Annotated in this window: 49 protein-coding genes (2 of these 49 cut by a window edge); 28 read left to right on the plus strand and 21 right to left on the minus strand. The window is 70.0% G+C overall.

The features are described 5' to 3' along the window. The 3 genes from G4D85_RS02465 to G4D85_RS02475 all read right to left on the minus strand — a co-directional run. A protein-coding gene (locus G4D85_RS02465) for an FUSC family protein (RefSeq protein WP_164007474.1) crosses the window boundary here: on the minus strand, positions 1–1,213 show its 5' portion. It extends 905 nt beyond the left edge of the window; 1,213 of the gene's 2,118 nt are visible here — the first part of the coding sequence; it begins with the start codon at positions 1,211–1,213; its stop codon lies off the left edge, out of view. After that, on the minus strand, positions 1,210–1,908 hold the full coding sequence (locus G4D85_RS02470) for a dienelactone hydrolase family protein (protein ID WP_164007475.1): 699 nt from the start codon (positions 1,906–1,908) through the stop codon (positions 1,210–1,212). Before G4D85_RS02470 ends, G4D85_RS02465 begins: the two co-directional genes overlap by 4 nt. A 213-nt stretch (positions 1,909–2,121) precedes the next feature. Further along, positions 2,122–2,820 carry an AIM24 family protein gene (locus G4D85_RS02475; protein WP_164007477.1) on the minus strand — a complete coding sequence of 233 codons (699 nt, stop codon included), beginning with the start codon at positions 2,818–2,820 and terminating at the stop codon, positions 2,122–2,124. 196 nt (positions 2,821–3,016) lie between these two features. On the opposite strand from G4D85_RS02475, the gene G4D85_RS02480 reads away from it, so the two are divergent. From G4D85_RS02480 to G4D85_RS48760, 3 genes are all read left to right on the plus strand, one after another. After that, positions 3,017–3,793: an AHH domain-containing protein gene (locus G4D85_RS02480; RefSeq protein WP_164007479.1), complete on the plus strand. Its 777-nt coding sequence runs from the start codon at positions 3,017–3,019 to the stop codon at positions 3,791–3,793. Between the two features lie 50 nt (positions 3,794–3,843). Then, positions 3,844–4,428, plus strand: coding sequence for an imm11 family protein (locus G4D85_RS02485; RefSeq protein WP_164007481.1), 585 nt, complete (start codon positions 3,844–3,846; stop codon positions 4,426–4,428). Positions 4,429–4,776: 348 nt separating this feature from the next. Beyond that, entirely contained in the window at positions 4,777–5,511 is a 735-nt protein-coding gene (locus G4D85_RS48760) for an SMI1/KNR4 family protein (RefSeq protein ID WP_205525388.1), read from the plus strand. A 115-nt stretch (positions 5,512–5,626) separates the two neighbouring features. On the opposite strand, the gene G4D85_RS02495 is transcribed toward G4D85_RS48760, so the two are convergent. From G4D85_RS02495 to G4D85_RS02515, 5 genes are all read right to left on the minus strand, one after another. Continuing rightward, a complete protein-coding gene (locus G4D85_RS02495) occupies positions 5,627–7,411 on the minus strand; it encodes a hypothetical protein (RefSeq protein WP_164007483.1) in 1,785 nt (594 codons plus the stop codon). Positions 7,412–7,609: 198 nt separating this feature from the next. Then, entirely contained in the window at positions 7,610–8,845 is a 1,236-nt protein-coding gene (locus tag G4D85_RS02500; protein ID WP_164007486.1) for a Kelch repeat-containing protein, read from the minus strand. 209 nt (positions 8,846–9,054) lie between these two features. Further along, positions 9,055–10,302, minus strand: coding sequence for a Kelch repeat-containing protein (locus G4D85_RS02505; RefSeq protein ID WP_164007488.1), 1,248 nt, complete (start codon positions 10,300–10,302; stop codon positions 9,055–9,057). A 224-nt stretch (positions 10,303–10,526) separates the two neighbouring features. Continuing rightward, positions 10,527–11,909, minus strand: coding sequence for a TerB family tellurite resistance protein (locus G4D85_RS02510; RefSeq protein WP_164007490.1), 1,383 nt, complete (start codon positions 11,907–11,909; stop codon positions 10,527–10,529). 211 nt (positions 11,910–12,120) lie between these two features. Further along, positions 12,121–12,999 carry a metal-dependent hydrolase gene (locus tag G4D85_RS02515; protein WP_164007492.1) on the minus strand — a complete coding sequence of 293 codons (879 nt, stop codon included), beginning with the start codon at positions 12,997–12,999 and terminating at the stop codon, positions 12,121–12,123. Between the two features lie 274 nt (positions 13,000–13,273). On the opposite strand from G4D85_RS02515, the gene G4D85_RS02520 reads away from it, so the two are divergent. Together G4D85_RS02520 and G4D85_RS02525 are read left to right on the plus strand one after the other, a co-directional pair. Next, the gene (locus G4D85_RS02520) at positions 13,274–15,127 is read left to right on the plus strand and encodes an HSP90 family protein (RefSeq protein WP_164007493.1); all 1,854 of its coding nucleotides are present in this window, start codon (positions 13,274–13,276) and stop codon (positions 15,125–15,127) included. Beyond that, a complete protein-coding gene (locus G4D85_RS02525; protein ID WP_164007495.1) occupies positions 15,127–16,242 on the plus strand; it encodes a hypothetical protein in 1,116 nt (371 codons plus the stop codon). The genes G4D85_RS02520 and G4D85_RS02525 overlap by 1 nt, the downstream gene beginning before the upstream one ends. A gap of 58 nt (positions 16,243–16,300) precedes the next feature. Here the strand turns inward: G4D85_RS02525 and G4D85_RS02530 are convergent, their stop codons facing one another. The 6 genes from G4D85_RS02530 to G4D85_RS02555 form a co-directional block, all read right to left on the minus strand. Continuing rightward, positions 16,301–16,564 (minus strand): hypothetical protein, encoded by a 264-nt coding sequence (locus G4D85_RS02530; protein ID WP_164007497.1) that lies wholly within the window; start codon positions 16,562–16,564, stop codon positions 16,301–16,303. Between the two features lie 111 nt (positions 16,565–16,675). After that, positions 16,676–19,078, minus strand: a complete 2,403-nt coding sequence (locus G4D85_RS02535; RefSeq protein WP_164007499.1) for a Tex family protein — start codon at positions 19,076–19,078, stop codon at positions 16,676–16,678. Positions 19,079–19,169: 91 nt separating this feature from the next. After that, on the minus strand, positions 19,170–19,706 hold the full coding sequence (locus G4D85_RS02540; protein WP_164007501.1) for a GNAT family N-acetyltransferase: 537 nt from the start codon (positions 19,704–19,706) through the stop codon (positions 19,170–19,172). 229 nt (positions 19,707–19,935) lie between these two features. Then, positions 19,936–22,077 carry an alkaline phosphatase D family protein gene (locus G4D85_RS02545; protein ID WP_240359034.1) on the minus strand — a complete coding sequence of 714 codons (2,142 nt, stop codon included), beginning with the start codon at positions 22,075–22,077 and terminating at the stop codon, positions 19,936–19,938. Between the two features lie 245 nt (positions 22,078–22,322). After that, on the minus strand, positions 22,323–23,411 hold the full coding sequence (gene recA / locus G4D85_RS02550; protein ID WP_164007505.1) for a recombinase RecA: 1,089 nt from the start codon (positions 23,409–23,411) through the stop codon (positions 22,323–22,325). Between the two features lie 112 nt (positions 23,412–23,523). Next, positions 23,524–24,387 carry a hypothetical protein gene (locus tag G4D85_RS02555; protein WP_164007508.1) on the minus strand — a complete coding sequence of 288 codons (864 nt, stop codon included), beginning with the start codon at positions 24,385–24,387 and terminating at the stop codon, positions 23,524–23,526. A 75-nt stretch (positions 24,388–24,462) separates the two neighbouring features. Between G4D85_RS02555 and G4D85_RS02560 the strand changes: the two genes are divergently transcribed. The 5 genes from G4D85_RS02560 (at position 24,463) to G4D85_RS02580 (ending at position 27,549) form a co-directional block, all read left to right on the plus strand. Then, the gene (locus tag G4D85_RS02560; protein WP_164007509.1) at positions 24,463–25,074 is read left to right on the plus strand and encodes an RNA polymerase sigma factor; all 612 of its coding nucleotides are present in this window, start codon (positions 24,463–24,465) and stop codon (positions 25,072–25,074) included. Beyond that, positions 25,071–25,547 carry an anti-sigma factor family protein gene (locus G4D85_RS02565; protein WP_164007511.1) on the plus strand — a complete coding sequence of 159 codons (477 nt, stop codon included), beginning with the start codon at positions 25,071–25,073 and terminating at the stop codon, positions 25,545–25,547. Before G4D85_RS02560 ends, G4D85_RS02565 begins: the two co-directional genes overlap by 4 nt. After that, the gene (locus G4D85_RS02570; protein WP_164007514.1) at positions 25,544–26,038 is read left to right on the plus strand and encodes a DUF3106 domain-containing protein; all 495 of its coding nucleotides are present in this window, start codon (positions 25,544–25,546) and stop codon (positions 26,036–26,038) included. Before G4D85_RS02565 ends, G4D85_RS02570 begins: the two co-directional genes overlap by 4 nt. Positions 26,039–26,046: 8 nt before the next feature. Continuing rightward, positions 26,047–26,397: a hypothetical protein gene (locus G4D85_RS49145; protein ID WP_240359035.1), complete on the plus strand. Its 351-nt coding sequence runs from the start codon at positions 26,047–26,049 to the stop codon at positions 26,395–26,397. A gap of 216 nt (positions 26,398–26,613) precedes the next feature. Beyond that, positions 26,614–27,549 (plus strand): serine/threonine-protein kinase, encoded by a 936-nt coding sequence (locus tag G4D85_RS02580; RefSeq protein ID WP_164007516.1) that lies wholly within the window; start codon positions 26,614–26,616, stop codon positions 27,547–27,549. A 79-nt stretch (positions 27,550–27,628) separates the two neighbouring features. On the opposite strand, the gene glmS is transcribed toward G4D85_RS02580, so the two are convergent. Then, positions 27,629–29,464, minus strand: coding sequence for a glutamine--fructose-6-phosphate transaminase (isomerizing) (gene glmS / locus G4D85_RS02585; protein ID WP_164007518.1), 1,836 nt, complete (start codon positions 29,462–29,464; stop codon positions 27,629–27,631). Positions 29,465–29,570: 106 nt separating this feature from the next. Next, complete coding sequence (gene glmU, locus G4D85_RS02590) at positions 29,571–30,974, minus strand: bifunctional UDP-N-acetylglucosamine diphosphorylase/glucosamine-1-phosphate N-acetyltransferase GlmU (RefSeq protein WP_164007520.1); 1,404 nt, start codon at positions 30,972–30,974, stop codon at positions 29,571–29,573. A 473-nt stretch (positions 30,975–31,447) separates the two neighbouring features. Here glmU and ggt point away from each other — a divergent pair, with 473 nt between their 5' ends. The 3 genes from ggt (at position 31,448) to G4D85_RS02605 (ending at position 36,241) form a co-directional block, all read left to right on the plus strand. Then, positions 31,448–33,229 (plus strand): gamma-glutamyltransferase, encoded by a 1,782-nt coding sequence (gene ggt / locus G4D85_RS02595; RefSeq protein WP_164007522.1) that lies wholly within the window; start codon positions 31,448–31,450, stop codon positions 33,227–33,229. 3 nt (positions 33,230–33,232) lie between these two features. Then, the gene (locus G4D85_RS02600) at positions 33,233–34,015 is read left to right on the plus strand and encodes a TatD family hydrolase (protein WP_164007524.1); all 783 of its coding nucleotides are present in this window, start codon (positions 33,233–33,235) and stop codon (positions 34,013–34,015) included. Between the two features lie 177 nt (positions 34,016–34,192). Next, entirely contained in the window at positions 34,193–36,241 is a 2,049-nt protein-coding gene (locus G4D85_RS02605) for a M3 family metallopeptidase (RefSeq protein ID WP_164007526.1), read from the plus strand. Between the two features lie 112 nt (positions 36,242–36,353). Here G4D85_RS02605 and G4D85_RS02610 read toward each other — a convergent pair whose 3' ends face one another. Beyond that, positions 36,354–36,632: a hypothetical protein gene (locus tag G4D85_RS02610; RefSeq protein ID WP_164007528.1), complete on the minus strand. Its 279-nt coding sequence runs from the start codon at positions 36,630–36,632 to the stop codon at positions 36,354–36,356. A gap of 324 nt (positions 36,633–36,956) precedes the next feature. On the opposite strand from G4D85_RS02610, the gene G4D85_RS02615 reads away from it, so the two are divergent. From G4D85_RS02615 to G4D85_RS02635, 5 genes are all read left to right on the plus strand, one after another. Next, positions 36,957–37,187, plus strand: coding sequence for a hypothetical protein (locus G4D85_RS02615; protein ID WP_164007530.1), 231 nt, complete (start codon positions 36,957–36,959; stop codon positions 37,185–37,187). An 83-nt stretch (positions 37,188–37,270) separates the two neighbouring features. Next, entirely contained in the window at positions 37,271–38,140 is an 870-nt protein-coding gene (locus G4D85_RS02620; protein ID WP_164009056.1) for an amidohydrolase family protein, read from the plus strand. A 160-nt stretch (positions 38,141–38,300) separates the two neighbouring features. Beyond that, a complete protein-coding gene (locus G4D85_RS02625; protein ID WP_163996180.1) occupies positions 38,301–38,678 on the plus strand; it encodes a response regulator in 378 nt (125 codons plus the stop codon). An 80-nt stretch (positions 38,679–38,758) separates the two neighbouring features. Then, positions 38,759–39,583, plus strand: a complete 825-nt coding sequence (locus G4D85_RS02630) for an ABC transporter ATP-binding protein (protein WP_205525390.1) — start codon at positions 38,759–38,761, stop codon at positions 39,581–39,583. Further along, entirely contained in the window at positions 39,580–41,235 is a 1,656-nt protein-coding gene (locus tag G4D85_RS02635) for a hypothetical protein (protein WP_164007532.1), read from the plus strand. Before G4D85_RS02630 ends, G4D85_RS02635 begins: the two co-directional genes overlap by 4 nt. A 75-nt stretch (positions 41,236–41,310) precedes the next feature. On the opposite strand, the gene G4D85_RS02640 is transcribed toward G4D85_RS02635, so the two are convergent. Beyond that, positions 41,311–42,594 carry a vWA domain-containing protein gene (locus G4D85_RS02640; protein WP_164007534.1) on the minus strand — a complete coding sequence of 428 codons (1,284 nt, stop codon included), beginning with the start codon at positions 42,592–42,594 and terminating at the stop codon, positions 41,311–41,313. Positions 42,595–42,836: 242 nt separating this feature from the next. Between G4D85_RS02640 and G4D85_RS02645 the strand changes: the two genes are divergently transcribed. The 4 genes from G4D85_RS02645 to G4D85_RS02660 are packed head-to-tail and all read left to right on the plus strand — an operon-like array spanning position 42,837 to position 46,480. Further along, on the plus strand, positions 42,837–44,201 hold the full coding sequence (locus G4D85_RS02645; RefSeq protein ID WP_164007536.1) for an AHH domain-containing protein: 1,365 nt from the start codon (positions 42,837–42,839) through the stop codon (positions 44,199–44,201). A gap of 15 nt (positions 44,202–44,216) precedes the next feature. Continuing rightward, positions 44,217–44,786: an imm11 family protein gene (locus tag G4D85_RS02650; RefSeq protein WP_164007538.1), complete on the plus strand. Its 570-nt coding sequence runs from the start codon at positions 44,217–44,219 to the stop codon at positions 44,784–44,786. Between the two features lie 12 nt (positions 44,787–44,798). Continuing rightward, complete coding sequence (locus G4D85_RS02655) at positions 44,799–45,698, plus strand: histone deacetylase family protein (protein WP_164007540.1); 900 nt, start codon at positions 44,799–44,801, stop codon at positions 45,696–45,698. Between the two features lie 59 nt (positions 45,699–45,757). Beyond that, positions 45,758–46,480: a hypothetical protein gene (locus tag G4D85_RS02660; protein ID WP_240359036.1), complete on the plus strand. Its 723-nt coding sequence runs from the start codon at positions 45,758–45,760 to the stop codon at positions 46,478–46,480. 121 nt (positions 46,481–46,601) lie between these two features. On the opposite strand, the gene G4D85_RS02665 is transcribed toward G4D85_RS02660, so the two are convergent. Both G4D85_RS02665 and G4D85_RS02670 read right to left on the minus strand, forming a co-directional pair. Continuing rightward, positions 46,602–47,297, minus strand: a complete 696-nt coding sequence (locus G4D85_RS02665) for a pirin family protein (RefSeq protein WP_164007542.1) — start codon at positions 47,295–47,297, stop codon at positions 46,602–46,604. A 161-nt stretch (positions 47,298–47,458) separates the two neighbouring features. Further along, the gene (locus tag G4D85_RS02670) at positions 47,459–48,010 is read right to left on the minus strand and encodes a YceI family protein (protein ID WP_164007544.1); all 552 of its coding nucleotides are present in this window, start codon (positions 48,008–48,010) and stop codon (positions 47,459–47,461) included. Between the two features lie 257 nt (positions 48,011–48,267). On the opposite strand from G4D85_RS02670, the gene G4D85_RS02675 reads away from it, so the two are divergent. The 6 genes from G4D85_RS02675 to G4D85_RS02700 all read left to right on the plus strand — a co-directional run bounded on the left by G4D85_RS02675 (position 48,268) and on the right by G4D85_RS02700 (position 55,950). Beyond that, positions 48,268–48,645, plus strand: coding sequence for a peptide chain release factor family protein (locus G4D85_RS02675; protein ID WP_164007546.1), 378 nt, complete (start codon positions 48,268–48,270; stop codon positions 48,643–48,645). 235 nt (positions 48,646–48,880) lie between these two features. Further along, positions 48,881–53,167, plus strand: a complete 4,287-nt coding sequence (locus G4D85_RS02680; protein ID WP_164007548.1) for a pilus assembly protein — start codon at positions 48,881–48,883, stop codon at positions 53,165–53,167. Then, on the plus strand, positions 53,164–53,766 hold the full coding sequence (locus tag G4D85_RS02685; RefSeq protein WP_164007550.1) for a type II secretion system protein: 603 nt from the start codon (positions 53,164–53,166) through the stop codon (positions 53,764–53,766). Before G4D85_RS02680 ends, G4D85_RS02685 begins: the two co-directional genes overlap by 4 nt. Further along, the gene (locus tag G4D85_RS02690; protein WP_164007552.1) at positions 53,763–54,884 is read left to right on the plus strand and encodes a PilW family protein; all 1,122 of its coding nucleotides are present in this window, start codon (positions 53,763–53,765) and stop codon (positions 54,882–54,884) included. The genes G4D85_RS02685 and G4D85_RS02690 overlap by 4 nt, the downstream gene beginning before the upstream one ends. Before the next feature lie 8 nt (positions 54,885–54,892). Beyond that, entirely contained in the window at positions 54,893–55,498 is a 606-nt protein-coding gene (locus G4D85_RS02695) for a hypothetical protein (protein ID WP_164007554.1), read from the plus strand. 29 nt (positions 55,499–55,527) lie between these two features. Then, complete coding sequence (locus tag G4D85_RS02700; protein WP_164007555.1) at positions 55,528–55,950, plus strand: GTP pyrophosphokinase; 423 nt, start codon at positions 55,528–55,530, stop codon at positions 55,948–55,950. 89 nt (positions 55,951–56,039) lie between these two features. Here G4D85_RS02700 and acnA read toward each other — a convergent pair whose 3' ends face one another. Continuing rightward, positions 56,040–57,157, minus strand: partial view of an aconitate hydratase AcnA gene (gene acnA, locus G4D85_RS02705; RefSeq protein ID WP_164007558.1) — the 3' end only. The gene runs 1,615 nt beyond the window's last position; only the last 1,118 of its 2,733 coding nucleotides appear in the window; its start codon lies beyond the right edge, outside the window; it ends in the stop codon at positions 56,040–56,042.

The following is a 57,157-nucleotide window of genomic DNA, read 5'->3' on the forward strand; positions in this document are numbered from 1 at the left end:
CGCCCAGCCGCAGCGCGTGACGGAAGATGACCGACCTGGAGTCGAGGTTCTCTCGCAGCGGCTCCAGGAGCGAGCGAGAGGGAGCATCCTCGGAGCGGGGCGCCAGCGGGAGCGCCTCCGGCACCGGCGTCCCCTCCTCCAGCCGCGCGGCCACGTCGAGGAGCACCTGGGTGTACTCATGCAGCCGGCCCAGCAGCGCATGCGCGTGGGCATATGCGACGCGTGCCGGCTCGGGCAGGGGCGCCTCGGCCTCGAGCATCTCCAGGGCGTGGCGCACCCGCTCGGGACCACAGACCTGTCGCGCCTGCACGACCTCGCCTTTCTCCAGGGCCAGGGCGATGCTGCGCGTATCGGCGGCCAGCTCCGACAAGGCGCGCTGCACCTCGGCGCGGAGGGCCAGGTAGCGGGGCTCGCGGGGCGCCATCTCCAGCGTCTCCGTCAGCGCGACGAGCAGGGGCACCAGCGCGTCGGCGCCTTCGCGCAGCACGATGAGATGCTCGCCACGCCCGCTCTCCCCGACCCGGCTCCTCCGGGTGGAGGCGAGGACGGAGCTGGCGGTCTCCAGGGCCTGACGGATGCGCGGCTCCCAGGGCACCGCCGGCACCGTGAACGCGGAGCTCGCCGGGCCTTCGAGGGGCCAGCGCCCGACCTCGTCCGCGCGCTCCGACAGCACGTCGTAGCAGCGGGCGATGGACAGGCGCGCGGGACGGTAGGGACGCAGGGGCCACAACAGCAGCGCGAGCAGCATCGCCCAGGCGCCGCCCACCACGAAGAGGCCCGACCGCACCAGGGCTCCGGTGAAGTCCTGCGCGGGGAGCGAGAGCGACACCACGAAGTAGTTGGCGAGCACCACGGCCATGAAGCCGGGCGTGTCACCGTAGGAGCGGGCGAAGCCACAGGCCGTCACCCAGCACAGCGTCAGCGCGACGGCGGCCCAGGCCGGCAGGTGGGTGGCGGAGATGAGCCCCACCACCGCACCGAGCAGCGTCGTGGCCCCCATCGCGAGGGCCCTGTCCCGGTAGGGCCCGCCACGGTCGACGAGGGTGACGAAGAGCCCCGCCAGGCCCACCCAGGTGGCCGCCGGCAGGTGCAGCGCGGCGGCCGCCGCCATGGGGACTCCGACGGCGAGCGCGGCGCGAAGTCCGGCCCCTATCGCGGGCCTCACGGGCTCGACGTGGAGGAAGGACTGGAGCTGGCGCCGCAGCGGACTCATGGGGCGGAGGGCTCACCCGTCCATTCCAGGACTCCGGGGCCGGCGGCGGCCCGGAAGCAGTCGGAGAACCAGGCCGAGGCCAGGCGCGCGGCGGCGGCAAGGGGGCCATCCTCGGGGAAGCCCCGGCTGGCGCCCTCGATGAGCTGCAGGGCCTTGCGCGTCTTCAGCGCGTCGAACACGCGGCGGTTGAGCGCCACCCGGTCCGCGTCCTCCGCCGGGGCGAGCAGCAGCGTGGGAGCGCGCAGCTCGTGAAGGAACTCGCCGGCCATGTCGGGTCGGCCTCCGAAGGTGACGATGGCCTGGACACCGTAAGGCTGGTGCGCGGCGGCCACGAGCACCGCCGCGGCCCCCAGGCCCGCGCCGAGGTAGCCCACCGGCAGCAGCGACAGGGCGTCATCGCGCTGGAGCCAGTCGCGGGCGACCTCCAGGCGGTGGGCGACGAGCTCCACGTTGGAGCCCTCGCGCAGCGTCCACTCCTGGGCCATCTCCTCCTCGGCCGTGCGGAGCCCCAGCTTCAGCGTGGCCACCCCCGCGGCATGGAGGACGCGGGCAACGTGCACGCTTCGGCGGCCGTCCTGTCCGGCACCATCCGTGGCGAGCACCACGAGGCCCGAGGCCCGCTCGGGCACCGAGAGCTGGCCTTCGAGCAAGCGCCCGGCGACACCGATCTCCACGTCACGGTCGTGTACGCGCATCCACGCTCCTTCCGACGCGCGCACCGCGCGTGCCCGGACCTGCCCCTTGAAAGTGGTGGCAGCGGGCGCTCCCGGCTGGAGCATCCTCCCCGGGTGCAAGGCGGGCGGGCAGCCGTGCGCCAGGCGCCAGGGCGTGCTCCCGCTCAGCGGGCTTCATGTAACGAGGACTGCCCGGCGCTGCCAGGCATCCGGGCGAGCGCCCGCAGCGCCGCGTCAGCGCCGCCCGTGAGCCTGCGGACCCTGCTCCTCGTAGGGCTGGACCACGACGAAGCCCTCTCCTTCGAAGTGCAGCTGGAAGGCCTCGCCACTGCCACGGCCCACCAGGGTCCTCAGCTGGATGTCTGTCTTCAGCTGTGGCTCCAGATGGCCGGACCAGGCCACGGTGGCATTGGGGTCCGTCACCACGGGCTTGCCCGGCCTCACGCGCAGGGTGAGCGGCTGGCCGTGGCTGGTGACGGCCACCATCCCCTGCCCTTCCAGGCGCACGTTGAACAGGCCCCCGGCCATCATCGCGCCCATGCGGCGCATCATCCGGATGTCCCAGGCGATGCTGTCCTCGAAGGCGAGCAGGTCGTTGCCGTTGACGCATACGGCCTCGCCCTGCAGGCCGAGGATGGAAATCACCTTGCCGGAGTCCGCCAGGTACACGCGCCCCACGCCCTCCGCCTTGGTGAGGTTCGTCCCCTCGCCGGTGAAGGAGCGCTTGAACCAGCGCCAGAAGCCGTGCTCGAAGGCGCCCTCGCGCCGGAACTTCACGCCACCCTGGTAGGCCACCATGGACCCCGTCTTGGTCCACACCCGCCCGCGCAGGTTGACCTCGAGCATGTACCGGCTCTCCAGCTCGAAGACGCCCTGGTTCTGGTCCTTCTGCGCGGTGTCCTGCACGAACTGCTCGAGCGAATAGCGGCTCATTGCCTCTCCATGGATGAAGCCGCCATCAAGCCCGAGTCCCAGAGCGCTGTCAGCCCCGGCGACGCAGAAGCCAAGTGTAGCGTCTCCGGCGCGAAGTGGACAAGGGTTCCACCGCCATGCAAGCCTCGACAAGACATGAAGTGACAGAGACACATTTCACCGCAGGAACACCCCCACCCGCTGTTCGTAGGGCGCCATGCCTGAAATCGGTGAACTCGCAGACATCAACGCAGAAGATGCCGCCAACGACGACAAGTGCCCCTTCTGTTACAAGAAGGCGCACGCCTTCGACGACAAAGCGGCGGAGCCCGACCCCCAGGTCAAGAGCAAGCCCAGGAATCTCAGGTGCAACGTCGTTCCGGGTGGCGCCGCAGGCAGTCATACGACGGCGCAGCACCATCTCATCTCAGCCAAGCAGTGCTATGAGCGGGTCCGACGACTCGTCCGCATGGCGAGCATGGTCGGTTACGACATCAACGCACCGGCCAATGGGATCGGCCTGCCAACGATCTGGAATCCCTACAAGGGCAAGAAGTATGCGGACCTCGACGACAAGGAAAAGCAGCGGGTTGCGAACAACGTCATGAAGCAGACCGGCGCCCAATGGCATGTCGGGCACCACGCCTTCGAGGTCGCGATCCCTGACAACTGGCATGACGATGCGGAAGCTGATGATCAGGAGCAACCCCACCTCGCGTCCTATGACACCGAGGTGATCAACCAGTTGCTTGCCCTCCTCCAGAATTGGCTCGATACGCCGCCATGCGGCGACGAGGAGAACCACAAGGGGCTCATCAAGGACCTGAACGCGCTCAGCGACGTCATCAAAGAGAAGCTCCAGCATTTCGCTACGCCCATGCCCTGGTATAGCGCCCCCTACTTCGTGTCCGATCGCGCATTCCGCTATGCAGGCACGGAGTTCGATGAGGCCCAGTCAAGCGTGCAGCCGAAGAAGAAGGTCAAGCTCGGCTGACTCGATGAATCCACGTGTCGCATGTCGCCCCGGCCGGTGAGGACGCTTTGGTGAATCACTACCTGCTGCAGCAAGATGTCTACATCCGTGGAACCCTTGCACTGGGAGCAGTCCCCCCCGACATGGATCCGGTCGAGTGGATTCAGGGCAAGAAGCTCCCTGACATCCCGACTCCTGTCACGCTCGAGCTCTCCCCTGCCAGCGGCACCTTCCTCACCGACATCATCCTTTCCTTCTTCCCTGTCTTCTCCAGCCGGCTCAAGGATGCGCTGGCCGGAGCCGGGGTGGACAACATCGACTATTACGAGTGCCGCCTGCGCCACCCAACCAGTGGCCTGATGAAGGAAGTCTACTGGCTCGCGAACGTGCTCGGGCGCATCCGGTGCGTTGACCTCGACAAGAGCACCTATATTCCACGGCCCTCTGGGCGAGGTGGCACGTTGAAACAGTTCGTCGTCGATGAAAAGGCGACGCACGGTCTCAACTTCTTCCGCCTGTATGAGCAGTCCACGCTCATCGTGATCTCCGAGCCCGTGAAACGGCACCTCGAAGGCCTGGGGCTCGAAGGTCTCTATCTGCCTGCGACGGAGGACTACACGGGAACAGTCGGGGGTTCGCGGTTCAACACGCGCTGAGCTGCATGACCCAGGCGGAGGCCCTTGGCTGTCAACCACCGTGTGGCCTGTAGAGCGACAGCAAAACTGCCCTCTCCGGGTGTGGATCTGGAACTGAGCACTGGATGATGGAGCCCTGCTCAGTGGCATCACCGAGCGGTGGTTCCACAGCGGCAAGGGGCGGACTGAAGGACTGGTCGAGCACCTCCGGAGTGACCGGGAGGCGCCAATCACCAAGTCCTTTGGCCACGGAGAGAGCGTCCCTCCGTGCGGGTCCTGCAACATCATTCTGCCTTTGATGCTCTGCGCCAAAGGCAAGGAAGGGGAGAAGAAATGCCAGCACAAGAAGAGCAAGGCGTAGAGGCCGCGATGGAAGAACTGCTGCTAAGGGTCGTGCCTGGACTCGCTGAGCAGTGGAAGGGCGTCACGCCCGATGCGATCGCACGAATCGAGCAGATTGCGGGCCGCCCCCTGCCTTCCTTCTATCGTTGGTTCCTGAGCCGCATGGGGCTGAGCATGGGGCATCTGGCCTATCCGACTCTCGACTTCTCGGCGCAGCGTGTGCTTGAGCGTTACGCCGAGGAATGGGTCGAGCCTCATCCAGGGCTGCTGCTGATCGCGCACGACTCAAAAGAGATGATGCCCACTTCGCTGTTCTACGACCTCGACGCGCCGGCACGCGGCGATGCGCTGGTGGCGGCGAAGGAGGAAGGAGCCGACGAGACTGACCTCTACGAAAGGTTCGAGACCTTGCGCGAGATGCTGGCGTGGGGCGCGCTATCCAGGTTCCGGCTGGACAAGATGCCACAGCAGTGCGGTGGTACTTTCAGTGGTGACCCTCCAGACATCCTCTCCCTCGTCGAGCCGGTGATGAGCAGCCTTGGCTTCAAGCAGCCGGTCTCCACTGGCCCCTACTGCGGACTGTATGAACGAGCCGATGCGGTCATGACCTGCAAGGGAATGCCGAGGCATGGACTCGACAGGGTGCGGTCCTTCGAGTTCGGAGGTGGCGACGCCGGAGTCCTCAGGAAGATCCTCGGTGAAATCGCAGCGGTATCCTCGCTGAAGGTCAAGGTCACCGAGTGGACTCCCGCGCTCGCGTGAAGCGTCAGGCGATTCATCCGCCAGGGAGCGGTGCACCGCCAGGCACCTGTGAGGTCCCGCTCCAGACGCCCCTCCGCCGGGATTCGAGGCGAAGGGGCACCGGCGCACCGTGTTCTCAGTACGGCCAGAAGCGCGTCACGAAGGGAGCGGACCCGGACTGCCCCGAGACGGTCCGCTCGCCCGCCACCCGCAGGAAGCCCTCCGCATCCAGCGCCGCGGTGGTGGGCGTCTCCTCTCCGGGCAGGTCGGTCCGGTGCGAGCGAAGGACACTCGCTCCATCCGCCGACACGTGGATGACGCCGAGTCCGGAAGCGCCCTCGCCATTCCAGCTCCGGGTGGCGAGGACCAGCTCCCCGCCCGGCAGCACCGCGGTGCCCACCGCCGAGTCCTTCACCCCGGTGAACCCCGCATTCACGTAGCGATAGCCAGACTGATTGAAGGTCGTGTCCTCGTCTCCTTTCGAGGTCACCCGCACCAGGGCGGCCATCATGTTTCCATTGGAGAAGTCCGCCCGGCCTCCCACGAGCAGCTTTCCGTTGGGCAGCAGGTGCAGCGTCCGGGGCTTGATGTCGGGCGAGAGGTAGGACGAGAAGAAGGAGAAGCTCGAGTCCCGGGTACCGCTGGCGTTGAAGCGCACCAGCGCCAGGGTGTTGCTGCTATCCGTCGAGGTCCCCATCACCACGACCTTGCCATCCGCGAGGATGACGACTCCCAGTCCGTCTTCGTCCCCACCCTCGTCCGCCCAGGCCACGCCATCACTGCTGAAGGTGGTGTCCGCGACGCCAGTCGGCGTGAGGCGCATCACGAGCAGGTCCAGGTCGGTGTTGTCCGCCGTGCCCGCGCCCACGATGTTCCCGCTCGAATCCACGGCGACCGCGTGCAGGGTGGCGATGCCCGTGGTCATCTGGAAGGTGCGCACGCCGGTGCCGCCGAAGGTGGTGTCCGGAGCGCCGGACGCGGTGTAGCGGGCGAAGAGCGCGCTCTGCCTCTGCGGGCCCGAGCAGGTGTTCGTGCCGGAGATGGCGCCTCCCGCGACGAGGATGCGCCCGTCCGACAGCACCGTGACGGCATCCACGTAGTCGTCCGAGTCGCAGATGTCGCTGACGACAACGCCCTGCGTGCCGAAGGAGGTGTCTGGCGTTCCATCCGCGAGCAGGCGCGCCACCAGCACATCCCTCTGTCCGGTGGTGCCGGTGGAGCCCACGAGAATCCACTTGCCGTCCTGCTGCACGGCCATGGCGTTGATGCTCACCTCCGGGTGACCGAGCGCGGGAGCCACGACGCCGAGGGTGCCGAAGGAGCTGTCCAGCGCGGCCTGCCCGTGCTGGATGTCCAGGGTCACCGTGTGCTCGACGCGCTCTCCCCCGCCAACCCCCACCAGCTTGACGGGGAAGCGGCCGTAGGTGGCGAACTCATCCGGGATGAAGGTGAGTGACGCTGAGCTCTCCGTTCCGGGAATGACCAGGGGCAGCGCATCCCGGGTCGTCACGTGAGCGGGGATGTCCTCCACCGAGAGGGAGACGTCCCCGGTGAACGCCGGCTGGCGCGACACATGGGCGCCAAACCCCGTGGCGGAGGTCGGGTTGAAGGAAATCGTGTACTCGGAGGGCGCGCCCAACGTGAAGACGGAGGGCGGCGGCTCGCCGGCATCCGGGGTGGGCTCGGTGCCACCGTCAGGCTCGGTGCCACCGTCCGAATCGCCGCCACCGTCAGGCGTGCCTCCCGCGTCCGGACGCACCTGGCCGGCGTCGCGTGCGGGTGGAGGGGAAGGCTCTTCGCTGCCACAGGCCACCGTCCCCATGCTCACCGCCGCCAGGGCGAAGGCCACCAGGAGGCGGAAGGGCGTGGAACGGGCGCCAGCAGCAAGGGGGACGGGAGACGACGGGTCGGAGCTGTGCATGCCCGCCGGGATAAATCGAGACACGGCCTGGCCGAAAGGGCTGAAACACCTGAAACATCATTTCTTCTTCCGCCCAGGCCCACGGCACCGACAGGTCGCCCGTCTCGCTCCGGGTGGCGAGGACAGCCTCCCGAGGCCGTACGCACCCCGGGTGGAGGCCTCGTGCTGCTCCGCGGTGATGCCCCCCCGGTCGAGTCCTCAGGGCGTGAACAGCTCCGCGGATGAATGGAAGGGTCGCCCGCCGACCACGAGCACCTTGCCCGAGGGCAACATCGTGGCGGTGTGGCTCATGCGCGGGATGGAGAGGGAGCCGGTGCGGTTCCAGGAGGCCGACACCGGGTCGTAGACCTCCGACGCGGCGGTGGGCATGGGTGAAGGCGCTTCCCCATGGGTCACCCCACCTCCCGCGATGAGCACCTTGCCCGACGGCAGCAGCACGGCCGGCTGGAAGTGACGCTTCTGCGAGAGCTGGCCGGTGTCGGCCCAGGTGCCTGTCTCCGGGTCATACAGCTCCGCCGAATCCAGGCTCAAGCCACCACGACCGCCCGCCACCAGCACCGTGCCCGACGGCAGCAGCATGGCCGAGTGATCTCCGCGTTCGTGGACAAGCGTGCCGGTCGAAGCCCAGGTGCCGGTCTCCGGGTCGTACACCTCCGCCGTCTGGAGAAACCATTCAGCTCCCCGGCCGCCCGCCACCAGCACCTTGCCCGAGGGCAACAGCGTGGCGGTGTGGCCCTGGCGGCCCATGGCAAGGGTGCCAGTGGAGGTCCAGGTGCCTGGCCCCGGGTCGTACAGCTCCGCGCTCGCCACCGGCCCCTGGTCGCGGCCCGTGTAGCCACCCACCACCAGCACCTTGCCCGAGGGCAGCAGGGTGGCCGTGTGCCGGGTGCGCGCCGTGGTGAGGCTCCCGGTGGCGCTCCACTCGCGCGTCTCCGGGTCATACACCTCCGCGCTGGCGAGGCTACCGACGGTGGCGTGAGCGCCGCCCGCCACCAGCACCTTGCCTGAAGGCAGTCGCGTGGCCGTCGCCGAGGAGCGCTCCGCCGCCATGGTGCCGACGGAGGTCCAGGTGGCGGTCTCCGGATTGTAGAGCTCCGCGAGAGCACTGAAGCCGCCCACCACCAGCACCTGGCCGGAGTCCAGCAGCGTGGCCGTGTGGTCAGCACGGCTGAGGCGCAGGCTGGCGGTGGGAACCCACGTCGAGCAATCCGGAGCGCCTACCGGGAGCGCCACGGAGGCCGAGAGGCCAAGAGCATTGGTGGCGGTGACGGTGGCGGTGGCGGTGAGGGCATGCGGCACACAGCCGATGACCTCGAAGAGGACCTCACTCGTGATGGGGGTCGTCTCCACGACGCTCACGCTGCCGACATTCGACTCCCAGGAGAAGCTCAGCTCGCTGTGCTGTGGGTCCCTCGCGGCGACCAGGAGGTTCACCTGGGTGCCCGTCCCGACAGTTGAAGGCCTGGGCACCCGGGTGAAGACGGGCGGCTGCGGCCCGCCCGCATCCAGAGCGCCTCCGTCTGGCTCACACTGCGCCGGGTCGCCCTTGCACCGCTCGCCGCAACCCGCGACAAAGAATACCAACGCGCCAACGCACAGGATTTGTCTGTACACGAAGGTTCCCATCACCCTTTGCAGACACCTCAGGGACTGAACAGCTCCGCCGGCGCCGGTGTATCGCTACCGTCGACCTCCCATGTTGTACCGCCGACCAGGAGCACCTTGCCCGAAGGCAACAGCGTGGCGGTGTGGCGTGCGCGCCCCCGGTCGGAGTTGCCGGTGCTGTTCCAGGCGCCCGACACCGGGTCGTAGACCTCCGACTGATAGGTGGTCCAGGGCTGGCCATCGTCCGGCTCGAACACACTGCCGCTCGCGACGAGCACCTTGCCCGAAGGCAGCAGCGTGGCCGGCACGTCATAACGCCCCCGGGAGAGCTGGCCGGTGTCGGCCCAGGTGCCTGCCTCCGGGTCATACACCTCCGCCGAGCTCAGACCGAAGGCCCTGTGGCCTCCCGCCACCAGCACCTTGCCCGACGGCAGCAGCACGGCCACGTGCTGGGTGCGCGCCGTGGCGAGGCTGCCGGTCGAACTCCAGGTGCCGGTCTCCGGGTCGTACAGCTCCGCCGTCTGGAGATACTCCGCACCGCCCAGGCCGCCCGCCACCAGCACCTTGCCCGAGCTCAACAGCGTGGCGGTGTGGCCCTGGCGGCCCATGGCGAGGTTGCCGGTGGGAGTCCAGGTGCCCGGCTCCGGGTCGTAGACCTCCGCCGTGCCAGCTGACGCATCATCGGAGCCGCCCACCACCAGCACCTTGCCCGAGGGAAGCAGGGTGGCCGTGTGCCGGGTGCGCGCCGTGGCGAGGCTGCCGGTGGCGCTCCACTCGCGCGTCTCCGGGTCATACACCTCCGCGCTGGCGAGGCTGCCGAGGCTGCCATGAGCGCCGCCCGTCACCAGCACCTTGCCCGAAGGCAGTCGCGTGGCCGTCGCCGAGGAGCGCGCCGTGGCGAGGCTGCCGACGGCGGACCAGGTGGCCGTCCCCGGCTCGTAGAGCTCCGCGAGAGCACTGAAGCCGCCCACCACCAGCACCTGGCCGGAGTCCAGCAGCGTGGCTGTGTGGTCAACACGGCTGACGGCTGGCGTGGCGGTGAAAATCGAATTCCCGCACTCCCGAACGCCCAGCGGGAGCCGCACGGTGGTCGAGAGGTCGTAGGCATTGGTCGCCGTCGCCGTGACGGTGGCGGTGAGGGCATGAGGCATACAATCGCGGCTTTCGAAGAGGACCTCACTCGTGTTGGGGGTCGTCTCCACGACACTCACGCTGCCGACGTTCGCCTCCCAGGAGAAGCTCAGCTCGCTGTGCTGCGGGTCCTGCGCGGCGACCAGGAGGTTCACCTGGCCATTGACAGCTGAAGGCCTGGGCACCCTGACGAAGACGGGCGGCTGGGGCTCGCCCCCATCCGGCGTGCCCGAGTCCAGAGCGCCTCCGTCTGGCTCACACCGCGCCGGGTCGCGCTTGCACCGCTCATCGCAACCCGCGACAAGGAATACCAACGCGCCAACGCACAGGATTTGTCTGTACACGAATGTTCCCGTCCCCCGCCAGGAAGAGCCGGCCCTCACCCTGCCTCGCGCTCCGGCACCAGCTCGTCATTGTCCGCGTCGACAGGCTCCGAGTCCTGGAACGAGCTGGGCAGCAGGCTGAAGGGCAGCACCTTGGCCAGCGCGGCCAGCAGCAGGATGCCTCCGGGCGCCGCGAAGATGGCGAGCGCGGGAATAGCCTTGGCCACGTCGATGAGCTGCGCACGCATGCGCTTGCGCTCCTCGCTCGTGAGCTTCTGCCCCCGCCGCGCCACCTTCGTCAGCAGCACCGCCAGGTCGCCCGTCTCGCGGACCTCCTGCATGAGCCGGTGGAAGTTCTTCTCCAGCGTCTCCTGCATGCCGGACACCAGGTCCTCGCCCATGGCGCTCGCCGCGTCGGACACGGTGAACACGTCCACCAGCGAGCGGTGCTGCGCGTAGAACTCGGCCATCTCCAGCTCCAGCCGGTGCAGCTCCGCATTGGGAACGTGGAGCGCGTCCGCCAGCTCGTTGATGAAGACGCGCTCGCGCCGCGTGCGCCGGCCGTCCACCAGCGCCGCCAGCAGCGTCTGCTCCAGCAGGAAGTGCCGCATGTCCACGCTGCGCACCTGCTTCACCACGTCCCGCACGGAGCGCCGCCGCTCGAAGGACTGCTTCACCGCCGCCTTCAGCTCCGACTCCATGGCGGACGGCAGCCCCAGGTCCTCCACCTGCCTCAGAATCGCCCGGCGCGCCGGAGGCCCGGGCAGGCGGTCCACGCACGCCAGCCCCGTCAGCACGTCCACCAGCAGCGCCTTCTGCTTCGCCGCGAAGTCCAGCCGCCGCTGCGCCCGCTCCCGCTGGAAGCGCCCGCTGGAGAAGTAGTCGATGGCCTGCCGGCAGAAGAGCTGCGCGTCCGCGTACTGGGCCCCGTTGTGCAGCACCAGCCCGTACACCGGGTCACCCGCCAGCGTGGGCTCGCGCTTGCGCAGCGCGGCCTCCACCTTGCCCACCAACCGCCTGGGCACCGCGCTCCCGGCGGCCAGCCGCGCGTCGAGCGCATCCGCCAGGTCCAGCTCACCCGTCAGCACCGCGAACAGCAACAGGAGTTGGTCCCCACGAGGCCCCGCGGGCGCGTCCACCAGATGCGCCAGCTCCATCGCCAGCCGCGCCAGCGTCTTCACCACCGCGCGGAAGAGCTGCTCCTCCAGCGCGCGGGCCTGGAACTCGGTGGGAGGCGCCACGTCCATTGGCGCGGGTGCGTCCGCGGGAGTGCCGTACAGCAGCCCGCTGGCGCGCAGGGTGCGGCGCAGGTACGCCCGGGCCCGGGCGCGGCCAGACCCCAGCGACGCGGCGGACGGCTCCAGCGCGGGCGCGCTCGCGGAGGCCATTGCCTCGTCCAGGAGCGGGACGAGCCACCCCGCCTTGCTGAAGTCCAACACCGGAACACCCCCTCACCCGACACCTGCACCGGGGAGCAGTGAGGCCGGATGTAACCCAGCCGCCCGCCGGTTTCCACCCGACCCACGGCCGAGCCCGTTGCCCACACGTCAGCGGCCTGGTACCGGCGATGCTACGAGGCCCAAGGAACCGCGAGCCCGCGAGCCCGCGAGCCCGGACGACGGCCCGGGCCCGCGGACCTGGGGAAAAGGACTACAGGGCGGTGGCCTTGCCGACCTCCAGGTCGACCACCTTGGCCGGGCCGCGCAGCTTCTTCAGCTCACCCCGCAGTGCGTCGGGGTTGCCCTGGAGGAGGGGGAAGGTGCCGTAGTGCATGGGGACCACGGTGCGCACCTTCAGCAGCCGGGCGGCGTGGGCGGCCTCCGTCGGGCCCATGGTGAAGTGGCCGCCGATGGGCAGCATGGCCACGGTGGGCTTGAACTGGGTGGCGATGAGCCCCATGCCCTCGAAGGTCCCGGTGTCGCCCGCGTGGTACAGCGTGGGCCCGTTGTCGATGACCACCACGAAGCCCAGCGGGGCGCCGGCGTACTGGGCCGGGCCCTTGGGGTCGGCCGAGTAGCTGCTGGAGTGCACCGCCTCCACGAGGTGGAGGGTGGCGTCCTTCACCTTGAAGGTGCCGCCCGCGTTGGCGCCCACCGCCTGGGCCTCGGGCAGCCCGAGCAGGTTGATGAGCTCGAAGGAGCCGAACACCTTCGCGCCCGTCTTCTGGGCCAGCGCCTTCGTCTCACCTACATGGTCGAAGTGGCCGTGGGTGACGAGGATGGCGTCCAGCGCCTCCGGCTGCGCCGCCCCCTGGGGCGCCTTGGGGTTGGTGAGCCACGGGTCGATGGCAATCACCGCCCCGCCCGGGGTGCGCACCACGAAGGCCGCGTGCCCCCACCACGTCACCTCCGTCTTCCCCTTGGCCGCCGCCGGGGCCTTCGCGCCCGGGGCGGGCTTCCCCGGGGCGGGAGTGCCCTGGGCCGGCGTGGGCTGCGCCGGAGTGCCCTGCGTCGGGGTGCCCTGCGCCGCCGCCGTCCCCGAGAAGGCCACCAGCGCCCCCACCACCACTGCCATGAGCTTCGTCCGCATACGTGTCCGCTCCTGTACGTCGAGATGTCGACCTGCCGCCGTGGTGCCTGGAGGCACCCCACGGCCCGGCCGCCGCTTGTCATTCCCCGGGCGACCATTCAAGGGCCTGGAGCCCCCGCCTGCTCCCCGGAGGACACATGCTCCCCCCGGAGGCGCGGCTCAAGCTCGAATCGACTGTCGATACGACGAGCACCCGGGCGGACGGAGGGACTCCCGGGAGGACTGAGCTTCCTTTCCCGCCGGGGGCGGCCACGCGCTAACGTCCCCCGCTGCCGTGGACCACCGATTCCAAGTCAGCCTCCGCGGGGTCATCGACCTCCTGTCGCACCACCTGTACAGCTCGCCGGGGGTGTATGTCCGCGAGCTGCTCCAGAACGCCACGGATGCCATCCGCGCGCGCCAGCTCCTGGAGCCCGGACACACGGGCACCGTCCGGCTGGAGTTGATGGAGAAGCAGGATGGCAGCCCTCCCACCCTCCTCTTCAGCGACGACGGCGTGGGGCTGACGGAGGACGAAATCCACCGCTTCCTCGCCACCATCGGCGAGTCCTCCAAGCGCGAGGCCCTGGCCGCCCGCCGCAACGACTTCATCGGCCAGTTCGGCATCGGCCTGCTGTCGTGCTTCATGGTGTGCGACGAGCTGCTGGTGGTGACGCGCTCGGCGCGCGGGGACGGACGCACGCTGGAGTGGCGGGGACGGCACGACGGCACCTACGCCGTGCGGGTGTCCGAGCACCCGCTGGAGCGGCCGGGCACCCAGGTGTTCCTGATGGCCCGCCCGGGCGTGACGGAGTGGTTCGTCCCCGAGCGCCTGCGGCAACTGGCCCGGTACTACGGCAGCCTGCTCCCCTTCCCCATCCAGCTCACCGCGGGCGGCCACACCGAGCGGCTCAACCCGGACGGCCCGCCCTGGCGCCGCGAGTACGAGAGCGTGTCCGAGCGGCGCAAGGCGCTGCTGGACTACGGGCGCGAGGTGTTCGGCACGGACTTCATCGACTGCATCCCCCTGCGCTCGACGGCAGGCGACGTGGACGGGGTGGCCTTCGTGCTGCCGGCCTCGCCGCACTTCAACGCGCGGCAGAAGCACCGCGTGTACCTCAAGCACATGCTGCTGTCGGAGAGCGCGGAGAACCTGCTCCCGGAGTGGGCCTTCTTCGTGAAGTGCGTGGTCAACGCCAACGCCCTGCGCCCCACCGCCAGCCGCGAGTCCTTCTACGAGGACGAGTCCCTGGCGCTGGCGCGCGAGGCGCTGGGCCAGGGCCTGCGCGCGTACCTGGTGGAGCTGGCGCAGGAGGACCCGCGCGCGCTGCAGCGGCTGATTGCCCTGCACGGGCTGAGCGTGAAGGCGCTGGCGCTGGACGACGACGACTTCTACCGGCTGGTCATCAACTGGCTCCCCTTCGAGACGTCGATGGGGGTGATGACGCTGGCGGATTACCGGCGCGCGCACCCGGTGGTGCGCTACACGCCCACGCTGGACGGCTTCCGGCAGGTGGCCCGGGTGGCGGGGGCGCAGGGGCTGTGCATCATCAACGCGGCCTACACGCATGACGCGGCGCTGCTGGAGAAGCTGCCGCACGTGGTGCCGGACGCGCAGGTGGAGCCCTTCTCGGCGGCGGACCTGCCGCAGAGCTTCGAGGAGCTGACGCTGGACGAGCGCGAGGCCGTCTTCCCGCTGCTGCGCATGGCGGAGCGCGTGCTGGCGCCGTTCCGCTGCGGCGTGGTGGTGAAGAAGTTCTTCCCGTCGGAGGTGCCCACGCTCTACAGCTCGGACGCGGAGGGCGCCTTCCGGCGCGACGCGGAGCGGGCGCGCGAGGAGTCCGACGACCTGTATGCCGGGGTGCTCGAGGGCGTCATGGCGGCGGCGGGCGGAGAGCTGGCGCAGCTGTGCTTCAACCTGCACAACCCGGTGGTGCGGCGGCTGGCGGCCGTGACGGACCGGGAGGTGCTGAAGCTCTCGGTGGAGATGCTCTACGTGCAGGCGCTGCTGCTGGGACACCACCCGCTGAACGCGCAGGAGATGGCGCTGCTGAACCAGGGACTCCTGGGGCTCATCTCCGCACAGCTCGGAGGCGGGGACGACGGAAGCGACGGCGGCGGGGGCCCGGGCTCGCGGGGGTTCCACTGATGTCCGGCGACTGGCGCGAGCAGGCGCAGGGGCTGTGGGAGCGCGCGGACGGACTGGAGCCCGGCGAGGGCAAGGTGCGGCTGCTGGAGGAGGCGGTGCGGCTGGCGGACGCGCACGCGGACACGGGCATGGGGTACATGCTGCGCGACTCGCTCATCGACGCGGCGACGTTCGGCGGCTTCCCTGACAAGGCGCTGGTGGCCTTCGCGTGGTGCCGGGGCCAGCAGAAGAAGGACCCCAAGCGCTTCGACCCGGAGGGGATGTTCTGGAAGCAGAAGTGGGTGGTGGGGCGCATCAAGGAGTTCCCGCACATCACCCGCAGGCAGATTGTCGACGCGCTGGACGACGTGGAGCAGTGCTTCACCAAGGCGGACGCGGGGAAGCGCGCGGTGCTGAAGATGCGCTACCAGGCGGCGCGGGACATGGGCGACGAGGCCGAAGCGGACCGTCTGTGGGCCGCGTGGCTGGAGGCGCCGAGGGACCACCTCACGGACTGCCGGGTGTGCGAGCTGGACGACGAGCTGGACCGGCACGTCGACAAGGGCGAGTGGGCGCAGGCGCTGCGCAAGGCGAAGCCCATCCTGGAAGGCCGGCAGGCGTGCGCGGAGATTCCGCACCTCACCTTCGGCACGCTCCTGTATCCGCTCTTCAAGCTGGGGCAGCTGGAGCAGGCGCGGGACGTCCACCGGCGTGGCTACGCGATGGTGGCGAAGAACCGCGAGTTCCTGGCCACGGTGGGCGAGCACCTGGAGTTCCTGGCGCTGACGGACAACCTGTCGCGCGGGCTGACGCTGCTGGAGAAGCACCTGGGCTGGGCGCTGGACCACCCGAGCTTCAGGGACCGCTTCGCCTTCTTCGCCTCGGCCGCGTTCCTGCTGGAGCGCATCCTCGCGGAGGGCAGCCGCGACACGGTGAGCCTGCGGCTGACGAAGGCGTTTCCCGAGTACCGCGCGGACTGCGGCTACGAGGTGAAGGCGCTGCACGCGTGGGTGCACGGGCAGGCGCGGGACATCGCCTCGCGGTTCGACGCGCGCAACGGGACGGAGCGCTTCTCACGGCTGCTGGCGCGCAACCGGGTGCTGGCGGACGAAGTGCAGCCCTTCGTCCTGGACTGAGCGGGCGCGACGGCCCGCCAGGTAGCGCGCGGGCCCGTCCGCTGGCGAAGCCCGGACCTCAGGAGACCCAGCAGACCCACTTGTTGAAGGGGATGTTCTGGCAGTAGCACTCGCCCGGGGCGCCACTGGTCCAGGTACATCCAATCTCTCTCTCCGGGCTGCAGGTCTTTCCCTGCAGGGACTCACAGGTGCTGACGAGCTCGGAGGAGGAGGACTGCTCCGGCTGCGAGACACCCTCCGCGCCTTCTGGAACTTCCCCTCCGCCACAGCCCACTCCGAAGACAGACACGACAGAGGCCAGCGCGAGCACACGTAGAAACATGGGGAGAACTCCGTTCGCTGTTTGAGATACAGATGCAACAGCGATTACGGATTCCGGTCAAGCCCTCCCCAGGTTTCCCGATGACACCGAAAATCTCCGCCGTGGGCGGCGTCAGCGCTTGAGGTTCCGGAACGGGTTGTTGAACGGCTCCGGGCCCTTCTTGTCCCCACCGGCACCACCCGCGCCCGTGGAGGGGTTGCCGCCCGGACTCGCGCTCGATGCCGGCCTGCCGCTGGAGCTCGCACCGCCGCCCGCGCCAGAAGGCCGCGCGCCCTGCCGTGACTCGCCGCCACCCCGCTCCGTCATCCGCCCCGCGCCCGTCGCACCGCCCACCGCGGGCCTTCCCGACGGCTGCGGCGCCCCACCCTCCTGCACCGCGCGCACGGAGAGGGCCAGCCGCTTGCGCGCCAGGTCCACGGTGAGGACGCGCACCGTCAGCCGGTCGCCCACCTTCACCACCTCGGAGGGGTCCTTCACGAACTTCGTCGAAATCTGCGACACGTGGACGAGTCCGTCCTGGTGCACGCCCACGTCCACGAAGGCGCCGAACGCGGTGACGTTGGTCACCACGCCTTGGAGCACCATGCCCTCCTTCACGTCCTCCAGCGAGCGCAGGTCCTCGCGCATCTGCGGCGCCGTGAAGTCACCGCGCGGGTCTCTGCTGGGCTTCTCCAGCTCCGCGAGGATGTCCTTCAGCGTCAGCTCGCCCAGGTCCGGCCCCAGGTAGCGCTTCGCATCAATCTTCCGCACCAGCGCCGCGTTGCCCACCAGCGAGCCCACGTCCACGCCCAGGTCCTTCGCCATGCGCTCCACCACCGCATAGCGCTCCGGGTGCACCGCGCTCGAGTCCAGCGGCTCCGGCCCTCGCACGCGGAGGAAGCCCGCCGCCTGCTCGAACGTCTTCGGCCCCAGCCCGCTCACCTTCAGCAGCTCGCGCCGCGTGGTGAAGCGCCCCTTCGACGCGCGGTGCGCCACCAGCTTCTTCGCCAGCGACGGCCCCACGCCGGACACGTGCTCCAGCAGCTGCGGCGACGCGGTGTTCACGTCCACGCCCACCGCGTTCACACACGAGTCCACCACCTCGCCCAGTTTCTTCTTCAAGAGCCCCTGGTCCACGTCATGCTGGTACTGCCCCACGCCGATGCTCTTGGGGTCTATCTTCACCAGCTCCGCCAGCGGGTCCTGCAGGCGCCGGCCGATGGACACCGCGCCGCGCAGGCTCACGTCCAGGTCGGGGAACTCGTCGCGAGCCACCTCGGACGCCGAGTAGATGGACGCGCCCTGCTCGCTCACCGACACCACCGGCACCTGCGAGCCCAGCGCCTTCATCGTGTCGCGCACGAAGGTCTCCGCCTCGCGACTGCCGGTGCCGTTGCCCACGGCGATGAGTTCCGGCTTGTGCTTCTGCACCACGGCGGACAGCAGCTTCGCGGCCCGGGCGCGCTCGTCCGCGCTGCGCTCCGAGTAGAGCGTCAGCGTCTCCACCACCTTGCCGGTGACGTCCATCATCGCCAGCTTGATGCCCGTGCGCAGGCCCGGGTCCAGCGCCAGCACCGCCCGAGCGCCCGCTGGCGGCGTGAGCAGCAGGTGGCGCAGGTTCTCTCCAAACACGCCAATGGCCTGCTTGTCCGCGCGCTCCTTCAGCTCCGAGCGCAGCTCCGACTCCAGCGACGGCCCCATCAACCGCTCCCACCCGTCCTCCACCGCCGCGCGCAGCTCCTGCGCGAAGAGGGACTGCGGCCTCGTCACCACCCGGGGCGCGAGCAGTGCCTTCACCTCGTCGTCCGGCAGGGCCAGCTTCACCTTCAGCACGCCCTCCTCCTCGCCGCGCAGCAGCGCCAGCACGCGGTGGGACGGGGCCTGGGACAGCGGCTCCTCGTGGCCGTAGTAGTTCTCGAACTTGGTGGGCTCGCCCTTCTTCGCGGACACCACGTCCGAGCGCAGCGTGCCCCGCTTCGCGCAGACCTCGCGGGCCGTGCGGCGCAGCCCGGCGTCCTCGGCCACGCGCTCGGCGCAGATGTCGCGAGCGCCCGCGAGCGCCGCGTCCAAATCCGGCACTTCCTTCTCCGGGTTGACGTACGGGCGCACCTTCGCGTTCCGGTCCTCGCCCTGCTTGCCCTCCTGCTTCCACAGCAGGTCCGCCAGCGGCTCCAGCCCGCGCTCGCGCGCAATGGCGGCGCGCGTGCGGCGCTTCTGCTTGTAGGGGAGGTAGAGGTCCTCCAGCTCGGTGCGCGTCTTCGCGGACTTGAGCGCCTTCGCCAACTCCGGCGTCAGCTTCCCCTGCTCCTCGATGGCGCGGAGGATGGTGTCGCGGCGGGAGTCGAACTCGGTGCGCTCCTCGGCGCGGTCGAGGATGGCTTGAATCTGGACCTCGTCCAGACCGCCGGTGACTTCCTTGCGGTAGCGCGCGATGAAGGGAACGGTGGCGCCTTCGGCGTTCAGCGCGAGGGTCCGGTCCACCTGCTCGGGCTTGAGGCCCAGCTCCTGGGAAAGCTCAGCGGCGTAGGCGTGCATGGCGCCGTTTCTATAACCCGGCCTCCGTGAGGCGCCCAGAGACCGGACGTCCGAAGCGATGGCTGGAAGACGTGCCAGCGGCCCTCGCGCCCTACCCGCGCCGCCGCGCCTCCCACTCCGGCCGCAACAGGCCCCAGAACTGCTGGTCCCTGCGCTGGCCCAGGTGCATGCAGTGGCCGCGCATCGTGCCCTCCAGGGTGAAGCCCAGCTTGCGCGCCACGCCCTGAGAACCGACGTTCTCCGTCAGCGTCGTCAGCCACACGCGCTGGAGGAAGGGCAGCGCCGTGAAGAGCTGCTCCAGCATCATCGCCACCGCGCGCGTGCCCAGCCCCCGGCCGTGGTACGCCTCGGACAGCATGTAGCCCAGCTGCGCCCGGCCATGCCCGCGCGACACGTCCCTGGCGGACACCGTGCCGATGAGCCGCCCGTCGTGCTCCACGAACCAGCGGAAGCCCTTCGCGCGAGCGTCTCCCAGCGTGCCCGCCTCGGAGATGCGGTGCAGCAGTTGCTCGCGCGAGTCCTCCTCGGTGTCCACGTAGCGCCTCGCGGCGGACTCGGACCTCAGCACCATCCAGTAGTCCACGTGCTCTGGCCGGGCGGGGAGGAGTCGGACCTCGGGAGCGCTCATGCCCGACAGCCTATCCTCCGAGGCGCCGCTCCGGGCGTCCCCATGTCACCCGCCGGACGTCAGGGCACGCCGTGCCGTCCCCTCGCGGCGTGCCGGAGCCCGCCTCCCTCCGGCCCCTTCGACGTGCCGGCGCCGGCCGCGGGCCCCCTGAAAAGGCCGAGGGCCGCGGCCGGAAGCACGAGGCTCCCGGCGCGGCCCTCTTCCCCACCGCTGCCGGTGGGCGCTTCGCTCAGATGACGGTGATGCCGCCGTCCTTGATGCGGAAGTTCTTCCGCGTGAACTTCGCCGCCAGCTCCGCGTCGGAGCGCAGCGTGTAGTCCTTCGCGATTTCCGTGCTGGGGATGAGGTGGAACGCGGCGACGGCCTCGTCCTTCTTCACCTCCAGCACCACGAAGCCGTGGGCGTCGCCGTCGGCGAACTTCATGTTCGGGTTGGCCGCCGACAGAGAGGCCTCGAGCTCCTGGACGATGTACTTGTGCACCGCCGCGCCCGAGCCGTAGCCGGCGCCCAGCAGGGCCCGGCCCGCCAGCTCCTTGATGGAGCCGGAGGAGATGGCCGGAGCCGTCAGCGCGGGCACGCCTCCCTCCACCGACACGAAGGACGCGTGGATGTCACCGGAGACGAACATCGTGTTGTTCTGCAGGTTGTTGTCGCGGAGGTACTTCAGCAGCTCCGCGCGCTTGGTGGGGAAGCCGTCCCACTGGTCCACGTTGAAGTAGAAGGACTGGCGCAGGTTGGCCTCCGGGACGTCCGCCTTCTGCGACAGGTCGAACACCATGGGGGTCATCGACACGGAGGAGACGACAATCTTCCACGTGTTGGACGCCTTCACCGTGTCCTGGAACCAGGCCTGCTGCGCGGCGCCCAGCACGTCCTCGCTCTTGCCCTGGGTGGCGGCGTACTTGATGCCCGCGTACAGCTCGAACACCGGCTTCACGACGATGTAGCGCGAGCCCTGGATGCCGAAGAGGTCCGGCTTGCCCATGTGCACGAAGGCCACGCCGCGCGCCGCGCCGGCGGGGATGAGCGGAGTCGTCCCCCCAGTCGCCTGGTTGTACCCGGCGATGACCTGGTTGACGTAGAAGAGCGACACGTTGCCCTTCACCCACGCGGCCGCCTTCTCCGCGGCCTCCGCCTGGGTGAGGCCCGCCTTCACCGCCGTCTGCACGTACACGCCCTGCAGCAGCTGCTTGTACTGCGCGAGCGGCGCGGCGTCGATGTCGACATACGCGAACGTCTCACCCGCGAAGGCCCCCTGCACCGGCGCCGGGAGCGAGCCCAGCGTCGCCGCGTCGATGACCACCGAGCCCGGGTACGCGTCCTCGGGAATGAGGTGGTCCGGCCGGTTGGTGCGCGTGTCCGCCACCAGCAGCTTCAGGTGCTGGCCGAACTCGAAGTCGCGCCAGATCTTCGTCCCCGTCGACTGGGCCGCGACCACCTGGCCGATGTCGATGGCGCCACCGGGCGCCTGGGTGTTGTCCAGCGGGATGTACTCGAAGAAGGCCTGCTCCGCGTTCTTCCGGCGATCATCCTGCTTCTCGTCGCGGCGCCCGTCCGTGTACGTCGCGGTGGAGCCCCAGCAGTCGTCGGAGAACTCGTGGTCGTCCCACACGATGATGAAGGGGTAGCGCTCGTGGATCTGCTGGAGGACCGGGTCCTTGCGGATGCTCTTGTAGAGGTCGCGGTAGTTGGACAGCGCGCTGGCCGCGAAGAAGGCCACCATGCCCGTGCCCTCGCTCTGCGCCTTCTCCGGCTCGGAGAAGACAATCGAGCGCGTGCCGTTGGCGTCCTGGAAGGACGCGTCGCCCGTCGTCTCGTAGACGTAGTCGCCGAGGAACACGACGAAGTCGAGGTCCTCGTCGAGCTGCAGCAGGCGCTGCCACGCGTTGTAGTAGCGACCGATGTAGTCCTGGCAGCTGGCGAAGGCGAACTTCACCGGCACGTCCGCGCCGGCCGCCGGGGCGGTGCGGGTGCGGCCCGTGCGGGTGGAGACCTTCTGGCCGTCCTTCTCGAAGGTGAAGCGGTAGTAGTACGTCGTGCGGGCCGACAGGCCGGTGACCTTCACCTTGAGGGCATGGTCATTCGCCGCGAGCGCCGAGAACGACTCGTTCAGAAACAGGCTGCTGAAGTCCTCGCTGGTGGAGACCTCCAGCTTCACCGACGTGTTGGCGCTGGCGTTGTCCGGGTCCACCGCGCGGACCCACAGCACGACGCTGTCCGCGCGCGGGTCGCCCGAGGCCACCGACTGCGGGAAGTACTTCGCGGTGTCATCCGACGGCGGCGTCACATCCTCGGCACACCCGAGCGAGGTGCTGGCCGCGACGGCGACAACGGCCTGAAGGAAACTGCGACGCTTGAATTTGTCGAACAAGGCAGGACTCCGAAAGCACGGGTTTGAAGACTGGCGCGCGGAGTCTAAGTCGCTCATCTGCCCGCCAGGAAACATCCCGCGCGCCTTCCCTGCGCAACGCAGCGTGTCATCCACCACGGGTATGTGCGGGAGTGGCGCGGGGGAGAAATGCAGAGGGCCGACCCCCTCGCGGAGGCCGGCCCTCGGACTGGCGCTGCATTGACGGCAGGGAGGCGGGCCGCGAGGGGCCCGCGCTCGCTACCGGCTCACTTCACGGCCTTCACGCGGGCGCGCTTCTCGCTGCCACCCTCGGCGGCGGGCTCCTCCGCGGCGGGCGCGGCGGCGGCGGGCGCCTTGTTGATGCCGTACTTCTCGAACACGCGGGCCTCAATTTCCTTGGCCACCTCGGGGTGCTCACGGAGGTAGTCCTTGGCGTTCTCACGGCCCTGGCCGATGCGCTCTCCGTTGAAGGAGAACCAGCTGCCGCTCTTCTCCACGATGTTGTCGTTGGAGGCCAGGTCGATGAGGTCGCCCTCACGGGAGATGCCCGTGCCGTACATGATGTCGAACTCGACCTCCTTGAACGGGGGGGCCACCTTGTTCTTCACGACCTTCACGCGGGTGCGGCTGCCCACCACGTTCTCGCCGTTCTTGATGGCGCCGATGCGGCGGATGTCCATGCGCTGGGACGCGTAGAACTTCAGCGCGTTACCGCCCGTGGTGGTCTCCGGGTTGCCGAACATGACGCCAATCTTCATGCGAATCTGGTTGATGAAGATGACGCACGTCTGGCTCTTGGAGATGGTGCCCGTCAGCTTGCGGAGGGCCTGGCTCATGAGGCGGGCCTGCACGCCCATGTGGGCGTCACCCATCTCACCTTCGAGCTCGGCCTTGGGCACGAGCGCGGCGACCGAGTCCACCACCAGCACGTCGATGGCGCCCGAGCGCACCAGCATCTCCGCGATTTCGAGGCCCTGCTCACCGGTGTCCGGCTGGCTCAAGAGCAGGTCATCGGTGCGCACGCCCAGCTTGCGGGCGTAGCCCACGTCGAGCGCGTGCTCCGCGTCCACGTAGCCGCAGACGCCGCCACGCTTCTGCGCCTCGGCGACGATGTGGAGACACAGCGTCGTCTTACCGGAGGACTCCGGCCCGAAGATTTCGATGATGCGGCCCTTGGGCACACCACCCACGCCCAACGCGATGTCGAGCGAGATGGAGCCAGTCGAAATGGCCTGAATGTCCCGGATCAGCGGCTCGTCCTTGCCGAGCCGCATGATGGACCCCTTGCCGAACTGGCGCTCCACCGCCGACATCGCCAGTTCGATTGCCTTTTCCTTCTCCTGATTCACGGCCATTTCTCGTCGCTCCTTGTATTGGCGAACCACCCCGGTTCACCTGAACGCGCTTTTAGTACGCGATGGGTAGACCCTAGTCCACCCCTCTGACATCCGTACTGCATCCTGCCGGTCAGCTCTCGCGGAGGGCGGCCAGGAAGGCGGCCACCAGCCCGGCCAGTACGGCCCAGACGCCCACCGGCCCGGTTCCCAGGAGCGGCCCCACCAGCCCGAGGCAGGTGACGAGCACCAGCAAACCGAGGCCCACCCGGTACACGGCGGACTTCGGCGGGGCAAGCCACAAGGCCATGAGCGCCAGCGCGGAGAGACCTACCTGGGTGGTGACCAGGCTGTCGGGCCCGCCCGCCCTGGACAGCTCCTGGACGACCTGGGCCACCAGGCCCGTCAGCAGCACGGCGGAGGGGACGACGGGGCCCAGGCCGAAGCCGGTGCGGCCCGCCTCCCGGCGCCCGTCGGCGCGCAGGTGCTCCAGGTCCTCCGGCCTGACTTCCAGGGCATAGGGGAAGCCCAGGGACAGCAGCGCCTCCACCGCCGCGGCGCGGCAGGAGCGGCCCTGGGTGTCCACCAGCCCCTCCAGCTTTCCGCTGTCCAGCAGCCGGTGGAAGGTGTCCGCCACCTGCCTGTCGCCCCCCTCCGCCGCCATCTGCCCCAGCAGAGAGTTGAGCCGGAGGGCCAATTCCGGGCGCTCCGCCTCGGGCACGCGCCGGGCCTGCTCCGTCAGCACCAGCAGGGGCAGCGGCAAATCCAGCGGCGCGGTGGGCCTGCCCGGAAGCACGGGCCGGGGAGGCTTCCGGACGGGGGCCACCCTGGGAGGGGACGCCTGGGGAGCGGGGGCGTCCCGGGCCTCCAGCGCCTCGGGCGGTGCCGCCGTGTCCTCTGTGGGGGGCTCCCAGGCCGCCAGGTCCGGGGGCCGGGGCTCCAGGGCCTCATCCTCGAACCGGGGCGTGGGCGGATGTAGGTGGCTGGAGTCCGGCACGGAGAAACTGTAGCCACGGGCCCCCGTCGGGTTCAAAGCGAAGGAGCCCGCAACTTCTTCCGGACAACGGGGTTGATGTCCGCCGTGGACGTGGATTCGGACGCACAGGCGATGCTGAAGGTGGCCGCGGGGGACCGTCAGGCGTTTGCCTGGCTGTTCGACCGCTACCACGCGAGCGTGGCGCGCTTCGCGTTCCGCTTCGTGGGAGACCGGGAGCGCGCGGAGGAGCTCACGCAGGACATCTTCGTGAAGCTCTACCGCCACGCGGGGGCCTACAAGCCGTCGGCGCGCTTCAAGACATTCCTCTTCCGGGTGGCCACCAACCACTGCCTCAACGAGGTGCGGCGGGGCGAGTACCGGGTGTCCCACACCTCGTCCGAGTCACCGGAGGGAGAGGAGACGGGAGCGGTGGAGATGGCGGGCCCGGAAGGAGACAGGCCGGACCAGGCGCTGGCGGGACGGGAGCTGGAGCGGGCGGTGGGCGCGGCGCTTTCGGACATGAGCGCCCGGGAGCGCGCGGCCTTCACCATGTGCCGCTTCGAGGGCATGGCGTACCGGGACATCGCCGAGGCGCTGGAGGCGAGCGAGGCCGCCGTGAAGAGCCTCATCCACCGCGCCACACTGGCGGTGGCGCGAAGGATTGAAGAGCTGCAGGCGGGCGCCGCGCCCGCGAGGAGCAGGGCATGAGCTGTGGTTTCGAAGAGGACCTGACGGCGTACGTGGACGGGGAGCTGCCCCCGGCCCGGCGCGTGGAGGTGGAGGCCCACCTGGGGACCTGCGCCGGCTGCCGCGCCACGCACGCGCTGCTGGGCAATGCGGTGGCGCGGCTGGCGGAGCTGCCCGCCTTCGAGCCCTCGCCCCACACGCGGCGCGCGGTGCTGGCGAAGCTGGATGCCCTGCCAATGCCCTGGTGGGAGCGGCTCAAGGTGTTGCTGCGGCCGGCGGTGCTGGTGCCCTCGGCGGGCCTGGCCGCGGCGCTGGCCGTGGCGCTGCTGATGGCGGGCCCGGGCGTGGACGCGCCGCCCGAGCTGGCGGACCCGGCGGTGATGGAGCTGGCGGCGAACCTGGAGGTGGCCGAGGACTACGAGCTGCTCGGCCTCGACAGCGCGGAGGATTTGGAGGTCGTCGCGAACCTCCACGAGCTGGAGGAGATGCCATGAAGCGATGGGACCTGGCGGCGCTGGGACTGGTGGTGACGCTGCTGGCGGGCGCCACCACGCGCGCGGAGACGCAGCCGCCCCGCACGGCGGCCGAGCGCTTCGAGCGGATGACGCCCGAGGAGAAGGAGGCGCTGCGCGCGAAGCTGCGTGAGTTCAAGGCGCTGCCCGCCGACGAGCAGGAGCGCATTCGCGGCAACCTGGAGCGCTGGCGCCAGCTGCCGCCCGAGGAGCGCGAGCGCATCCGCACCAACCTGCGCGAGCTGAAGCGCCTCACCCCCGCCGAGCGGCAGGCGCTGCGTGAGCGGGCGCGCGAGCTGAAGAAGCTGGACCCCGAGCGGCGCGCGGAGCTGCGCCAGCGCATGCGGCAGTACCTGCGGGAGAATCCCGACAAGCGCGAGCAGCTGCTGGAGAACATGCGCCGCTGGCGCGAGCTGTCCCCCGAGAAGCGCCAGGAGGTGCGGGAGCGCGTGCGCGAGAGGCGGCGCCGGTGAGCCGCGCCATGAGCTTCCTCCCGTGTGGCGCCGCGCGAGGGGCGGTGCGCCGTGCCGCGAGCACTCTCGTGCACGGCCCCACGCAAGTTGCGGTGCAAGCAAGGCGCACCGCGAGGCTCCTCCTCCTCGGCCTGATGATGCTGGCCGCGCTCCCCGCCGCCGCGCAGGAGTCACCTCCGCCGCCACCGCCACCGCCTCCCGCCGTCCCCGCCGAGCCTCCGTCCCCGCGAGACACCCCGCGCCCCCGGGCCTCTCTGTCCGACGAGGACCGCGAGGTGGTGGAGAACCTGGAGCTGCTGGAGAGCCTGGACGCGACCGAGGACCTGGAGCTGCTGCTGGAGCTCAATCAGGACGACTGAAGCCGAGCCCGCTGATTCCAGGCCCCCCTCTGCCCACGGCACCTTCCAGGCCGGTCGGGTTCCTGTAACCGGGTTGCACACCTACGGCCGGCACCTTCCACGCCGGCCGGAATCCTGTAACCGGGTTGCGCGCGCCAGCAGCAAAACCCTCTTCGGGCCTGCACTTCATGGGGGTGGCGCGGGTGACGCGAGGCGCCCGCGCGGTACACTGCGCTCATGCTCGTCGCGGTCCCCCGCCCCGTCGAGGTTCCCTCTCGTCGCTTCGGCCACTACCTGCTGCGCACGCGCCTGGGCTCGGGCGGCATGGCCGAGGTGTTCCTCGCGGACGCGGTGGACATGCGCGGCGAGCCCTTCAGCGTGGCGCTCAAGCTGATGCGCAAGGACGTGCCGGCGGAGGCCTTCGCCGACGAGGCGGACCTGATGGGGCTGCTGGAGCACCCCAACCTCGTGCAGCGCCTGGAGGTGGGCGAGGCCTTCGGGCGGCCCTTCATCGCCATGGAGCTGCTGGTGGGCGGCGACCTGGGCGGGCTGATGCGCGCGCTGCGCCAGCAGCGCCGTCCCTTCCCGCCGGGCATGGCCGTGCACATCTGCCTCGAGGTGCTGCGCGGGCTGGCCTACTTCCACCAGGCGCGCACGCGCAGCGGCCGGCCGCTCGGGCTGGTGCACGGCGACGTCAACCCCGCCAACGTCTTCTTCTCCGGCGACGGCGACGTGAAGCTCGGCGACTTCGGCGTGGCCAAGGCGCAAGGCGCGGACATCGGCCCGGCGGACGGCGTGGCCGCGGGCAAGCTGCACTACCTCTCCCCGGAGCAGACGCGCGGCGAGCCGCTCACTCCCGCCTCGGACGTCTTCGCCGTAGGCATCGTCCTCCATGAGCTGCTGGTGGGCGCGCACCCCTTCCAGCCCGAGTCGACGGACGCGCACGTGGTGATGGCGGCCATCCGCGCGGCGCGCCTCCACCTGCCCTTCACGATGGACCGGACGCTGGCCGCCATCCTTCGCAAGGCCCTGGCGCCCGACGTGGCCCACCGCTACCGCACCTCGGGCGAGCTGGCCGGCGCGCTCCTCACCTGGTCCCTGGACACGGGCGAGGACCCCACCCGCGTGGACGTGCGGCACTGGCTGGCGGACGTGCTGGGCCTCATCGGCTGAAACGAAGAAGCCCGGGTCCCCATGCAGGGGAACCCGGGCTCCAGGCGTGTCTCCCGCGTCCAGCGCGGAAGGCGTCCGGCTACTCCACCGTCACGCTCTTGGCGAGGTTGCGCGGCTGGTCCACGTCATTCCCGCGCATCTCCGCCACATGGTAGGCGAGGAGCTGCAGCGGAATCGTGGCCACCACCGGCGCCAGCAGCGCGCAGGCGGGAGGAATCCGGATGACGTGGTCGGCCAGGCTGGCGACATGCGCGTCGTCCTCGTCGATGACGGCGATGACCTTGCCGCCGCGCGCGCGGACCTCCTCGATGTTGCCGATGATCTTCTCGTAGGCGACGTGCGGCTGCTTCGGCGCAATCACCACCACCGGCATCTTCTCGTCGATGAGGGCGATGGGGCCGTGCTTCATCTCGCCGCCCGCGTAGCCCTCCGCGTGGATGTACGAGATTTCCTTCAGCTTGAGCGCACCCTCCAGCGCCACCGGGTGCATGGGGCCGCGGCCGAGGAAGAGGAAGTCCTGGGCGTTCATGAACTCACGCGCGACGCGCTTCACCTGCGGCTCGCACTTGAGGACGTCCTCAATCATCTTCGGAATCTCGGTCAGGTGCGTCAGGTGCTCCTGCGCCGCCTGCACCGTGAGGGTGCCGCGCATCCGGCCCAGCTTCACCGCCAGCAGGTACAGGGCGACCAGCTGCGTGGTGAACGCCTTGGTGGACGCGACGCCAATCTCCGGGCCCGCGTTGGTGAGCACCGAGAACTCGGCCTCGCGAGTCATCGCGCTGCCGATGACGTTGCAGATGGACATCGCCGTGGCGCCGCGCGCCTTGGCCTCCTTGAAGGCCGCCAGCGTGTCCGCCGTCTCGCCGGACTGGCTGATGGCGATGGCCAGGTGCGAGCTGTCGACAATCGGGTCGCGGTAGCGGAACTCGCTCGCCAGCTCGACTTCGACGGGCAGGCGCGCCAGCGACTCAATCATGTGCTTGCCGGCGATGCCGGAGTGCCACGAGGTGCCGCAGGCCAGGATGGTAATCTTGGTCAGCGAGCGGACCTTCTCCGGGGACAGGTTCCAGCCCTCGAAGTGGACGTCGCCCTCGGAGAGGAGCATCCGGCCGCGCAGCGTGTCGCCGATGGCGCGAGGCTGCTCCCAGATCTCCTTGTGCATGAAGTGCTTGTGGCCGCCCTTCTCCGCCATCATCGGCGTCCAGTCGATGCGGCGCGTGGGCCGGTTCACCAGCTGGCCGTTGCGGGCGAAGATGTCGATCTTCGCGGCGGTGATGACGGCGAGGTCACCCTCCTCCATGTAGACGAAGTCGCGGGTGTGCTCGAGCAGCGCGGGCACGTCGCTGGCCACGAAGTTCTGACCCTGGCCCAGGCCCAGCACCATGGGCGAGGCGTCCTTGGTGCAGACGATGCGGTTGGGGTCACTGGAAGTGAGGACGGCCAGCGCGTAGGTGCCCCGCACCTGGGCGATGGCGGCGCGCACGGCGTCCGGCAGGTCCACGCCACGCTCCAGCTCGTCCGAGATGAGGTGCGCGAACACCTCCGAGTCCGTCTCCGAGGAGAAGACGTGCCCCCTGGCGCGCAGCTGCTCCTTCAGCGCGAGGTGGTTCTCGATGATGCCGTTGTGCACCACCGCCACGTTCTTGTACGTGTGCGGATGCGCGTTCTCGTCCGAGGGACGCCCGTGCGTGGCCCAGCGCGTGTGGCCAATGCCGATGTTCCCAGCGGGCTGGTCCGCCACCACCCGGGACTCCAGGTTGCGCAGCTTGCCCGTGGCGCGCACGACGTTGAGCTGGTTGCGGTTCACCACCGCCACACCCGCCGAGTCATAGCCGCGGTACTCGAGCCGCTTCAGCCCCGACACCAGGATGGGAGCCGATTCCTTGTCGCCGACATAACCAACGATTCCGCACATATCCGACCTCTCTCTCACGCCCACGCCCGCCAGAGCAATCCGGGCCATTCCCCTACAACTGACGAGGGCAGTTCTCTGCCTGCCCCCCAAGCAAGAGCCGCGCCGATCAGCCCGTCTGGGCCTTCGACGCTCTGCGCGCCTTCTTCGCGGCCACCCAGCCCTCCTTGGTGACCTGCGGCGCCCGTGACACGGCGAGGCTTCCAGGAGGCACATTTTTCGTCACGGTGGTGCCCGCGCCGACATACGCGCCGTCCCCCACCTGCACCGGGGCGACGAGCTGGGTGTCGGAGCCGATGAAGACGCCGTCGCCCAGTTCAGTCAGGTGCTTGTTCACCCCGTCATAGTTACAGGTGATGGTGCCCGCCCCGACGTTGCACCCGGCGCCAATCTTCGCGTCCCCGAGGTACGTCAGGTGGTTGGCCTTGGAGCCCTTGCCGATCTGCGCCTTCTTCGTTTCCACGAAGTTGCCCAGATGCACATCCTCTGCCAGCTCCGTTCCCGGACGCAGGCGGGCAAACGGGCCGATGACGTTCCGCTCGCCCACCTTCGCCTCCTCCAGCACGGAGTAGGGCTTGATGACGGTGCCGTCCGCCACGGTGGAGGCGCTGATGACGCTGCCCTGACCGATGGTGACGCCCTTGCCGATGATGGTGCCCGCCGAGAGCGTCACCATGGGGCCCACCTCGGTGTCGGTGCCGATGACGATGCCTTCTTCGATGTAGGCGGTGGCCGGGTCCTGGATGGAGACTCCGGCGCGCATGTGGGCCTCGTTGATGCGCTGCTGGAGCACCCGGGCCCGCGCCGCCAGCTCCACCTTGTCATTCACTCCGGCCGTCTCGGTGGCGTCCGCCTCCACCGAGCCTGGCGGGCCCAGCTTCGCGGCCATCTCCACCAGGTCCGTGAGGTAGTACTCGCCCTGCGCGTTCTGCGGCTTGATTTCGGCCAGCGCCTTCCAGAGGAAGGCCGCGTCGACGGAGTAGATGCCCGCGTTGCACTCGCGCACCAGGCGCTGCTCCGGGGTGCAGTCCTTGTGCTCCACGATTCGCGCCACCTTGCCACCCTCGCGGATGACGCGGCCGTAGCCCGTGGGGTCCTCCAGCACGGTGGACACGAGCGCCAGCGGCCCGCCCGCCTGGTCATGCGCGGCGAGCAGCGCCTGCAGCGTCTCGCGGCGCAGGAGCGGCACGTCGCCATAGAGGATGAGGACGCGGCCGGAGTACCCCTTCAGGGACTCCTCCGCCGAGCGCACCGCGTCCGCCGTGCCGCGCTGCTCCTTCTGGAGCGCGAAGCTCAGCGGCGCGTCCGGGAAGTGGGCGCGGAGGGTTTTCTCCACCGCCTCCGCCTGATGTCCCACCACCGGCACCACGGTGGAGGCCCCCAGCTCGAGGGCCCGATTGAGGGGATACGTGCAGATGGGCCTGCCCAGGATGGGGTGAAGGACCTTCGCCTTCTCCGACTTCATCCGCGTGCCCTTGCCCGCGCACAGCACCACCGCCGCCAAAGCTGTCATGCGGCGGAGAATTAGGGACAGGGAATCGAGTCGTCAACCGCACCAGGCGAGGATCGCTCCTGGGTGTCCACCGGCGGCGGTGGGCGGGCGCTGACCGCCACACTCAGGGCGTTGCTCTGGACGGAGATGCCGAAGCAGGGCTTCAGGAAGACCGTCACCCCTACCGAGGGTGGTGGGAGGGACCCGGTCGGTGTCTTTTTCTCGGGCGTGGCAGACGTGCTCATTTGCTCCCCCGATGACGGCTCATGATGACCGAAGGATGCACGCACTCAAGGAACAATCCAAGAGGAAAAATGCTGTCCCGCTGAAATCCTGGTTCTGAGAGGCTGATTCGTGCATACCGGGAGTCCTGTAGTCCGTCAGGCGCTCCGGAGTCCCGACCCCAAAGGGTGGGTTTCTGTCCCCTGGGTAACACACCACCCAGAACGAAGGCCAGACAGGGATGCTCCCGCGCCACAAAGGAGGCAGGACCGGTGAAGGACACGAGCTTCAGGAGTGAAGCCTCGCGCCTGGGCGCGCGGTGGCTGGCGATGGCGGTGCTGCTGCTGGCGTGCGTGGCGCAGGCGGCGCGGCCTTACCGGGGCGGGGCGGTGGCCACGGCCTATCCGCAGGCGAGCGCCGCGGCGCTGCAGATGCTGGAGAAGGGCGGCAACGCGACGGACGCGGCGGTGGCGGCGGCCTTCGTCGCGGCGGTGGTGGGGCCCTACCACTCGGGCATCGGCGGCGGCGGCTTCGCGCTGGTGCACGACGGCAAGAGCGGCGAGACGAAGGTGCTCGACTTCCGCGAGGTGGCGCCCAAGGCGGCCACGCGCGACATGTATTTGAAGGACGGCAAGGTGGTGCCGGGCCTGTCCACGGACGGCGCGCTGGCGGTGGCGGTGCCGGGCGCGGTGGCGGGCTACCTGCAATTGCTCAAGGAGCACGGGAAGCTGTCGCCCTCGGTGGTGCTGGCGCCGGCCATTGCGGCGGCACGCAAGGGCTTCTGGGTGACGCCGCGCTACCACTCGCTGGGAGGCAACCGGCTGGAGTGCCTGCGCAGGGACGCGGAGGCCTCGCGCGTGTTCCTCCTGAAGAACGCGGAGGGGGTGATGGACCTGCCGCCGCTGGGCCACCTGCTGCGCCAGCCGGACCTGGCGCGCACCCTGGAGGGGCTGGCCAAGAGCGGCCCCCGGGCCTTCTATTCGGGCCGGGTGGCCAAGGCGATTGCGGACACGGTGCAGGCGGGCGGCGGCGTGCTGACGGTGGAGGACCTGGCCGCGTACAAGACGCGCCCCCGGCAGCCGCTGGAGGGCAGCTACCGCGGCCACCGCGTCCTCACCATGCCCCCGCCGAGCGCGGGCGGCGTGGCCGTGCTCCAGGTGCTCGGGGCCCTGGAGAAGCTGCGCCCGCAGGGCCTGGCGTTCCGAGAGCCGGAGGCGCTGCACCTCTACGTGGAGGCCCTGCGCCGGGCGTACGTGGACCGCGCGAAGTACCTGGGGGACCCGGACTTCTCGGACGTGCCCACGGCGCGGCTGGTGTCCTCCGGCCATATCGCGGACCTGGCGGGCTCCATCGACCCGAAGAAGGCCACCGCGAGCGCCTCGCTGCTGCCCCCCGTGCCGGGCGCGCAGGGCTCCACGCTGACGGACAAGCCCGCGGTGCTGGCGCCGGAGCCGGAGCGGAAGAACACCACGCACATCTCCGTCGTCGACAAGGACGGCAACACGGTGGCCCTGACGACGACGGTGAACTACACCTTCGGCGCCTGCGTGGTGGCGAAGGGCACGGGCGTGCTGCTCAACGACGAGATGGACGACTTCTCGGCGCAGCCCGGCGTGCCCAACGCGTACGGCCTCGTCACCGGCGAGCCCAACGCGATTCAGCCCGGCAAGGTGCCGCAGTCCTCCATGTCGCCCACGCTGGTGTTCTCCAAGGAGGACCCCAAGCGCGTCATGCTGGCGGTGGGCAGCCCGGGAGGCTCCACCATCCCCACCACCGTCATCCAGGTCATCAGCCACGTGGTGGACAGCGGCATGGACATCTCGCGAGCGGTGAACGAGGGCCGCGTCCACCACCAGTACCTGCCGGACGAGGTGTGGGTGGACAGGTGGGGCCTGGAGCCGGCCACGATGTCCGCGCTGGAGGCGAAGGGCCACAAGGTGCGCCAGATGGTCCAGTGGGGCGACGCGGAGGCGGTGTTCGTGGACCCGAAGACAGGCCTGCGCTACTCGGCGAGCGACCCGCGCAACGAAGGCGTGGCCCTGGGGCAGGATTGAGCGGTGGCTGAGCCCCTCCCCATCTTCGATGCGCACCTGCACCCCGAGGGCCTGAGCGACCAGGACCTGGAGTCCATGCGCTTCTTCGGGGTGGAGCGGGCGCTCGTGGTGGCCCACCACTTCCCGGAGCCCACGTCCAAGGCGCTGCTGCGCCACTTCGATGACCTGGTGGAGCGGCAGCTCCCCCGGCTGGAGCGGGTGGGCATCCGCGCCTACGCGGCGCTGGGCGTGCACCCGCGCTGCATCCCCCGGCGCGGCCTGTCCGAGGTGCTGTCCGCCCTGCCCGACTACTTCCAGGGCGGCCGCGTGGTGGCGCTGGGCGAGACGGGGCTGCACGCGGGCGGCGAGGAGGAGGAAGAGGCCTTCCTGGAGCAGCTCGCGCTGGCGCGGAGCCTCAAGCTGCGGGTGGTGGTGCACACGCCCACCGAGGACAAGGAGCGCCACACGCGGCGCATCCTCACGCTGCTGCGCCAGTCCGGCGTGCTGGCCTCGCGCGTGCTGGTGGACCACGCCAACGCGCGCACGGTGCGCACCATCCTCGAGGTGGGCCACTGGGCGGGGCTGACGCTGCACCCCGAGGCGCTCAAGGCCGAGCGCGCGGTGGCGGTGGTGCGGCGGCTGGGCAGCGAGCGGCTGGTGCTCAACTCCGACGCGGGCGACGGCGCGGGCGACATCCTCGGCCTGGCGCGCATGGCCAACCTGCTCGCCAAGGCCAACCTCTCCGAGCGCATCGTCCGCCGCATCGCCCGGGACAACGCCGTCCGCTTCTTCCAGGTGAGCACCTGAGCGGCTGCCTCCCCGCTCGCTTCAACTTCTCACATCCGGAGAGTCGACCCGGGTAGCGCCGGCCCTCCACGCCTTGTTGCGACGAATCACCGCACTCGTCGTCCTCTCTAGAGGAGCACGCGGCGGAAATAGCCCTGGACCCCACCCGTTGCCCAATACCCTGCACAGGGAGGGCACTTGCAGCTCACGCTCGTCATCATCGTCACCCTCGCGCTCGCGGGGTGCGCCGCGCCTTCCCAACGCCGGGCCTCCACGCCGCCCCGGCCGGGCTCCGTGTCCGCGAAGCTGGAGCCCGACGCGGGGCGCCACCTCACCCTCTCTCCCGAGCGCTTCCTCGCGTCCTGCCTGCACGACATCCAGCAGGCGCGGGCGCACGTGGAGTGGCTGGTGGCCCTGCCCAAGCCGCGTGACACGGAGCAGTCCCTCACCGCGTACGACGACGCCATGGCGCTGCTGGAGGACGCCGTGGCGCGCGCGGGCGTCGCCGCCAACGCGCACCCGGACGCCGCCTTGCGCGAGGCGGGCCGCACGTGTGAGCAGGAGGTGGAGTCAGCGCGCACGGACGTGTCCCTGGACCACCGTGTGTACGGGGCGCTGGAGTCGCTGGAGCTGGACGGCCAGGACGCGGCCACGCGGCGCTGGGTGGCGCGGGTGCTGCGCGACTTCCAGCGCGCCGGCGTGGACCGGGACGGGGCCACGCGCCAGCGGCTGCGCGAGCTGCACGAGCAGCTCACCTGGCTGGGCCAGGAGTTCGGCCGCAACATCCACGAGGACGTGCGGCACGTGGACGTGGCGCCGGAGGAGCTGGCGGGCCTGCCGGCGGACTACGTGCGCGCGCACCCGCCCGGGCCGGGCGGCCGCGTGCGCATCACCACCGAGACGCCGGACTACCTGCCCTTCATGGCCTATGCGCACAGCAGCAAGGCCCGCGAGGCCCTGTGGCGCCTCAACCGGCGGCGGGGCTACCCCGACAACCTGGACACGCTGTCGCGGCTGCTCCAGGCGCGCCACTCGCTGGCCACGCTCCTGGGCTACCCGAGCTGGGCCGCCTATACCGCCGAGGACAAGATGGTGCGCGGGCCGCGCGCCGCCTCGGACTTCATCGAGCGGCTGTCCGCCGCCGCCGAGGGGCGCGCGCAAGACGACTATGCCGCGCTGCTGGAGCGCAAGCGCCGGGACACGCCCCGGGCCACCGACGTGGCCCCCTGGGAGCAGGCCTTCCTGGAGGACCGCGTGCGCGCCGAGCAGTACCGCTTCGAGTCCCGCGAGGTGCGGCCCTACTTCGAATACACCCGGGTGAAGCAGGGCCTGCTGGACATCACCTCACGCCTCTTCGGGCTCACCTACCGCCGCGTGACGGACGCGCCGGTGTGGCACCCGGACGTGGAGGCCTGGGACGTCTACGAGGGCAAGGAGCGGCTGGGCCGCTTCTACCTGGACATGCACCCGCGCCCGGACAAGCTCACCCACGCGGGGCAGTGGGATTTGGCCACCGGGCATGCCGGGAAGACGCTCCCCGAGGCCGTGCTGATGTGCAACTTCCCCCGGCCCGGCGCCCACCCCGCCCTGCTCCAGCACAGCGAGGTGCGGACGTTCTTCCACGAGTTCGGCCACCTGCTGCACCACGTCCTCGGCGGCCGCTCGCGCTGGGCCGCCCTGTCGGGCACCCGCACCGAGCGCGACTTCGTGGAGGCCCCCGCCCAGGTGCTGGAGGAGTGGGCCTGGCGCCCCGAGTCGCTCCGCCTCTTCGCCCGGCACGTCGACACCGACGAGCCGCTGCCCGAGGACACCATCGTCCGCATGCGGCGCGCGGATGCCTTCGGGAAGGGCCTGTGGCTGCGCCAGCAGCTCTTCTACGCCGCCGTCAGCCTCGAGCTCCACACGCTGGACCCGGCCGGCCTGGACACCACCCGGCGGGTGAAGGAGCTCCAGGAGCAGTACATGCCCTTCCGCTCCACGGGCGACACCTACGCCCACCTCTCCTTCACCCAGCTCGACGGCTACTACTCCTCCGCCTACTACGCGTACCTCTGGTCTCTCGTCATCGCGAGAGACCTCCTCACGCCCTTCCAGCAACACGGGCTGATGGACCCCGCCACCGCGCGGCGCTACCGGGACGCCGTGCTGGGGCCGGGCGGCTCCCGGGACGCGGCCGACCTGGTGAGGGACTTCCTCGGGCGCGACTATGGCTTCGGCGCCTACACCCGCTGGCTGGAGGGCGCCTGACGCTCCACGGCAGCGCCTGTAAAAGCACGGGGCCCCGCGATGTGAATCGCGAGGCCCCATGTGTTGTGAATCGGTCAATTCCCGTCCACCCCGCGAACGCGGAGTGCGAGGGCTAGTGCACCGCGGGTGCGGAAACGGCCATCTCCGGCTGCAGGGTGATGCCCTGCGCGTCGGGGTCCAGCCGCACCTGCACGGGCACGCCCTGGAAGCGGTACTGGGCCAGGGAATCCGCCGCGCCGTCGAGCAGGAGCTGGTAGCGCTCCTCCAGCTCCACGGCGATGAGCAGCATCGTCTCGCCCGCGTCCTCGACCCCCGGACGGTACACCCGGCAACGCTGGAACCGCGCCCAGCGACCGTTCTCCATCTTCACCAGCTCGCCGTCGTAAGCCATGCGCAGCTCCTCTGCCGTAAATCGGACGGTTGGTAATGTAGGAACGAATTAACTTCGTGTCATCCCCCCTCCTGAAAATTCGTCAATCGCCTCGAAATCCAGTCGCTTACACGACGGTTTCAGGGGCAGACGGGGGTGTCGCCAGCGACGTGTGCTCAAAACTGTAAATTTTCCGGCCTGTCAATCCAGTCAAGCAGCCTCACGGGTGGGGTTGCGGATCAGCCGTTCCGGGCTTGCCGGGGTTGCCCGGGAATGGGGCGGCACGGCCGGGGCGCTCGCGGAGGCCGGTGGCATGCCAGCGACGTGTCCCTTAAATTGAGGGAGATGAAGCTGCCCGGGCTGTTCCGTAAAGAGCGCACCACCATCAAGGCCGCGGACGCGCAGGACCACGCGGAGCGCCTGCTGGCGGAGTCCCTGCGCATGCTCGGGCAGGTGTGCTCCAAGGTCGCGGACGCCATCGAGTCCCAGCGCCTGGCCCGCCAGGGTTATTCGCACAACACGTACCTGCGGCGGACTGATGGTGGGGGGGACGACGGCGGCGGCAAGAAGGAGTAGGCATCCGGTCCGTGAGACCGCCCACCGACGCTCCCGAGCCGTGCCTGGCCCACTCGCCCACGTGGCGTGACTCCGGCATCTCCATGCCCATGCCCGCGCTGGGCGACGAGGAGGGGCCCCGCCTGCCCAAGGGGCTTCCCCCCGTGGTGGACGCGCACGTGCACCTCTTCCCGGACCGCGTCTTCGAGGCGGTGTGGCGCTGGTTCGACGAGTACGGCTGGCCCATCCGCTACAAGCTGCGCACGCCCGAGGTGGTGTCCTTCCTCCTGTCACGAGGGGTGAGCCGGGTGGTGGCGCTCCACTACGCCCACCGGCCGGGCATGGCGCGCTCCCTCAATGCGTACGTGGCGGAAATCGCCCGCGCCGAGCCCCGGGTGCTGGGGCTCGCCACCGTCCTGCCTGGCGAGGAGGGGGCCACGCAGATTCTCGAGGAGGCCTTCGCGCTAGGGCTGCGCGGGGTGAAGCTGCACTGCCATGTGCAGAGCTTCTCGCCGGACGCGCCGCAGCTCCACGAGGTGTATGCCGCGTGCGCGAAGGCGGGACGGCCGCTCGTCATGCATGCCGGCCGGGAGCCCGCGAGCCCCCAGTACCCCTGCGACCCGTACACCCTCTGCGGCGCCGAGCGCGTGGAGCGCGTGCTGAAGGACCACCCCACGCTGAAGCTGTGCATTCCCCACCTGGGCGCGGACGAGTTCGACGCCTACGCGCGCCTGCTCGAGCGACACGACAACCTGTGGCTGGACACCACCATGGCGGTGGCCGGCTACTTCCCCGTCCCCCTGCCCCGCCAGGCCCTCCAGGTGAGGCCCGAGCGCGTCCTCTACGGCACGGACTTCCCCAACATCCCCTACGCGTGGGACCGCGAGCTCAAGACGCTGGTCAGCCTGAAGCTGGGGGACGAGGCGCTGGCGGGCGTCCTGGGTCAAAACGCACTCCGCCTGTACGGGGAATGAAGGCGGGGCGGGGCCGGCACGGGCTGGAGCAAGAGCTGCGTGCGCGAGGCGTTGGCTGGTGAAAAGTCGCGGAGCCCCTTCCGGAATGGAATGGGAGTTCCCATCTTGCCCCCCATAGAATTTCGCGGTCCGAGAGCCGCTGCTCCCCTGAGGCCCTGCCATGTCCCACATCCTGGTCGTCGACGACGACGCGAGCCACCGCACGCTCATCTGCGATGCCCTCGAGGAAATGGGCTACCGAACGGTACAAGCGGCCAATGGCCGCGAGGCGCTGGACTTGCTGGAGGGTGACATGCCCTCCGCGGTGCTGCTGGACCTTCGGATGCCTGTGATGAGCGGTTGGGGTTTGCTGGACGCGCTGAAGAAGATGCCCCGCGCGCGAGGCCTGCCCATCATCATCATCTCCGGCTACGGCTTCGAGTGGGAGGCGGAGCTGGTGGGTGCCGCCGGCTACATCTCCAAGCCGGTGGACCTGGACAAGGTGCGGATGACGGTGCAGCAGATCGCCGGCCCGCCGGAGATGGCCTTCGTCCACTGACGGGCGGAAGGGCATCCCCCCATTGTCCGATGGGGGCTGTACCCGGGGGCCGGGCTCGGGTGTGATGGTGGGCACTTCGCATGATGCCCCCCACTCCTGATGACCTGGCCGTCGACGCTCGCGGGCTGCTCAAGCGCTTCGGCGGCTTCACCGCGCTCAACGGCCTGGACCTCCAGATTCCCCGCGGTGCCTTCTACGCCTTCCTCGGACCCAACGGGGCCGGGAAGTCCACCAGCATCGCCCTGCTGACGGGGGTGTACGGCCCCGACGCGGGCACCATCCGCATGCTGGGGATGGACGCGGTGGCGAAGCCCATGGAGGTGAAGCGGCGCGTGGGCGTGGTGCCGGAGGAGCTGAGCCTCTTCGAGCGGCTCACCGGCCGGCAGTACCTCACCTTCTGCGCGCGCATGTACGGGCTGGACGGGGACGAGGCCGCGGCGCGGGCCACGGAGCTGCTGGAGCTGACGGAGCTGACATACAAGGCCGGCTCTCTGGTGGCGGAGTACTCCAAGGGCATGCGCCGGCGGCTGGCCATCGCCGCGGCGTTGATCCACGCGCCGGAGCTGGTGCTGCTGGACGAGCCCTTCGAGGGCATCGACGTGCTGGCGGCGGGCGTCATCCGCGAGCTGCTGCGCGAGCTGAGCCGGCGCGGGGTGACGCTGCTGCTGACGACGCACGTGCTGGAAATCGCGGAGCGGCTGGCCACCCACGCGGGCATCATCCGCGGCGGGAAGATGCTGGACCAGGGGCCGGTGGGCTCGCTGCTGCAGCGGTATGACTGTCCCTCGCTGGAGGCGGTGTTCGAGAAGCTCATCGCCGTGCCGTCCTCGCGCAACGCGCGCCTGTCCTTCTACGGAGAGGCGCCCGCGCCGCTGGTGGCTCCGCTGCGCCGGGAGTCCGCATGAGCCGCCCCGCCGTGCCCGGCTTCCTGCGGCACCTGTGGCTGCTCTGGGGACTGCGCTTCGACATTGGCCTCAACCGGGGGCCGGGCCGCAGCCGGCTGCTGGCGGTGGGCGTGTTCCTCGCATCGAGCGCGCCGGGCCTGTTCCTGGGGCTGTTCTTCTTCTCGCTGATGCGGCTGACGCCCGTCGCGCAGAGCAACGTGTGGCCGTACTTCATCCTCAACCTGCTGTGCTTCGTCACCTTCTCGGTGTGGGTGACGTGGCCGCTCTTGTCGGCGGGCGTGGATGACCACTCGGAGCTGAGCCGGTACGCGGCGTTTCCGATTTCGCCCTACCGGCTGCTCATCGCCTCCACGGTGGCGAGCCTCTTCGAGCCGCGCGCGCTGGTGTTCTACGCGCCGCTCACCGGGGCGGCGGTGGGGTACGCGTCGGTGAACCGGCTGGCGGCGCCGTGGCTGGCGGTGGTGCTGTACGGGCTGTTCGCGCTGCTGTGCGCGGCGTGGAGCCGGGTGGCGCTGTACGCGGTCATCAACGTGCTGCGCGAGAAGCACAGCGCGCAAATCATGGGCGGGGGCCTGCTGGCGTTCCTCGTCGCGGCGTCGTTCATCCCGCCCATCGACACCTCGTGGCTGACGACGATGGGCGAGGCCGGCGTGGACGCGCTGGACATGTCGCTCATCATCAACGCGGCGGTGGCGCTGGGCCGGGTGCCGCCGGGCTTCTTCGGAGACGCGCTGGGGCAGCTCGCCTGGGGGCGGACGCGGATTGCGCTGGTGGAGGCGGCGGGGCTCGGCTTCTTCGCGGCGGTGGGCATGGCGGTGGCGTACGCGCTGCTGATGCGCTTCCACCGGCAGGCGGGACGCGCGGGCTCGCAGGGGAAGGTGGCGAAGGACGCGAATCCCTTCGCGCGCACGCGCACGCGCTTCTCCACGTTGGTGACGCGCGAGGCGTTGGACTTGTGGCGCAACCCGCGCGCGCGGCTGCTGGCGTCGGTGCCCTTCATCCTGGCGATTCTGTTGAAGCTGCTGTCAGGGAGGGACTTGTTCGTCTTCCTGCTGGGGGCCTCCGCGGACGCGTGGTTGATGGGGGGCCTGTGCATCTACGGCGCGGTGGTGATTGCGTCGACCTTCTCGCAGAACACGTTCGGCTATGACGGGCAGGGCTTCGCCGTATTCCTGGCGGCGCCCATGGACCTGGCGGACGTGCTGCGGGCGAAGAACCGGGTGCAGGCCGCCGGAGGGCTCGGGATGGCGGCGCTGGTGGGCCTGTTCTACCGGGTGTACTTCGGCTTCGGGACGGTGGTGGACCTGCTGTGCGCCATGGCGGCGGTGGCGGCGGTGGTGCCGATGCTGCTGGCGGCGGGCAACTTCCTGTCGATGTACTTCCCGGTGAAGTTCCACGCGAGCCTCAAGCGGCGGGACAAGGTGCCGCTGACGGCGTCGATGCTCGGCATCTTCGCCGCCAGCGCCGGGTGCATGCCCTTCGGGTGGGCCATGCGGCTGGCGGGGAAGGAAGGCCCCACGTGGCAGACGGCGGCGATGATTGCCCTGTGCGCCGGGCTGAACGTGGCGCTGTACCAGGGCGTGCTGCCCATGGCCCTGCGGGTGCTGGAGCGGCGGCGGGAAATGGTGCTGCACGCGGTGACGCGCGAGTAGTGGGGCTCGCCTGAACGTGAAACCGCGGCCCCGTGTGCACGGGACCGCGGCGGTTCGACCCGGCGCTGGACGGGTTCAGTACGTGAGGCCGTGCTTCGCGGCCTGGGCCTTGACGCCCTTCATCACGTTGGCGTCGAAGGCGTCCTCCTTCTCGGACACGTTCTTGGAGAGCCAAGCGTCGCGGTCCGCCGCCAGCTTCGCCGCCTGCGCCTCCAGCACCTTCTTCTCCTCGGCGAGCTGCGTCACCTTCGCGGCCTGCGCCTCCTTGCTCAGGCCCTTCAGCTCCGCCGGAAGCTCCTCACCCTTCACGCTGGCCAGCGCCGCCGGAGCAGAAACCAGGTCCACCGCGCCACCCACCGCCTCCGGAGCGCTGCTCTCCATGGCCGGAGCGGCGGCACCCGCCGGCTTCTTCGCGGCACGCGTCTTCTTCATGTAGCTGATGCGCTCCGCCGCGGCTTCAGCGCCCAGGCTCGCCATGGCATCGGCGCGGGCGCGGTTCTCCGCCTGCACCTCGGCGCGGCCCGTGTAGAGCGTCTTCGACGCCAGCTCCGTGTTCACCTTCGCCAGCTCGGCGTCGTACGGCGTCGCCACGGCGACCATGCCGCCCCCCTGGTCGATGCTGTCGAACGTGCCGTCCGTCAGCTTCGCCACGTGGCGCCAGGCGACCTCCGTCTCACCGTCCCCGCCGCAGCGCACCGTGTTCACCACGATGTGCTTGTCCCGGGCGCGCTTCGCCCAGTGCTTGAAGTTCCAGTCGTCGTTGCGCTCGGCCGGAGGCGCATCGCCCACGAGGAAGATGACCTTCATCACCTCGCGGTTCTTGCTCCAGGACAGCTTCGACACCGCCTCGCCGAGCCCGCGGCCCACATGCTCGGGCGCGTCGCCGCCACCACCCGCCTGGAACTTGCGGAGGTTGGCGAAGACGGTGTCCAGGTCCTCGCTCAGGTCGAAGCGCTTCGTGACGTAGTCGTCGCCCACGTCGCGGTACGCCACCAGGCCCACCTTCAGGTTCGGCGTCGGCCGGCCCTGCGCGATGCGGGAGGCGATGGAGTAGATCTTCCGCTTCGCCCCCTCCAGCAGCCCGCTCATGGAGCCGGTGGTGTCGAGCACGAAGACCACTTCGATTTCCGGACGCGCGCCCTGGGCCTGCAGAGGCGCCACCTGTCCCTGCGGCTGGCTGCCCTGGACCTGCTGCGGCGGGGGGGCGGGCTTCGCGGTGGCGTCGGGCTTCACCGCCGCGGGCTTCGTCGGCTTGGTGGAGCTCGGGGTGACGACGGACTCGGCCAGGGCCGGAGCGGAGGACAGGGTGGTGGCGAGCGCGGCCGACAGCACGGCTCGCGACAGGGACTTGAGGTCCATGGCGTTCTCCAGGGGGAGGGCGAAAAGCAGCGGTTTGGGATGGGTCCTGCGCGCGCGTTCGACTGGTAAACGGACGACCTGCCCGGAAGGTCTACGCCGGGGGTTCGTGGGCGTTCTGGAGCAGAACCACTCCGGGAACGCGGGCCCTCACGGCTCCAGCCAGAGTAGATTAACCTGCTTTTCCAGAGCGCCTGATTCCCGCTTCATCGCTGGGGCGTGAGGCCCAGGCTCCTGGGGAAGACATGACTCCACGCGGTTTGACGCCGCTGTTGATGGTGATCCTCGTCGGGTGTGGAACCTCCGCGAGAACCCTGCGACTGCACACGGGACAGGGAGAACCACTCGTCTACACGTCCCGCGCAGACAGCGCGCCGGTGGAGCTGGAGGAGGAGGAGTTCGAAGAGGCCCTGCAGCAGCTGGGGCGCGACGTTTCCATCTCATCCAACCCTCGAAGGGCGGCCCTGCGGCTGTTCGAGGACTCCCTGTGGCCGCGGACCTCCTCGGGCGCCAGCGAGCGGGTGGGCATCGTCACGATTGGGCGCCCCCGGCAATCTCTGGAGGTTGTGCCCGAGGAACAGGAGGCACGAGGGAAGCTCGCAGGTGACTATGGGCGCTGGTGCCAGCGAGAGCGACTTCCCCGTGACTGCCTGCATCTGCTGGATGCGGGGCCCACGCTGGACGAGGAGGGCAAGCGCACTCTGGCCTTCCGCCTCGCCATCGATGTGGTCTGGGACGAGACCGCCGAGGCGCTGGAAGACCTGACCGACAAGGACGCGGTCATCGCCATGCTGGCGACGACCGGAGCCGTCTACTTCGGATTGTGGCTGCTGCCCGAGCCGATCTCCAAAGGCGTGGCCGCCGTCCTGACGGTGGGTCTCGTCGCGTACCTCGGCTGGGACACGGTCTGGAGCCTCATCCAAGGCTGGAAGGTGCTGGCTGAAGAAGTGCGCGCGGCCACCACCTTCGAGGAGGTTCAAGCGGCGGGAGAGAAGTACGGCAGGGTGATGGGACAGCACGCCGCGCGCACCTTCGTCATGCTCGCGATGGCAGCGCTGGGCAGCACGGCACAGACGATGGCGGCGAAGCTCCCCACGCTGCCCGGCTCCGCGCAGGCGGCACTGGTGGGCACGGAGCAGGGAGGCTTCCGGCTCGCGGGAGCGGGGCAGGTCGTCTCGGTGGAAGTGGCCGCGGGAGGTGTCATCACCATCGCGCTGGACCCGGGTGCCGTGGCGGCAACGGCTCGGGATGCGAGCGCCGCATCCTCAGGCCCGGTGGATGGCGAAGGGCACGAGCATCACATCGCGACCAACAAGTGGAAGGACGCCACGCACAGTGGGGGGCCGTGGACACCGAAGCTTCAGAAACTCTTCGACCGCGCTGGCATGTCGCTGGACGACCCCGCCAACCGGGTTCGCGTCCCAGGGCACAAGGGACCTCACCCAAAGGAATATCACGAAGAGGTCTACAGCATCCTCGACCAGGCAACCACGCGGTGCGGAACCATCGAATACTGCCGGGCGGCGTTGACCAAGGCGCTTCGAAGACTCGCCAAGGAGATCGTCACGCCGAATACAAGGCTCAACAAGTGGGTCACCCGGGCAGAATGACGTGAGGAGTGCGCCATGACAGCTCGATACTTCGACCTTTCCGAAGACGTCTATGCGCCCGGGCGATGGACCTTGGGCCACCCGCTCGATTCATCAGGCCATCAACTCCAGGACCCCTGGCAGTTCAGGGTGGGCACCCCGGCCCTGCTCAAAGAACGTGTCCGGATTCCCATCGACCATGCGGGCAGGCCGCTCGACTTCTCGCACGCGGCCTTCAGCATCCCCATCGTTCACGCCAGGGTGGCCGCGCTCTTCATCTCCCTGGCGCCCCACGACGTGGAACTCATCCCCGTGGATATCGACTCGCAGCCCGAACAGCACTTCATCCTGAACGCCGTCCACTCCAGGCGATGCATCGACGACGAAGCATCCGCCGAGGTGCAGTACTGGACCGAGGAGGACGGGCTCCCGGAGAAAGTTGGTACGTACTTCTCCGTCTCCGGCATGCGCATCGACCCCACGAAAGTAGGAAACGCCCGAGTCTTCCGCCCCTGGGGCTGGACGGTCGCCCTCATCGTCTCCGAGGACCTCAAGCAGGCCCTGGAGCGCGCGGGCGTCACTGGCACAAGCTTCAAGGAGGTCTGACCTCCCTGCCCCATGCGCGTCTTCTACTCCGACACCTACGAGGTGCCCCTGCCTCCCGGGCACCGCTTCCCCATGGAGAAGTACCGCCTGCTGCGCGAGGCCCTCCTCGACCGCGGCATCCTCCCACCCGGCTCGCTCACCGAGTCCGCCCCCTGCTCCCGCGAGGACCTGGAGCGCGTCCACACGCCCCGCTACCTCGACGCCTTCTTCCAGGGCACCCTCACCGACGCCGAGCTCCGCCGGCTGGGCTTCCCCTGGTCTCCTGCCCTGGTCGCGCGCTCGTGCGCCGCCGTGTCCGGCACCCTCGACGCCGCCCGCGCAGCCTTGCGCGACGGCATCGCCGGCAACCTCGCCGGAGGCACCCACCACGGCTTCCCCGACCATGGGGAGGGCTTCTGTGTCTTCAACGACATCGCCGTCGCCATCCGCGCCCTCCAGGCCCGCCACGCCATCCGCCGCGCCGTCGTCGTCGACCTCGACGTGCACCAGGGCAACGGCACCGCCGCCATCTTCGCGGGCGATGACTCCGTCTTCACCTTCTCCATGCACGGCGAGCACAACTTCCCCTTCCGCAAGCAGCCCTCCTCCCGCGACGTGGGCCTGTCCGACGGCACCGGGGACCGCGACTACCTCGACACGCTCGCCCTCCACCTGCCCGAGGTGCTGGAGACCGCCGGCGCCGACATCCTCTTCTTCCAGGCCGGCGTGGACCCGCTCGCCGAGGATGCCCTCGGCCGGCTCTCCCTCACCCACGCCGGCCTGCGCGAGCGGGACCGCATCGTCCTGGAGGCCGCCCGTCACCGGGGCCTGCCCGCGGTGCTCACCCTCGGCGGCGGGTATGCGAAGCCGCTCTCCGCCACCCTCGACGCACACGTGAGCACGTACGAAGTGGCCATGGCGATGTTCCGCTGAGCACGCCCACCCCAGGGCGCCTTGCCCGCACGGCGGGACGGACGGATGCTGGGCCCTCCATGAGCCCCTTGAACCCGATGCCCGTCCTCCGCCGGAGCTTCCTCCTCCTGGGCTGCCTGCTCGCCGCCGCGTGCACGAGCGACACGCCCTTCTACAGCGTGCAGGTCGACGTCATCGACGCTGTCAGCCTCACGCCCGGCGAGTCCACCCCCGTGGAGATAACCCTCAGCCGCGTCAGCGATACGCCGGGGGAAGTCCGCCTCAGCCTGGAGAACGAGCCAGAAGGCGTCACCCTCTCGCCCGACGTCATCCTGCCCGCGGGCGAGGACAGCATCACCGCCACGCCCACGCTCGCGGTGGCCGCGACGACCACGGCGGAGGCCGGCCTCTACCGGACGCAATTGCTGGCGACGGACGAGGCCAATGACCGCGCGGCGGGCGCCACCTTCTTCGTCGTCCTCCTCGCAACTCCCGCCGCACAGCCGGACTTCTCCATCTCCGTCGAGCCCCGCCAGGTGAACCTCTTCGCGGGCCAGAGTCAGCAGGTGACGGTGGCGGTGACGCGCGCGGAGGGCTTCACCGGCGTGGTGACGCTGACGCTCGAGTCCCCCACGTCCCGCGTCTTCGCGGCGCCCACCACCGTCCCCGCGGGCACCACCGCCCAGCTGTTCCTCGTCGCCACGGACCGCGCCACCACGCGCGTCCCCGTGCCCACCACCGTCGTCGCCACCACCGAGGACGGACGGAGGGCCACCACCGGCCTCACCATCAACGTGCGCTAGCGCGGCCCCACACGGAAGCGCGTCGCCTTCGCGCTCCACCGGAGCCCCGCACGACACGGGGCCAGGCGCCGGAGGGGAAGCACCCCACCCGGCCCAGGCCCCGCGGCGTTTCCGGCCCTGCTCAGGCCAGGTCGAACAGGAGCGCCTCGATGGGCTCCTCGGCGGCGAGCACCAGCCGCTCCTCGGCGGAGACGGCCACCCCGTCGCCGGCCTTCACCTTCACGCCATTCAGCGTGCCCGAGCCCCTCGCCACCTGCACCCAGGCATGCCGGCCCGGTGCCAGCGCGTACTCGGCCTGCTCCCCCTGCCCCAGCAACGTGCCGTGCAGCACCACGTCCTGGTGCACCGTCAGCGAGCCGTCACGCCCGTCCGGCGACGCCACCACCCGGAAGCGGCCCTGCCGCTCCTTCTCGTCGAACGCCTTCTGCTCGTAGCCGGGCTTCAGCCCCTGCTCCTTCGGGAAGAGCCATATCTGCAGCAGGTGCAGCGGCTGGTCGAAGCTGTTCTTCTCGCTGTGCAGCACACCCGTGCCCGCCGTCATGCGCTGCACCTCACCCGCCTTGATGACCGCGTGGGTGCCCATGCTGTCGCGGTGCTCCACCGCGCCGCTCAGGACGTAGGTGATGATTTCCATGTCCCGGTGCGGGTGCATGCCGAACCCGCGCTGCGGCGCCACGGTGTCCTCGTTGATGACCCGCAGCGAGCGGAACCCCATGAAGTCGGGGTCGTGGTAGTCCGCGAACGAGAAGGTGTGGTGTGTGTCCAGCCAACCGTGGTTGGCATGGCCCCGCTCTTCACCCGAGCGAACGTAGATCATGGCCTGCCTCTCTTCCTTTCTTTGTTGCAACTTGGATGCAGCAGGGGCCTCGCGCGTTGCGGGGGACGACAGCAGCGCGCCACCCGCGAGCCCCGACGCGCCGGCCACCAGCCCGCCAGCCACCTGACGCCGGCTGAGCAGGCGCCCCGCCCCGCCGCCGCTCACGCCGCCTTCTCCGCCGCGGGCACCGCCACCGCCTGCACGTCGATGGAGATGTCCACGCGCTCGCCCACGAGCAGGCCGCCCGTCTCCATCGCCTGGTTCCACACCAGCCCGAAGTCCTTCCGGTCGATGCTCGTCGAGGCCTGGAAGGCGAGGCGCTCGTTGCCCCACGGGTCCTTCAGCCGGCCCAGCAACTCCGCGTCCAGCACCACCTCGCGCGTCACGTCGCGGAGGGTGAGGTCCCCCGTCACGTGGTAGCGATTCTTCCCCGCCACCGACACCTTCCTGCTGCGGAAGATGAGCTTGGGGAAGGCCGCCACGTCGAAGAAGTCCGGCGAGCGCAGGTGGTTGTCACGCTGCTCCACGCCGGTGTCGAGGCTCGCCGCTTCAATCTTCACCTCCACCGCGCCGCGCGTGAGGTCCTCGCCGTCCAGCACCACCTTCCCCTCGAAGCGGGCGAAGCGGCCGTGCACCTTCGCCACCACCATGTGGCGCACCGTGAAGCCGAGGGTGGAGTGGGTGGTGTCGAGGTTCCAGGTCTGGATGGCCATGTTCGTCTCTCCTGTGTCCAGCGTGTCTGCCCCACCTAGAGCAACCGCCGGGCCACGACTCAAACCACTGGAATCACTTGAAACATGCTCCCTGGGTCATTCAGGTCCATATCATAATGAGAACCAATCCTCTCTACTTGAGAGGCCTCAGCCCGCCCGGTGGCCCACCGGGCGGGAGGGCGGGAGCGCCCCTCGTCACAAGGGCCGCACGACAGCGGTGCACGACGCCGCCCGCGAGGGCTAGGTTGAGAGGCGCCATGAGCACCTCCCCCGCACGCCGACACGCCGCGCACGCTGCCCTCGCCCTGGATGACGAGGCGCTGCTGAAGGCGTGCGAGGTGGAGTACTTCATCGCCTCGGGCCCGGGCGGTCAGCACCGCAACACCACCGCCAGCGGCGTGCGCCTCACGCACCCGCCCACGGAGCTGTCCGTCACCGCCACCGAGCGTCGCAGCCAGGTGCAGAACAAGGGCGTCGCGCTCGACCGGCTCCGCGAGGGACTCAAGGCCCTCACCTTCGTCCCCAAGGTGCGCCGCGCCACCAAGCCCAGCGCGGGCTCGAAGCGACGGCGGCTGGAGGGCAAGAAGCGCACGTCCGAGAAGAAGACCCTGCGCAGCAGCAAGTCTCTCGACTGAGGCGATGTGTTGACAGGCAGACAGACGTCTGTCTCACGGGACACCCGTTGCTATGCAAGCCTTTGCGGCCTCGCAAAGTTTGCGTAGCAAGAAACACCTTCTGTTTACAGAAACAGCGGGATTTTCCGGACTCCTCTTCGGAGGGAGCGCCCGTCTTCCGGGGCACATGGCGTGCAGTGGCCTGGTGTGAAGCCGACCCAGCGGGGTCGGCCCACACCACGGTACGGAGCCCCCCATGTACTCCAGGCCGCCCCCTTCCTCGTCTCGTCGAGCCTTGCTGGCCCTGGCGCTGCTGTGCGCGCTGCCGGCCTCGGCGACGGACACCGTCCCCTTCAGCCGTGGCTCGCTCATCATCCCGGAGAACGCCACCTTCCAGCAGGGCTGCGGCGCGCTGTCCGCGTACGGGCTCGTGTGGCGCATCCTGCAGGCGAACCAGGCAGGCGGCCCCAACGCCACCAGCCCGGTGACGGTGTACCTGGCCATCAACGACCAGAAGCTGTCGCCCAACCGGTGCGTGCCCACCAACCGGCACACCGCGCCGGCTCCGAGCGGCGACGCGCGGTGGAACGACGGCTGTGATTTCACCATCACCAACGCCACCGAGCAGCCGGTGGTGCAGGTGGACTACGGCGTCCCGTTCCCCGCCAGCGGCGTGTATCCCTACGGGGACGTGGAGGACTTCACGACGGACAGCGGCGCCTCGCGTCCGCACTTCACCGCCACCACGCTGAACAACACCGTCAACAGCCCGCGCTTCACCACAGCGCGCTACAGCGGTGGCGCCTTCATCATCGCCGCCGAGGATGCGAAGCGCGTCATCGACTTCATCAGGGCCGGCAGCGGCCCGCTGTCGCCGGAGAAGTTCCGCACCCGGTGCGGCCAGGGGGGCGTGAGCAGCTGCGACACCTTCAGCAACAACCCCGACCGGGGCACCACCCGCTGCCACCACGTGCGCATGCACCAGGCCACCATCGAGTTCACCGCGCCGGTGGCCCGCCGCATCAACCGCGTCCCTCCCAAGATTGCCCTGCTGGACCTGGATGACGGGCCCGGCGACGACCGCCCCGACAACGGCCGCTCCTACGTCAAGGGCGGCATGCTGGACGACTACCTGCGCAACGCCGGCCTGGACTTCCCCGGCGCGGGCGGCTGCCCCGAGGGCACCGCCTCCGGCTGCGACCTCAATGGGGGTGCGCCCGGCCTCATCTACGACGCGCTGCACGCCAACAGGGACCTCATCTCCACCGCCACGTATTCCCACGGCCTGCTCAACGCGGTGGACCCCACCACCCGCAAGCCCCGGTACAAGGTCTTCTGGGCGCCGCACTGGGAGCTGGGTGACAGCACCCATTCCGCCTACCGGACCAATGGTGACGGCGCGCTCTCCCAGAAGGAGAACGTGCTGAACAACATCGCGTACTTCGGCAACCAGCGCGGCAATGGCGTCTTCGCCGAGTGCGCGAGCCTCCATGCCTACGAGACGACGCGCCGCACCGACGGCCAGGCCGTGCTGAGTTCGCGCTTCCAGACGTCCGGCGGCTTCGTGCGCAACCCACTCGGCGGCGACGACAACGGCCAGAACAACACCTGGGGCGGACGCAACTGCACGGACCCGGACTACCTGGCGCAGGACGTGGACGACCGCGGCGAGTGCATGCTCTACCCGAACCCGGGCGATCCGTTCTCCCAGGTGGGTGACTTCCGCTTCAACAGCGTGGTGGGTCACACGACGAACTACAAGGCCACGTACAAGACGGGCGTCCGGCGGCTCGCGGTGAGCTGGTACCAGTACCAGAACGGCGAGCGCTACGACAACGCCACGGACCTCACCCGGACCAGCTGGCGCGGCAATGACTTCTTCTCCTTCAACCAGAAGGACAATGACCCGGAGAAGGCGACCATCGTCTACCTCGCGGGCCACGACTTCAAACACAGCGTCGCGGGCACGCGCATCGTGCTCAACACGCTGCTCAACCTGGGCTCCGAGCCGCTGGGCAGCGAGCGCGCGCTGGCGGCGCCGGTGACGTTCGACGACACCAACGGCAGCGACACCAACGGCACGCGGGCCCTGATGTTCGCGGCCACCTACGACGCCGTGTCGGGCTACCCGCCCGGCGTGGACACGTATGACCCCATCCAGGGCTCGAGCTGGGTGTACCCGTACTTCCCCGGCCACCTGCGCGCCCACTCGCTCATCGGCGGCACCGCGCTGGCGACGGGTGAGAGCGCGCTGGAGGACGCCACGCTGTGGGACGCGGACGCGATGCTGCCGCTGCCTGGCGCGCGCAACGTCTTCACCTACTTCGGCGGCCAGGTGACGGAGAACCCGAACCTCGGCCCCGGACGCCGCGCCCCGCGCGGGGTGATGCAGGTGGGCTGGAAGCCTCAGAGCGTGGCCGGCACCGCCATCAACGACAGCTACGGCACGGCGCCCAACACCCGCTGCGTGGACGTGCTCAAGCTGGGTGAGGCCGTGTCGAAGGACGGCACGTCGCGGTTCGACTTCGTGGCCGGAGCGGACGGCGTGTGCGACCTCCAGCAGGCGGTGCAGTACACGCCGCAGCTGGCGGGCGCGGACTTCGGGCAGTCGAGCGAGAGCCTCAACAAGGACGCGCTCCGGGCGGACTTCTCCAAGGTGGCGCAGCTGCTCCAGCGCGTGCGCGGCTTCTGCTTCGCCACCTCCACCGGCGACGACGGCACCGGCCTCCCGGTGCTGGAGCCGAGCGACAGCGAGTGCAACAACCCGGACGCGGACAACCGCGCGCACCTGGGCGGGTTCGCCAACTCCACGCCCACGGTGGTGCCTCCCAGCCCGGAGATTCCGGACCTGCGCGCGCCCCGGCCCACGGTGGTCTACGCGGCGGGCCTGGACGGTCAGCTGCACGCCTTCTACGTCTCCGGCGGCAACGGCTACCAGGGGCCCCAGAATGCCCTGGCCCCGCTCAACGACTCCGCCTCGGGCGTGTTCGCCACCGACTGGGCCGACCGCTTCAGCCGGGGCACGCTGCCGCCCGCGGGCACGGAGCTGTGGAGCTTCCTGCCGGCCACGCAGCTGCCCTGGCTGCGCAGCAACAACGCCCGCGTCGACAGCGCGCCGATTGTCCGTGACGTGTTCGCGGACTTCGTGGGCAGCGGCCGGCGCGAGTGGCGCACCGTGCTGGTGGCCAACGTGGGGAAGACGGGGCGTGACTTGTTCGCCCTGGACGTCACCAACCCGCTGAAGCCGACGATGCTGTGGCACCTGGTGGGCAGCCATGCCCAGACGGGCGCCTTCCCGCCGCACGCGCCGGTGGCGCTCGCGGACCGGGGCACCGGCGGCACCCAGTGGGCGGTGAAGTGGCACGAGCCCACCTCCGTCTTCCTCATGGCGCCGCAGACGGACGCGGGTCGCCTGCCCACCGGCCTCTATGACTACAGCGAGCTGGGTGGAGCGCGCGGCCTGTCCATGGGCCGGGTGCGGCAGGGCATGGAGCCCACGTACGTCGTCTTCGTCGCGTCCAGCAGCTCCGGCGCGCCGGGGGTGGCGGCCAAGGGCATCGAGGTCTTCGCCATCGACGTCGCCAACGGCCAGAAGCTCTGGCAGTGGGAGCAGCCGTACAGCCAGAGCTGGGTGGACAACACGGCGCCCATCGCCCCCACCGTGCTGTCCGACACCGGCGGCGCCGCCCGCGTGTACGTGGGCGACATGGAGGGCCGCGTGTGGGAGCTGGAGGGCGCCACGGGGATGAATGTGAATGTGTCGCGGCTGGGCCCCTCCTGCACGGCGACGGCGCCGTGCAAGTACGCCGCGCTGGACACCGGCTCCACCCTGGCCGAGCCCCGCCCCATCACCACCAACGTGGCGGTGGCGCGGCTGCCCGCGGACATCTCCGCCGGGACGGCGTTCGCCAACTACCGGGGTGAGTCCGTCGCCCTGGTGGGCACCGGCGGCGTCCCCTGGGTTCCGCAGACCGCGGCGGGCCAGCTGCATGTCGCGCTGCTGGACCGCAACCGGCGGCTGCCGCTGGGCGTGGCCGGCACGCGGTTGAGCGGCGCGCCGCTGACGGCGGGCCAGGCGCACACGCTGGCCGGGGACCAGGGCGTGCTGCAGGAGCCGGCGCCCTTCCCGCTCAGCTTCGCGGCGCCGAAGCACCTCTTTGGCGGCATCACCGTGGCGGGCCGCACCGCGTACTTCAACACCGCCAACGGCGCGGTGAACGACCTGATGTCGCTCGACGGGCTCACCGCCGGCTCCACCTACCGCCTGGACCTGGGGAACACCGCCCCGACGGCGGCAGGCGCGGCGACGACGCTGCCCGGGGTGACGCTGGCCAACTACGGCGGCATCGCGGTGTACCACCGCAACAACGGCGCGAGCTCCGTCGACTACGTGGTGGGGCTGGGGGTGAGCCGCATCTCCAACACCCTCATCAGCAACGGCACCAACACGGGCCCGTCGAGCCCCACCGACGACCTGCGCGTCAACGGCCGCAACGACTTCGTCTTCCGGCTGCTCAACTGGAGCCAGAGGTTCTTCGAATGAGCCCGCATCCGTTCCTCCGGCGGCGCCGCGCCCTGGCGCGCGGCTCCAGCATCATCGAGGTCATCATCGCCATGGCGGTGCTGGCGCTGGCCGGCGCGGGCGCCGTGGGCGGCATGGTGACGGCCTCGCGCCACGTGCACGACGGGCAGCTCTTCCAGGTGAAGCGGCTGATGGTGGAGGCTCGCGCGCAGCGGCTGTGGCTGGCCAACAAGAACACGCTGGTGGCCCAGGCGGTGGCGCCTCCCTCCACCTTCCCGCCGGACATTCCTCCCGGCACCGAGCCCTGGCAGGTGGACACCTCCGTCGCGGTGCCGAACGACCCGGGCTCCGGCGCATACTTCGAGCTGTCCGCCACCGGCGAGGTGAAGACGCCAGCCGCCACGATTGCGGCCGGCACGGCGTGCAACGCCACCGAGGTGCCCACCGGCACGTACTGCCGCGAGGTGCTGGTCACCCGGGGGATGCCGCGCACCGTGGCGGTGAACTCGGCCGCGCTGCTGCCCCCGGGCTCGCAGCCGGTGACGGTGTGGACGCGCGTGTGGCGCAAGGGCGAGCCCCCGGAGAACGCAACCGTGCACAGCGAGGTCTTCGTCCAATGAGCGCCCCCTTCTCCCGACGGGTGCCCGCCTCCCGGCGCGGCATGACGCTGCTGGAGACGATGATTGTCTCCGTGCTGGCGGCCATCATCATCGCGGCGGCGGCGGCCCTGCTGCTGGCCGGCGGCCGCGTGGTGCACAACACGGAGCACGCGTCGGACAGCCACGACAACGCCCGGCTCGCGGGGGAGACCATCATGAGCATGGTGCGGCAGGCCGGCGCGGGCGCTCCCGGCGGCCTGTGGGTGCTGCAGGGCGGCGTGCCCATCCGCACCAACCCCGTCTTCGGTCGCGATGGCACCACCGGCGCCGGCACCACGGGCAACATCGTCACGGCCGACGGCAGCGATGACCTGTGGCTCGTGCTGCCGGACCCCAACTACATGGGCGAGCCCTGCTCGCTCAACGCGGACGGGACGCCCTCTGGCGCCGCGGTGCCCGTGGCCCAGGCCGGCACGGGCGGGGTGAAGGTCAACTGCACCGAGAGCCTGAGGCAGGGGGCGCTCCACGTGGCCAGCAACATGACGACCGGCGCGCTCCTGTCCAACGTCCAGCTGACCCCGGCGAACCCCGGCGCCCCCGGGCAGGTGGGCTACGACGAGCAGGGCACCGCGGGCTTCTCCAACGCGCCGGAGAAGGGCGGCTACCAGAGCGGCGACTGGGTGTACCCGGTGCGGCTGGTGCACTTCTACCTCGCGACCAACCCCTCGACGGGCAAGTCCGCGCTGTACCGCGCGGAGGGGCGGCTCGCGTCGGACGGGCTGGGCCGGCCGTACGCGGACGTCGCTGGCGCCACCCCGACGGTGGTGCAGGACTTCGTGGAGGACCTGCAGGTGGTGTTCGGCTTCGACACCAGCGGCACCGAGGACCCCGCCAACTACACGTGGCAGCACGGCCTGGAGCCCACCTTCAAGGCGAACCTGCGCACGGTGCGCATCAGCGTGGTGGCCACCGGACGCACCCCCCGCAAGGACACCCAGAGCACCGTCGTGCTGTCCGACGACAAGCCCATCTCCGTCGAGAACAACCTGCGGCCGGCCGGCGTCGTCGCGGACGGCTTCTACCGCAGTCTCTACACGCGCCGCCTGGAGCTGCCCAACCTGGCCGCGGCCAGCCTGTGAGCCCCGTCATGCGCCACCCCACCTTCCGTCAGGCCCGAGGCTCCACGCTGCTCATCGTCATCATCCTGGTGACGGTGCTGCTGGGGCTCGTCGCCAGCATCATGCTGTACGCCGGCAAGGAGCGCTTCCGCGCCGTCGCCACCGGCCGCATCGGCCAGCGTCAGAGCTGCGCGGAGAGCGGCCTGCAGCTGGCGCGCGGCTACTACGGGCGCAACTTCGAGAGCTGGAACAGCTACCTGAGCGCGCCCGCCACCTATGACCCGGTGCGCTCCAGCCACAACGTGGCGCCCGCGGACCCGCGCAACCCCGCCCTCCAGGCGGCGCGCCCGGAGCTCTTCGCGGACGTGGACGGGGACAACGAGCTCGACGTGTACCTCTACATCCGGGACAACAACGACGAGCACTTCCCGCTCTCCAACGAGTGGAACCGCGACAATGACCACAACGTGGTGGTGGGCGCCGTCTGCATCTCCAAGACGCTGACGCCGCGCAACTCGGACGGCAGCCCGGTGGCCACCCTGCTCGCGCAGGAGGGGCTGCTCAGCTACAACGGCGAGGCCCGGGGTGAGTGCCTCACGGCCAACGCGGGCAACGGTACCGGTAACTGCAACTGAAAGCCGGGGGCCTCCCCCGGGAGGCCCTCATGCCCACCCTCGAAGACGCCCTCGCCCTCGCGGTGCAGGCGCACCATGGCCAGCGGGACAAGGCCGGCCAGCCCTACATCCTCCACCCGCTGCGCGTCATGATGCGGCTGGAGACCGAGGCCGAGCGCACCGTGGCCCTCCTCCACGACGTGGTGGAGGACACGCCCTGGACGCTGGAGCGGCTGCGCGCGCTGGGCTACCCGGAAGGGGTGCTCGCCGCCCTGGACGCCCTCACCCGCCGCGACGGCGAGACGTACGAGGCCTTCGTCGAGCGCCTGAGGCCGGACGCCCTGGCCCGGCGGGTGAAGCTGGCCGACCTGGAGGACAACATGGACGTGCGCCGCCTCACCCAGGTGACGCCGAAGGACGCCGAGCGGCTGGCTCGCTACCGCGCCGCCTGGGCCCGCCTGCGCGAGCCCTGAAGCCGCCGCGCGCACAGCGCTGAAACACGACGGCCCGGCGAGCGCCACGAGGGCACTGCCGGGCCGCGGTGCTACGGGTGACTTGCGCCTCAGGCCTTGGCCAGCTGGCGCAGCACGTACTGCAGGATGCCGCCGTGGCGGTAGTAGTCGAGCTCGTTCGGCGTGTCGATGCGGCACAGCGCCGTGAACTCCTTGGTGCCGCCCTCGCCCGTGGCCTTCACGGTGAGCTTCTTCTGCGGCGCCAGGTTCTCCGCGACGCCGGTAATCTCGAACTTCTCGTGGCCGGTGAGGCCCAGCGACTGCGCGTCCTGGCCCGCCTCGAACTGGAGCGGCAGCAAGCCCATGCCCACGAGGTTGGAGCGGTGGATGCGCTCGAAGCTCTTGGCGATGACGGCCTTGACGCCCAAGAGCTGGGTGCCCTTGGCGGCCCAGTCACGGCTGGAGCCGGTGCCGTACTCCGCGCCGGCCAGCACCACCAGCGGCGTGCCCTCCTGCTGGTACTTCATGGAGGCGTCGTAGATGCTCATCCGCTCGCGGGTGGGGATGTGGACGGTGACGCCACCCTCCACGCCGGGCACCAGCAGGTTCTTCAGGCGGATGTTGGCGAAGGTGCCGCGCACCATGACCTCGTGGTTGCCGCGCCGGGCGCCGTAGGAATTGAAGTCCTTCGGCTCCACGCCCTCGGCCATGAGGTACTTCGCCGCCGGGCTCGTCTTGGCGATGTTGCCGGCCGGGGAGATGTGGTCCGTGGTGACGGAGTCACCCAGCAGCGCCAGCACCTGCGCGCCCTTGATGTCCTGCGTCGGCTTCGGCTCCTTGGGCAGGTTCTCGAAGAAGGGCGGCTTGCGCACGTAGGTGGACTTCGGCTCCCACTTGAAGGTGGAGCCCTTGGTCACCTGGAGCTGCTGCCAGAGCGCGTCGCCCTCCATGGCGTTGGCGTACTGGCTGCGGAACTGCTCCGGCTTCACGGAGGCGCGGATGGTGGTGCGAATCTCCTCGTCCGTGGGCCAGATGTCCTTGAGGAACACCGGGCGGCCGTTGGGGTCCATGCCCAGCGGCTCCTTGTTCAAATCCAGCCCCACCTCGCCGGCCAGCGCGTAGGCCACCACCAGCGGCGGGCTGGCCAGGTAGTTCATGCGCACGTGCGGGTTGATGCGGCCCTCGAAGTTGCGGTTGCCGGACAGCACCGCGGCCACCACGAGGTCCG

Source organism: Pyxidicoccus trucidator, from assembly GCF_010894435.1.
GTDB lineage: Bacteria > Myxococcota > Myxococcia > Myxococcales > Myxococcaceae > Myxococcus > Myxococcus trucidator.

What these genes read in the sequence shown, in the direction of transcription:
- G4D85_RS02470 (WP_164007475.1), bottom strand. Translation starts at nt 1,908, where the DNA reads ATGCGCGTACACGACCGTGACGTGGAGATCGGTGTCGCCGGGCGCTTG.
- G4D85_RS02475 (WP_164007477.1), bottom strand. Translation starts at nt 2,820, where the DNA reads ATGAGCCGCTATTCGCTCGAGCAGTTCGTGCAGGACACCGCGCAGAAG.
- G4D85_RS02480 (WP_164007479.1), top strand. Translation starts at nt 3,017, where the DNA reads ATGCCTGAAATCGGTGAACTCGCAGACATCAACGCAGAAGATGCCGCC.
- G4D85_RS48760 (WP_205525388.1), top strand. Translation starts at nt 4,777, where the DNA reads ATGGAAGAACTGCTGCTAAGGGTCGTGCCTGGACTCGCTGAGCAGTGG.
- G4D85_RS02495 (WP_164007483.1), bottom strand. Translation starts at nt 7,411, where the DNA reads ATGCACAGCTCCGACCCGTCGTCTCCCGTCCCCCTTGCTGCTGGCGCC.
- G4D85_RS02515 (WP_164007492.1), bottom strand. Translation starts at nt 12,999, where the DNA reads ATGCGGACGAAGCTCATGGCAGTGGTGGTGGGGGCGCTGGTGGCCTTC.
- G4D85_RS02525 (WP_164007495.1), top strand. Translation starts at nt 15,127, where the DNA reads ATGTCCGGCGACTGGCGCGAGCAGGCGCAGGGGCTGTGGGAGCGCGCG.
- G4D85_RS02530 (WP_164007497.1), bottom strand. Translation starts at nt 16,564, where the DNA reads ATGTTTCTACGTGTGCTCGCGCTGGCCTCTGTCGTGTCTGTCTTCGGA.
- G4D85_RS02535 (WP_164007499.1), bottom strand. Translation starts at nt 19,078, where the DNA reads ATGCACGCCTACGCCGCTGAGCTTTCCCAGGAGCTGGGCCTCAAGCCC.
- G4D85_RS02540 (WP_164007501.1), bottom strand. Translation starts at nt 19,706, where the DNA reads ATGAGCGCTCCCGAGGTCCGACTCCTCCCCGCCCGGCCAGAGCACGTG.
- recA (WP_164007505.1), bottom strand. Translation starts at nt 23,411, where the DNA reads ATGGCCGTGAATCAGGAGAAGGAAAAGGCAATCGAACTGGCGATGTCG.
- G4D85_RS02560 (WP_164007509.1), top strand. Translation starts at nt 24,463, where the DNA reads ATGTCCGCCGTGGACGTGGATTCGGACGCACAGGCGATGCTGAAGGTG.
- G4D85_RS02565 (WP_164007511.1), top strand. Translation starts at nt 25,071, where the DNA reads ATGAGCTGTGGTTTCGAAGAGGACCTGACGGCGTACGTGGACGGGGAG.
- G4D85_RS02570 (WP_164007514.1), top strand. Translation starts at nt 25,544, where the DNA reads ATGAAGCGATGGGACCTGGCGGCGCTGGGACTGGTGGTGACGCTGCTG.
- G4D85_RS49145 (WP_240359035.1), top strand. Translation starts at nt 26,047, where the DNA reads ATGAGCTTCCTCCCGTGTGGCGCCGCGCGAGGGGCGGTGCGCCGTGCC.
- G4D85_RS02580 (WP_164007516.1), top strand. Translation starts at nt 26,614, where the DNA reads ATGCTCGTCGCGGTCCCCCGCCCCGTCGAGGTTCCCTCTCGTCGCTTC.
- glmS (WP_164007518.1), bottom strand. Translation starts at nt 29,464, where the DNA reads ATGTGCGGAATCGTTGGTTATGTCGGCGACAAGGAATCGGCTCCCATC.
- glmU (WP_164007520.1), bottom strand. Translation starts at nt 30,974, where the DNA reads ATGACAGCTTTGGCGGCGGTGGTGCTGTGCGCGGGCAAGGGCACGCGG.
- G4D85_RS02610 (WP_164007528.1), bottom strand. Translation starts at nt 36,632, where the DNA reads ATGGCTTACGACGGCGAGCTGGTGAAGATGGAGAACGGTCGCTGGGCG.
- G4D85_RS02615 (WP_164007530.1), top strand. Translation starts at nt 36,957, where the DNA reads ATGAAGCTGCCCGGGCTGTTCCGTAAAGAGCGCACCACCATCAAGGCC.
- G4D85_RS02620 (WP_164009056.1), top strand. Translation starts at nt 37,271, where the DNA reads ATGCCCATGCCCGCGCTGGGCGACGAGGAGGGGCCCCGCCTGCCCAAG.
- G4D85_RS02625 (WP_163996180.1), top strand. Translation starts at nt 38,301, where the DNA reads ATGTCCCACATCCTGGTCGTCGACGACGACGCGAGCCACCGCACGCTC.
- G4D85_RS02630 (WP_205525390.1), top strand. Translation starts at nt 38,759, where the DNA reads ATGATGCCCCCCACTCCTGATGACCTGGCCGTCGACGCTCGCGGGCTG.
- G4D85_RS02635 (WP_164007532.1), top strand. Translation starts at nt 39,580, where the DNA reads ATGAGCCGCCCCGCCGTGCCCGGCTTCCTGCGGCACCTGTGGCTGCTC.
- G4D85_RS02640 (WP_164007534.1), bottom strand. Translation starts at nt 42,594, where the DNA reads ATGGACCTCAAGTCCCTGTCGCGAGCCGTGCTGTCGGCCGCGCTCGCC.
- G4D85_RS02645 (WP_164007536.1), top strand. Translation starts at nt 42,837, where the DNA reads ATGACTCCACGCGGTTTGACGCCGCTGTTGATGGTGATCCTCGTCGGG.
- G4D85_RS02650 (WP_164007538.1), top strand. Translation starts at nt 44,217, where the DNA reads ATGACAGCTCGATACTTCGACCTTTCCGAAGACGTCTATGCGCCCGGG.
- G4D85_RS02655 (WP_164007540.1), top strand. Translation starts at nt 44,799, where the DNA reads ATGCGCGTCTTCTACTCCGACACCTACGAGGTGCCCCTGCCTCCCGGG.
- G4D85_RS02660 (WP_240359036.1), top strand. Translation starts at nt 45,758, where the DNA reads ATGAGCCCCTTGAACCCGATGCCCGTCCTCCGCCGGAGCTTCCTCCTC.
- G4D85_RS02665 (WP_164007542.1), bottom strand. Translation starts at nt 47,297, where the DNA reads ATGATCTACGTTCGCTCGGGTGAAGAGCGGGGCCATGCCAACCACGGT.
- G4D85_RS02670 (WP_164007544.1), bottom strand. Translation starts at nt 48,010, where the DNA reads ATGGCCATCCAGACCTGGAACCTCGACACCACCCACTCCACCCTCGGC.
- G4D85_RS02675 (WP_164007546.1), top strand. Translation starts at nt 48,268, where the DNA reads ATGAGCACCTCCCCCGCACGCCGACACGCCGCGCACGCTGCCCTCGCC.
- G4D85_RS02680 (WP_164007548.1), top strand. Translation starts at nt 48,881, where the DNA reads ATGTACTCCAGGCCGCCCCCTTCCTCGTCTCGTCGAGCCTTGCTGGCC.
- G4D85_RS02685 (WP_164007550.1), top strand. Translation starts at nt 53,164, where the DNA reads ATGAGCCCGCATCCGTTCCTCCGGCGGCGCCGCGCCCTGGCGCGCGGC.
- G4D85_RS02690 (WP_164007552.1), top strand. Translation starts at nt 53,763, where the DNA reads ATGAGCGCCCCCTTCTCCCGACGGGTGCCCGCCTCCCGGCGCGGCATG.
- G4D85_RS02695 (WP_164007554.1), top strand. Translation starts at nt 54,893, where the DNA reads ATGCGCCACCCCACCTTCCGTCAGGCCCGAGGCTCCACGCTGCTCATC.
- G4D85_RS02700 (WP_164007555.1), top strand. Translation starts at nt 55,528, where the DNA reads ATGCCCACCCTCGAAGACGCCCTCGCCCTCGCGGTGCAGGCGCACCAT.